At 73.2% G+C, this 48,851-nt stretch carries 41 protein-coding genes and 1 rRNA gene (1 of these 42 cut by a window edge); 32 read left to right on the forward strand and 10 right to left on the reverse strand.

What is annotated here, in order from left to right; all coding sequences use genetic code 11:
• The 8 genes from M8316_RS04205 to M8316_RS04240 all read right to left on the reverse strand — a co-directional run.
• Window positions 1-1,170: the 5' portion of a hypothetical protein gene (locus M8316_RS04205; protein ID WP_250052282.1), read on the reverse strand. 30 nt of this gene lie to the left of the window's left edge; 1,170 of the gene's 1,200 nt are visible here — the first part of the coding sequence; it begins with the start codon at window positions 1,168-1,170; its stop codon lies off the left edge, out of view.
• Between the two features lie 15 nt (window positions 1,171-1,185).
• Window positions 1,186-2,739 carry a PstS family phosphate ABC transporter substrate-binding protein gene (locus tag M8316_RS04210; RefSeq protein ID WP_250052284.1) on the reverse strand — a complete coding sequence of 518 codons (1,554 nt, stop codon included), beginning with the start codon at window positions 2,737-2,739 and terminating at the stop codon, window positions 1,186-1,188.
• Window positions 2,739-3,932: a hypothetical protein gene (locus tag M8316_RS04215; protein WP_250052286.1), complete on the reverse strand. Its 1,194-nt coding sequence runs from the start codon at window positions 3,930-3,932 to the stop codon at window positions 2,739-2,741. Before M8316_RS04215 ends, M8316_RS04210 begins: the two co-directional genes overlap by 1 nt.
• The gene (locus tag M8316_RS04220) at window positions 3,929-6,310 is read right to left on the reverse strand and encodes a hypothetical protein (RefSeq protein WP_250052287.1); all 2,382 of its coding nucleotides are present in this window, start codon (window positions 6,308-6,310) and stop codon (window positions 3,929-3,931) included. Before M8316_RS04220 ends, M8316_RS04215 begins: the two co-directional genes overlap by 4 nt.
• 1 nt (window position 6,311) lies before the next feature.
• Window positions 6,312-7,949 (reverse strand): hypothetical protein, encoded by a 1,638-nt coding sequence (locus tag M8316_RS04225; protein ID WP_250052288.1) that lies wholly within the window; start codon window positions 7,947-7,949, stop codon window positions 6,312-6,314.
• Window positions 7,949-10,081: a glycosyltransferase gene (locus M8316_RS04230; protein ID WP_250052289.1), complete on the reverse strand. Its 2,133-nt coding sequence runs from the start codon at window positions 10,079-10,081 to the stop codon at window positions 7,949-7,951. Before M8316_RS04230 ends, M8316_RS04225 begins: the two co-directional genes overlap by 1 nt.
• Window positions 10,078-10,323: a hypothetical protein gene (locus tag M8316_RS04235; protein ID WP_250052290.1), complete on the reverse strand. Its 246-nt coding sequence runs from the start codon at window positions 10,321-10,323 to the stop codon at window positions 10,078-10,080. Before M8316_RS04235 ends, M8316_RS04230 begins: the two co-directional genes overlap by 4 nt.
• Window positions 10,324-10,949: 626 nt before the next feature.
• Complete coding sequence (locus M8316_RS04240) at window positions 10,950-12,152, reverse strand: cellulase family glycosylhydrolase (protein WP_250052291.1); 1,203 nt, start codon at window positions 12,150-12,152, stop codon at window positions 10,950-10,952.
• Between the two features lie 188 nt (window positions 12,153-12,340).
• Between M8316_RS04240 and M8316_RS04245 the strand changes: the two genes are divergently transcribed.
• From M8316_RS04245 to M8316_RS04260, 4 genes are all read left to right on the forward strand, one after another.
• Window positions 12,341-15,271: an FAD-binding and (Fe-S)-binding domain-containing protein gene (locus M8316_RS04245; protein WP_250052292.1), complete on the forward strand. Its 2,931-nt coding sequence runs from the start codon at window positions 12,341-12,343 to the stop codon at window positions 15,269-15,271.
• 168 nt (window positions 15,272-15,439) lie between these two features.
• Window positions 15,440-16,690, forward strand: coding sequence for a class I SAM-dependent methyltransferase (locus tag M8316_RS04250; RefSeq protein WP_250052293.1), 1,251 nt, complete (start codon window positions 15,440-15,442; stop codon window positions 16,688-16,690).
• 38 nt (window positions 16,691-16,728) lie between these two features.
• The gene (locus M8316_RS04255) at window positions 16,729-17,838 is read left to right on the forward strand and encodes a hypothetical protein (RefSeq protein WP_250052294.1); all 1,110 of its coding nucleotides are present in this window, start codon (window positions 16,729-16,731) and stop codon (window positions 17,836-17,838) included.
• Between the two features lie 236 nt (window positions 17,839-18,074).
• Complete coding sequence (locus M8316_RS04260; protein ID WP_250052296.1) at window positions 18,075-19,109, forward strand: DNA topoisomerase IB; 1,035 nt, start codon at window positions 18,075-18,077, stop codon at window positions 19,107-19,109.
• A 6-nt stretch (window positions 19,110-19,115) separates the two neighbouring features.
• On the opposite strand, the gene serC is transcribed toward M8316_RS04260, so the two are convergent.
• A complete protein-coding gene (gene serC, locus M8316_RS04265) occupies window positions 19,116-20,234 on the reverse strand; it encodes a phosphoserine transaminase (protein ID WP_250052298.1) in 1,119 nt (372 codons plus the stop codon).
• A gap of 148 nt (window positions 20,235-20,382) precedes the next feature.
• Here serC and M8316_RS04270 point away from each other — a divergent pair, with 148 nt between their 5' ends.
• From M8316_RS04270 to M8316_RS04295, 6 genes are all read left to right on the forward strand, one after another.
• Entirely contained in the window at window positions 20,383-20,892 is a 510-nt protein-coding gene (locus tag M8316_RS04270) for a zinc-ribbon domain-containing protein (protein WP_250052300.1), read from the forward strand.
• A 42-nt stretch (window positions 20,893-20,934) separates the two neighbouring features.
• The gene (locus M8316_RS04275; RefSeq protein ID WP_250052302.1) at window positions 20,935-21,471 is read left to right on the forward strand and encodes a GNAT family N-acetyltransferase; all 537 of its coding nucleotides are present in this window, start codon (window positions 20,935-20,937) and stop codon (window positions 21,469-21,471) included.
• A gap of 74 nt (window positions 21,472-21,545) precedes the next feature.
• Window positions 21,546-23,135: a DUF2252 domain-containing protein gene (locus M8316_RS04280; protein ID WP_250052304.1), complete on the forward strand. Its 1,590-nt coding sequence runs from the start codon at window positions 21,546-21,548 to the stop codon at window positions 23,133-23,135.
• Between the two features lie 73 nt (window positions 23,136-23,208).
• Window positions 23,209-23,619: a YybH family protein gene (locus M8316_RS04285; protein ID WP_250052305.1), complete on the forward strand. Its 411-nt coding sequence runs from the start codon at window positions 23,209-23,211 to the stop codon at window positions 23,617-23,619.
• Window positions 23,620-23,743: 124 nt separating this feature from the next.
• Entirely contained in the window at window positions 23,744-24,400 is a 657-nt protein-coding gene (locus tag M8316_RS04290; RefSeq protein WP_250052307.1) for a VldE C-terminal domain-containing protein, read from the forward strand.
• A 356-nt stretch (window positions 24,401-24,756) separates the two neighbouring features.
• Window positions 24,757-25,455 carry a putative endonuclease domain-containing protein gene (locus tag M8316_RS04295; protein WP_250052309.1) on the forward strand — a complete coding sequence of 233 codons (699 nt, stop codon included), beginning with the start codon at window positions 24,757-24,759 and terminating at the stop codon, window positions 25,453-25,455.
• 101 nt (window positions 25,456-25,556) lie between these two features.
• Here M8316_RS04295 and M8316_RS04300 read toward each other — a convergent pair whose 3' ends face one another.
• Entirely contained in the window at window positions 25,557-26,657 is a 1,101-nt protein-coding gene (locus tag M8316_RS04300) for a citrate synthase 2 (RefSeq protein ID WP_250052366.1), read from the reverse strand.
• Window positions 26,658-26,792: 135 nt separating this feature from the next.
• Here M8316_RS04300 and pdxH point away from each other — a divergent pair, with 135 nt between their 5' ends.
• From pdxH to M8316_RS04410, 22 genes are all read left to right on the forward strand, one after another.
• Entirely contained in the window at window positions 26,793-27,443 is a 651-nt protein-coding gene (pdxH, locus tag M8316_RS04305; protein WP_250052310.1) for a pyridoxamine 5'-phosphate oxidase, read from the forward strand.
• A 62-nt stretch (window positions 27,444-27,505) separates the two neighbouring features.
• Complete coding sequence (locus M8316_RS04310) at window positions 27,506-28,108, forward strand: TetR/AcrR family transcriptional regulator (protein ID WP_250052311.1); 603 nt, start codon at window positions 27,506-27,508, stop codon at window positions 28,106-28,108.
• Entirely contained in the window at window positions 28,108-29,844 is a 1,737-nt protein-coding gene (locus M8316_RS04315) for an ABC transporter ATP-binding protein (RefSeq protein WP_250052312.1), read from the forward strand. The genes M8316_RS04310 and M8316_RS04315 overlap by 1 nt, the downstream gene beginning before the upstream one ends.
• 59 nt (window positions 29,845-29,903) lie before the next feature.
• The gene (locus M8316_RS04320) at window positions 29,904-31,835 is read left to right on the forward strand and encodes an ABC transporter ATP-binding protein (RefSeq protein WP_372490553.1); all 1,932 of its coding nucleotides are present in this window, start codon (window positions 29,904-29,906) and stop codon (window positions 31,833-31,835) included.
• 173 nt (window positions 31,836-32,008) lie between these two features.
• Window positions 32,009-32,401 carry a cupin domain-containing protein gene (locus tag M8316_RS04325; protein ID WP_250052313.1) on the forward strand — a complete coding sequence of 131 codons (393 nt, stop codon included), beginning with the start codon at window positions 32,009-32,011 and terminating at the stop codon, window positions 32,399-32,401.
• Between the two features lie 31 nt (window positions 32,402-32,432).
• Window positions 32,433-33,017, forward strand: a complete 585-nt coding sequence (locus tag M8316_RS04330) for a dimethylamine monooxygenase subunit DmmA family protein (RefSeq protein WP_250052314.1) — start codon at window positions 32,433-32,435, stop codon at window positions 33,015-33,017.
• Window positions 33,014-34,039 (forward strand): PDR/VanB family oxidoreductase, encoded by a 1,026-nt coding sequence (locus M8316_RS20975; protein WP_250052315.1) that lies wholly within the window; start codon window positions 33,014-33,016, stop codon window positions 34,037-34,039. The genes M8316_RS04330 and M8316_RS20975 overlap by 4 nt, the downstream gene beginning before the upstream one ends.
• Window positions 34,039-35,109 (forward strand): heme-dependent oxidative N-demethylase family protein, encoded by a 1,071-nt coding sequence (locus M8316_RS04340; protein ID WP_250052316.1) that lies wholly within the window; start codon window positions 34,039-34,041, stop codon window positions 35,107-35,109. The genes M8316_RS20975 and M8316_RS04340 overlap by 1 nt, the downstream gene beginning before the upstream one ends.
• On the forward strand, window positions 35,106-35,666 hold the full coding sequence (locus M8316_RS20980; RefSeq protein WP_250052317.1) for a dimethylamine monooxygenase subunit DmmA family protein: 561 nt from the start codon (window positions 35,106-35,108) through the stop codon (window positions 35,664-35,666). Before M8316_RS04340 ends, M8316_RS20980 begins: the two co-directional genes overlap by 4 nt.
• Window positions 35,663-36,649, forward strand: a complete 987-nt coding sequence (locus M8316_RS04350) for a PDR/VanB family oxidoreductase (RefSeq protein WP_250052318.1) — start codon at window positions 35,663-35,665, stop codon at window positions 36,647-36,649. The genes M8316_RS20980 and M8316_RS04350 overlap by 4 nt, the downstream gene beginning before the upstream one ends.
• Window positions 36,646-37,701, forward strand: a complete 1,056-nt coding sequence (locus M8316_RS04355) for a heme-dependent oxidative N-demethylase family protein (protein WP_250052320.1) — start codon at window positions 36,646-36,648, stop codon at window positions 37,699-37,701. Before M8316_RS04350 ends, M8316_RS04355 begins: the two co-directional genes overlap by 4 nt.
• Before the next feature lie 218 nt (window positions 37,702-37,919).
• Window positions 37,920-39,188: an ammonium transporter gene (locus M8316_RS04360; protein ID WP_250052322.1), complete on the forward strand. Its 1,269-nt coding sequence runs from the start codon at window positions 37,920-37,922 to the stop codon at window positions 39,186-39,188.
• Between the two features lie 5 nt (window positions 39,189-39,193).
• Window positions 39,194-39,406, forward strand: coding sequence for a hypothetical protein (locus tag M8316_RS04365; RefSeq protein ID WP_250052323.1), 213 nt, complete (start codon window positions 39,194-39,196; stop codon window positions 39,404-39,406).
• 179 nt (window positions 39,407-39,585) lie between these two features.
• Complete coding sequence (gene glnT, locus M8316_RS04370; RefSeq protein ID WP_250052325.1) at window positions 39,586-40,944, forward strand: type III glutamate--ammonia ligase; 1,359 nt, start codon at window positions 39,586-39,588, stop codon at window positions 40,942-40,944.
• A 51-nt stretch (window positions 40,945-40,995) separates the two neighbouring features.
• Entirely contained in the window at window positions 40,996-41,892 is an 897-nt protein-coding gene (locus M8316_RS04375; RefSeq protein WP_250052328.1) for a class II glutamine amidotransferase domain-containing protein, read from the forward strand.
• Window positions 41,880-42,593: a hypothetical protein gene (locus tag M8316_RS04380; RefSeq protein WP_250052330.1), complete on the forward strand. Its 714-nt coding sequence runs from the start codon at window positions 41,880-41,882 to the stop codon at window positions 42,591-42,593. Before M8316_RS04375 ends, M8316_RS04380 begins: the two co-directional genes overlap by 13 nt.
• Window positions 42,594-42,614: 21 nt before the next feature.
• Window positions 42,615-43,955, forward strand: coding sequence for an FMN-binding glutamate synthase family protein (locus M8316_RS04385; protein WP_250052332.1), 1,341 nt, complete (start codon window positions 42,615-42,617; stop codon window positions 43,953-43,955).
• Between the two features lies 1 nt (window position 43,956).
• On the forward strand, window positions 43,957-45,159 hold the full coding sequence (locus M8316_RS04390; protein ID WP_250052334.1) for an NAD(P)/FAD-dependent oxidoreductase: 1,203 nt from the start codon (window positions 43,957-43,959) through the stop codon (window positions 45,157-45,159).
• Between the two features lie 132 nt (window positions 45,160-45,291).
• A complete protein-coding gene (locus tag M8316_RS04395; RefSeq protein ID WP_250052336.1) occupies window positions 45,292-45,957 on the forward strand; it encodes a helix-turn-helix domain-containing protein in 666 nt (221 codons plus the stop codon).
• A gap of 111 nt (window positions 45,958-46,068) precedes the next feature.
• A complete protein-coding gene (locus tag M8316_RS04400) occupies window positions 46,069-47,478 on the forward strand; it encodes an ethanolamine ammonia-lyase subunit EutB (RefSeq protein ID WP_250052337.1) in 1,410 nt (469 codons plus the stop codon).
• On the forward strand, window positions 47,475-48,260 hold the full coding sequence (gene eutC, locus M8316_RS04405) for an ethanolamine ammonia-lyase subunit EutC (RefSeq protein ID WP_250052339.1): 786 nt from the start codon (window positions 47,475-47,477) through the stop codon (window positions 48,258-48,260). Before M8316_RS04400 ends, eutC begins: the two co-directional genes overlap by 4 nt.
• 473 nt (window positions 48,261-48,733) lie before the next feature.
• Window positions 48,734-48,851, forward strand: a 16S ribosomal RNA gene (locus M8316_RS04410); the annotation flags it as partial.

Here is a 48,851-nt window from a genome sequence, read left to right on the forward strand (position 1 = left end):
GTTCAGGGCTGGGTCGGTGTCGTTGACGATCCAGTAGCTGGAGACGATCAGCGTGCGCACGGCCCCGTCGGCGTAGTACCAGATCCGCAGCATGCCGTTCTCGGGCAGCTGGACGGGCGGCACCAGCCCGGCCACGGGGTCGTACTCCGCCTCCTCGACGACCACGTGGTCGCGCACGTCGCCCTCGGCCTCGATCCGCTCGACGTAGGTGCCGACCCACGGGCCGTCGGTGTCGGGGTCCTCGTCGGCCAGCGCCTCGGCGATGGCCGCCGCGGTCTCCTCGGAGGGGTAGAAGGTGACCTCCTGCACCGGGTCGGAGCCGTCGACGGACTCGCGGCAGGTGAACCGGACGCTGCCGGCGGCGCCGAGGTCGACCACCTGGCGTCGCGGGGCGCCGTCGTCCTCGCCGTGCCAGGAGAGACCCAGCACCTCGTCGGTGCGCGTGGTGACGGTGGCCTTGACCCGGCAGTACTGCCGCTTCACGTCCTTGCGTCGAAAACCCTCCCAGTACCACTCCAGGTAGAGGGACGAGACGGGCAGCGTGTTCGACCGGCCGACCTCGGCCTGGCGGCCACGCCGCTGGCTGATGACGCCGTGGGCGAAGCCGGAGGAGCGTCCCTCGACGGGCGTGGCCCGGTTGAGGCCCTCGTGGGCCTGCTTGCCGGTGCCGCCGGTGCCGTCGTCGTCCGCGGTGGCGTAGCGGTAGATCCGCACGGTCTTCACCGCCACGGTGTCCTTGCCGCGCTTGTTCTGGTGCTTGGCCAGCCACATCTGCGTCTCGGGGCTGCGGTGGTAGGGCCGCAGCCGCAGGATGGTGTTGTTCGGCCGGCACACGGCGGTCAGGACGCCGATCCCGGGCACGGTCACGGAGTCCTGTCGCTCGCCCCGGTTGCCGCGCCAGCGCACGAGCAGGGTGGAGGTGCGCAGGTCGCGGCGCGCGGCGGTGCGGGCGGAGGCGCCGTCCGTGGCGCTCGCCGCCGAGGTGGCGTCGGTGGTGGCCTCGGACGAGGCGTGGGCCTGCGCCGCGGGGCTGAGCGTGCCGTCGGCGCCTGCCGCGGCGCCGCCGCCCAGGCCGCCGAGGAGCGGCAGGAGGACGGCCAGGACGAGCGCGACCACCCCCGGCGCCGCGGGGCGGCGTCGGGGGTGGTCGGTGCAGCGGTGGTGCATCACGGTCGGGCGGGTCGGCTACTGGCCGGCCGACCCCGTCGCGGTCGCGGACGGCGAGGCGGTGGTCGTCGCCGAGCTGGTGGCGTCCGCGGCGGCCCCGTCGCCGGAACCGGACCCGGACCCGGTGGTGACGGTGTCGCCCTCGAGCTCGAGGTACTCCGGCTCCTCGCGGCCCGTCACCCAGCGGCGCTGGGTGGCGATCTGGTCGTCGGTGACGACGACGAGCTGCCCCGCCTCGTCCAGGCCCGTGTTCTGCTGGGTGGTCTGGAGGTCGGCCTTGGCGTTGTCGAGGTAGTACAGGAGGAAGTCCTGCACCTCCTCGCGCTCGAGGGAGCGCTGCGTGGTGGTGAGCAGGTACGGCCGCGACAGCGGGTACTCGCCGCTGGTGATCGTGACCGGGCTCGGGAACACGCAGTTCTCGGTGCCGTCGAGGGTCACCTCGAACGGGCGGAGCTCGTTCTCGAAGACCTGGTAGTAGGAGAACCCGAAGTAGCCCACGCGCCCGGTCAGGGCGTCGATCCGCTTCTGCGCGGCCTTGCTGACCGTGAGCTGCCGCGCCGCGGTGCGCTCCTGGGCCTTGAGGCTGAGCAGGGAGGCCTCGGCCTTGGCCAGCGAGCGCTTGGCCTCCGCCAGGCGCGCGCGGTCGGCGGCCCGGGTCTCGGCGTCGCGGCCGGTGCGGATGCCCTTCTTCACCTCGAAGCGGGCGGTGCGCAGCTCGGCACGGGCGTCACGGACGACGCCGGTCTGCTGCTTGATGTAGGTGGCCAGCTGCTGGCGCTGCCGGGTGTAGGTGCGCTCCTGCGAGGCGAGCCGCTCGTCGCGGTCGTTGCCGACGATGCTGAGCCGGGTCTCGCGGTCGGTGTCGTAGCTGACGTAGTCGGAGCGGACGGTGACCCGCGCCGGTTTGGTCGTGTCGAGCACCGCCTGGCCGAACCAGGTGAAGCGGGAGTCGCCGTAGGGGGCGCCGAGCGCGGTGAGGTCGACGTCGTCGAAGTTGTCACCGACCTGGGCCCAGCTGGTCACCGGCGAGCCGGCCCGGTAGATCTCGGCCAGCTGCTCGAGGCTGACGCAGTCGCCGCCGACGTCCGTCTCGTTCTTGATGGCCACGACGAGGGCGTTGGCGGCGACCTCGATCTGGACCAGGTCCAGGCCGTTGGCCGCGCAGGCGTCGTACTGGGCCTGGGTGAGCGTCGTGTAGGAGTCGACGACGTCGATCTGGCCCGAGCAGAGCCGCTGGAACGCCAGGTCGGTGTCGCTGACCTTGCGGTCCACGATGGTGTCGGTGTCGTTCTCGCCGCCGGTGTCGGTGTTGAACGCCAGCCGCTCGAAGTTCGTCAGGCCGTTGTCGATGCCCTCCACGGTGACCGTCTGGTCGGGCAGCGTCGGGAGCGCCTCGTAGGCGGCCTCGGTGGGGTTCACGGGCGTGGACGGGGCGACCGTCACGGTGGCGGTGGCCTGGGCGTCGGCGACGAGGTCGGTGCTGCCCGAGTCGGTCGAGCACGCGCCGAGGAGGCCGGCGCCGGCCAGGAGGGCGGAGGTGGCGGCGACGGTGCGGGTCGTGCGGCGGCGCATCAGTTGCTCCCGGCGGACTCGGTGGTGGACGCGTCCGCGGTGGCGGAGGCGGTGGCGCCCTCGGTGCCGGCCGCGGACTCCGCGACCTTCTCGGGGGTGGGGTAGCGGTACTTCTTGCCGACCGTGGTGACCTCGAAGTCGTCCAGCGTCAGGCCCTGGAGCTCCTGGCCGGTCAGCAGGTCGGCGGTGACGTCGCGCTGGGCGTAGAGCGTGGGCACCTCGGCCCGCTCGACGACGATCGCGCCGTAGGTGCGCAGCGCCAGGACCAGCGCGTCGGCGTACCGCTTCTGGTCCGCGGTGAGCGTGATCCGGTTGCCGTCGGCGTCGCGGGGGGCGCGGAAGGTGACGTCGCCCTTGAGCCGGATGCGCGCACCGATGGGCAGCGAGGCCGCACGGCCGTTGCCGTCGGTGGACGAGGCGGGGCTGACGTAGAAGTCGGACGACGGGGCCGGCACCGCGATGGCGAGGGCGTGGTCGATCGTGCCCGTCTCCAGCTCGGCGGGCCGGATGAGGCCCGCGAACAGCGGCAGGCCCGAGCCGCGCGCGGAGACCTCGCCGGCGGTCTGCCAGCCGGAGCCGTCCAGGTTCCACTTCTTCATGTAGTGGTACGAGATCGACCCGTCGTCCTCGCGGCGTGCGCGCCACAGGTCGTAGGCCACCGAGTTCTGGGTGTCCAGGATCGTGTACCAGCCGTCGTACTCCGGGTAGGGGTCGACGTCCTCGGGGATGTCGAGCGTGATGGTGTCGTCACCGTCGCCGCAGGTCTTCTGCCGGCAGGTGACCTCGGTGGGCGTGCCGCCGGCGACGACCGGGACGGTCCACTCGACCGTGTTGATCCACAGCGGGTCGGTGACCTCGTTGACGACGCGCACGAACTGGCCGTTGCGCTTCTCCTCCCAGCCGATGCGGGTCATGGCCAGGCTGAGCATCCGGTCGCTGCGGGGGTCCACCGCCAGGTCGTCGGCGCGGGTGTTCCACACGGAGGCGTCGTTGAAGAAGCGCTGCTCCGTGGTGGCGTCGCCGCCCGTGGTGTCGGAGTCGTCGCTGCTGGCCGCCGCGGTCACCGTGACGGTGGCGTCGGGGGAGGCAGCGGTGTCGGAGTCGCCGTCGCCGCAAGCGGCGGCGACGAGGGCCAGGGTCACGATCGCGGCGGCGGCGCCGGTGCGGCGGCCGGGGCGGGTGAGGGTCTTCATCGCTCCTCGTCCAGGTCGGTGGGGTCGAGCTGCTCCAGGTGCTCGGCGAACCGGGCGGAGACCGCGCCGAGGTGGCGCAGGGTGGCGTCGTCGGGACGCGGGCCGCGGACGGGTCCGCGGCGGGGGCCGTTGAGGAGCGCGTGCGCCTCCCGGCGGGCGTTCAGGCGGATGAGCTCGGCGTCGAGCTCGGCCTGCGCGGTGACCAGCTCGCAGCGGCGTGCCGCCTCGAGCTCGATGGCCTCCAGGTGGAGCTGGGTGGCCTGCTGGGCCGCCTGCATGCGGGCGATCACCGAGCGGGCCACGTCGTCGACGCTGACGTCGATGGAGGTCTCGCCCATCCCGAGCCCGGCCAGCGTCGCCGAGACGAACGCCTCGCCGGCGGCGGCCGCCTCCGCGGCGGCCTGGCGGCTCGCGCGGGTCGCCTCGCGCTGGGCCTGGCGGGCCTCGACCACGCTGCGGGCCCGGGTCGGCTGGTGGGTCGGCTGGTGGGCCTGGTGGGCCTGGTGGGCTGCCGGGGGCTGGTGGGCTGCCGGGGGCTGGTGGGCGGCCGGCGTCGCGGGGGCCTCGAGGGCGTCGGTGTCGAACGCGGCGTAGCCGGTGTCCTCGGCCTCCTCCCAGGCGCCGTCGCGTGCCCCGTCCCCCTTGTCGTGGGCCGTGTCGTGGCCCGCCTCGTCGTCCACGGACCACCAGGGGTCGGCCTGGCCGGGCCGGGTGCGGGCGGTCTCGTCGAGCAGGGCGCCCCACGGGTCGGCCGGCAGCGGACGCTGGGCCGCGCGGCGGGTGTCCTCCCAGGTGCTGGGCACGGGGCGGAGGCGTCCGGCCGGTGCGGTCTCCTCGGCGGGCCGCAGGTCCCTGTGCTCCTCGTGGGTCGTGTGCTGCTCGTACACCGTGTGCTCCGGCGCCGGGACGCCCACGGGGCGCTCGGTCGGCTGCTGGAACGACGGCGAGGCCGCGTCGGGCCGCGCGGTGGCGCGCGGCGGCACCGGGCGGGCGGACGTGGCGGGGCGCTCCTCGGCGCGCGGTGCCGTGCCGGCGGGGGCCGCGGGCCAGGGCGCGCGGGGGCCGGCGGGGGCGGGCCGCGGCTGGTCCGTGCCGTGGCCGTGCTCGACCTCCGCCTGCACCTCGGTGGGGGCGGGCTGGGCGGTCTTCTGCGCGGCGGTGCGCTGGGCGGCGGAGCGGCGCAGGGCCGCGGCCGTCGGGGGCTTGACGTCGCCGGCCTCCACGGGCCGCCCGGCACGGGGCGCGGGACGGTACGGGTGCGCGACGCTCTGGGCCCGCGCGACCGCCTGACGGCGGTTCTCCTCGGCGAGCGCACGGCGCTCGGCCTCGGCGTCGTGGTCGACCGCGACCGACTTCGGCTCCGGCCGCGGGACCGGGCGGCGCGCGGCGCGCACCGCGAGGCTCGGGCGCTCGACCACCGGCACGGCGACCGGCTCGGCGACCGGCTCGGCGACCGGCACGGCGACCGGGGTCTCGGCCTCGGGGGCAGGAGCGGGCTCGGAGCTCTCGGTGGGCACCTCGACCGACTCCTGGGCGGCCCGGGCGGCGGGCGCCCAGACGAGGTCCTCCTCGACGGCGGAGACCGGCTCGGGCGCGACGTGCTCGGCCACCGGGCCCGACCAGGTGGCCGCCTCCAGGAAGTCGGCCGGTCCGGCGATCGCCAGGCCCTCGGGCACGACACCCCGGCGCGGAGTCTCGACGACCTCGACCTCGACCTCGACCTCAGCCTCGGCCGCCTCGGCGGCAGCCTCCACCGGCTCGACGGCCTCGACCGCCTCGGCGGTCCCAGCGGTCTCGGTCCCAGTCGGCTCGACCGTCGCCGGCTCGGCCCGACGGGCCACCGGCGCGGCCTGGAACAGCACCCGCGCGGAGTCCTCCACGACGGGCACGGGGCTCGACACGGGGCTCGACACGGGGCTCGACACGGGGCTCGACACGGGGCTCGACACGGGGCTCGACACGGGGGCCGGGGCAGCAGCCTGCACGGACCCGGTCCGCTCGCCTCGTCCGCGCCCCCGGCGCCGCTGCACCGTCACCGGCTCGGCGTCGACCGACGCCGCGCTCGGCACCTCGGGCGAGGGGGAGGGGACCGCCACGGGAGCGGCGAAGAGGTCCACGTCGGGGGCGTGGAGCTGCGGGCCGTCGGCCGGGCTGGTGACGGGGCTGCTCACGGGCGCGGGCGCCGCCACGGCCTCCGGGGCGGGCCCGGTGGGCTCGGCGGCTTCGGCGTCGGCCACCTCGGAGGCGGCCTCGGCCTGCTCCCTCGCCTGGGCGAGGCGCAGGGTGAAGTCGACCTGACCGATGCGGTCCGCGCGACCCACGGACAGGATGTCCTCGAGGGTCGGCGGCGGCTGGATGCGGGCGCGGTTGTCGATCATGTCAGCTCCCGACGGTGGTCAGTCCGGTGAAGCCCTCGGGGACGGAGTACAGGCGGTACTCGTCGTTCTCGTGGTAGAGCGTCAGGCCCTCGAAGCCGACCTCGGAGTACTGCTCGGTGAGCAGGTCGTCGCCGTCGGTGGTGACCAGCAGCCAGTCGACGTCGGAGGCGGCGGGGTCGCGGGCGGCCTCGAGCCACGGGCCGTCGGACTGGTCGATCCGGTCGAGGAACAGCTCCGGCTCGCCGCTGAACAGCATCACGGCGTAGGTGGCGGCGTTGTCGGTGAGCACCGCGCCCTCCGGGACGTCGAGGTCCTGGATGAACTGGCCCATCTCCAGGGACGGGTCCAGGGCGACGGTCTGGCCGCCGCGGGTGGTGGCGCCCTCCTGGCTCTCGCCGGTCAGCACCGCGTCGGTGAAGACCATCTCGAGGGCCTGGTACTTGTAGGTGCGCATGCCCTGGAACGTCCACGGGATGCTGGCCACCAGCGCCAGGACGACCAGGCCGCTGATCGCGGTCACGCCCTCGCCGGCCGAGCGGGCCAGCCACAGCGCGCCGATCACGGACATCACCAGGATCGGGACGGCGTTCTCCATCGCCATCGGCGAGTCGGTGAGCCCGAGCAGCACGGTCATCGCCGGGGTCAGCACCGAGAGCGTCAGCATCAGCCCGAGCAGCACCGCGAACGGGTTGTTCTTGCTGAGGCCGACGAAGAACAGCGCCGGGAGCACCACGATCGCCAGCGGGGCGCCGTAGAGCACCAGCTCGCCGGTCCAGCGCAGCAGGCCGAGCACGGTGAACTGCTCGATCGCGTCGCTGGTCGGGGCCGCGGAGGTGATCCAGTGGATCGGGTTCTTCAGCAGCAGCAGGTTGAAGCCGGTCCACAGGGCGACCACGTAGATCGCCGGGGCCGCGAATCCGACCATCGTGCCCTCGACCTCGTCGCCGTCCGCGCCGAGGTGGGCGAGGATGGCGCCGATGCCGATGGCGGCCAGCAGGAAGTACATCAGCGTCGTGTAGCCGGCCAGGCCGGCGACGGCGAAGCCCAGCCCGCCGATCATCACGAAGCGGACGTCCGCGGTGATGTACCAGGCGTAGACCGCGCCGACGGAGGCCAGCAGGAACGCCAGCCACATCATGAGCGGCCCGCCGGTGGAGGCGTAGAGCGCGAACAGCGGGTTGAGGCCGAGCGCGGCCAGGCCGCCGATGCGGAGCATCGCGGGGACGCCGGTGCGGCGCATCATCGTGTTCAGGAACATCATCAGCAGGCCCGCGAAGAACGCGGACGCCACCGGGATGACGGCCAGGAAGTCGACCCCGAACCGGTAGATCGCCAGGGGCGAGACCAGGAGGGTCTGCAGCGGCGGGTAGTCGAAGCCGATCGCGGAGAGCTTGGCCGGGTTGTTGTGCCAGATCATCAGCGCGCGGTTGAGGCGGTCGAGCACCTCGTAGCTGACGACGTGCTGCTGCGCGACGACGCGGAAGCCGAACCACGAGTAGACGATCGTGGTCACGGCGAGGACCAGGACGCTCTCCCACCGGCGGCGGGGGACGTCCAGGGAGCGGCGGCCGACGGCCTGCACGATCCCGGCGAGACGGGCGGCGTTCGTGACGATCGCCGGCTGCACGGTGGCGCTCATCAGTGCACCTCCTCCTCGTCGAGGCCGTGCTCGGTCTTCTCCCAGTAGAAGGGGTTGGTGAAGAGCTGGAGGAAGCCCTTCCAGGCCGCCCAGCTCATCAGGCCCCAGTACAGAGGCGAGAGCAGCGCGGTCCTGGTGATGCCGAACTCACCGCGCTGCAGCGAGCCGGCGAGGTTGAGGTAGATGAAGACGAAGTTGCCGACGAAGAGCATCGCCGAGGCCACGTAGAAGACCAGGCCGGGGAACAGGGCCTGGATGAAGCTGGCCTGGGTGAACACGAACAGCGTGGTCAGCGACCAGAAGATCGGGTTCATCAGCAGGACGTAGGCCGAGCCCATCGTCAGGTTGAAGGAGATGAAGTCCTTCAGGCCGATCTTGGCGATGAGGCCGATCGGGTTGCGCATGTGGACCAGCCACGTCTGGTAGTAGCCCTTGTTCCAGCGGCTGCGCTGGCGGATCCAGTTCGGCACCGAGGAGTTGGCCTCCTCCAGCGTCGTGGAGTCGATCATCGCCGTGCGGTAGCCCTCGCGGTGCAGGCGGATGCCGAGGTCGGCGTCCTCCGTGACGTTGAAGGGGTCCCAGGCGCCCAGCTCGCGCAGGATCGAGGTCTTGAAGTGGTTGGAGGTGCCGCCCAGCGGGATCGGCTGCTCCGCGGCACCCATGGCCGGCAGGACGAGCTCGAAGTGCATCGAGTACTCGTTGGCGAACCACGCGGTGAGCAGGTTCTGGTCCTGGTTGAAGTGGTTCAGCTTGCCCTGCACGCAGGCGACGTTGTCCGCGGTCTGCCGGAAGGCGATGATCGCCTTCTTCAGCTGGTCGGGGTCCGGCCGGTCCTCGGCGTCGAAGATGACGCAGTACTTGCCGCGGGCCACCTGGAGGCCGAAGTTGCAGGCCTTGGGCTTGGTCTTCGGCAGGGAGTCCGGCACCACCACGCAGTGGAAGTGCGGCGGCAGCTCCATGCTCTTGATCATGTCGATCGTCTCGACGTCGTCCTCCTCGCAGAGGAGCTTCACGTCGAGGCGGGTGCGCGGGTAGTCCAGGGCGTTCATGTCGCGCACGAGGCGCTTGACGATGTTGCCCTCCTTGTAGAGCGGCACCAGGATCGTGTAGATCGGCAGCGTCCGCTCGTCCAGCGCCGCGATCTCCTCCGGCGTGGCCTCGATCTCCAGGTGCGTGCCCAGGGCCCGCAGGGTCAGGCGGAACTTGTAGACCGAGACGACCAGGTAGATGGCGCTCGCGAGACCCACCAGGGCGATCAGGGTGTTCATCGGGCTGACGACCATGAACACGGCGACCAGCACGAGGAAGCCGATGCCGACGACCTTCTGGCCCGTGGAGAACACCTTGTGCGCGGAGATCTCGGGCGCGTTCTCCATCAGGAAGGACGTGGCCAGCTCGGAGTAGTGGTCGCCGTGGACCTTCTGGATCAGCTCGTCCAGGTCGACGCGGTTGGCCAGCAGCTGGCGCACCGGCTGCTGGACGGCCTCCTCGACCTCCTCGAGCAGCTCGGCGTCCATGGGGCGCTGGACGGCCACGAGCAGCGTGCCGTCGGCGTCCGCCACCGGCAGCACCTGGTGGCGCTGGGCGATCGGCTCGGGCAGCCGGCGGGCCACCTCCATGTCGGGGGTGAAGTCGCGCAGGCCGACGCGCTGCATCTGGTGGATCTCGGAGAGCGCGGCCACGAGGATGTCCTCGGAGATGGCGCTGTTCGCGACCAGGATCTCGCCCAGGGCGTCGCCGCTGCGCGCGTGCTGGAGCATCGCGTCCTGCAGCTGCTCGTTGGTGATCAGCCCGCTGCGGGTGAGCATCTGGGCCATCTGGACGCGCGTGCGGCGCTCCTCGACCGTCTCCAGCTCGTCCTCGACGGGCGGGTAGGTCTCGTCGATGGCGGCGACGATCTCGTTGGCGGTGTGCCGCACGAGGACGACGGGGGCGTCGATGCGCTCGGAGACGACCTGGAGGGTGATCTCGTCGTCGGCGTCCGCGGCGGCGACGAGGACCTCGCCGTCCTGCGAGGCGTACGGCATGACGCGGAAGGTGCGGCAGATGCCCTCGGGCAGCAGGGTGGCCGCGGCGCTCTCGAGGCCGTCGGTCAGACGACGGCTCCCGGTGCGGTGGATGGAGGTCGTCACTGGGCACCCGCCCCGAACCCGGCGCCCACGCCGGAGCCGGCGGTCGACGCGCGGCCGGACTTCGCCTTCGACCTGGCCATGATCAGCGTGTGCACGAGGAGGGCCCCGAGCAGCATCGCGATCGGGGCGATGAGGAAGAACGCGAAGGACGCCACGAAGATGAGCAGCGTCGTGAGCACGCCCAGCCACGCGGAGCCCACGGACTTCCGCTTCCGCTGGCTGTTGGTCACCTGAACAGTCATCTGGTCCAAACCCTTTCCGATGCCTGAGGCGAGGGGTGACCCCAGGATTTCGTCAACCTGAAGGTAATGACCGCGGATGCCCCGTCCGGCAACAGCAGGTCCACGCTTCGGTAACAGCGGCACAGGGGCTGTCAGGTTTCGCGGAATCGCAGGTCAGACCGCGTGTCGAGGGTGTTTCCGACCGGTCACGAGCAAGGGTTCCGGGTACACCTGAAGCCTGAGCGGCTACGCGGTCACGGGTGTTCCGAGCCACCACTCCGGCAACGTCGCACGGAGACCGCTGCACCCCCGCTGACCAGGTATTTCGGTCCACGTGGGTGTCGCTCGCGCAGCAACATACCGACCGGGGTATGGCACGTCCCGCAAATGGGGTAATCCGCGCCGTGGTGCCACCGAGGTGTCCAGACCCCGGCCTACGCTGCGACGGACGCCTCAGCAGGAGTCCGGCCCGGAGGGGTCCGGCCGGCCGCCCGCAGGTGCGTCAGGGTGGTCCCGTCGTCGCGCAGCCGTCGTCACGGGCCGCCGGGGCGGGGCACCGCCGGCACGGGTCGCCGACAAGGGGGCGACCGGCGTCGGCAGCGCCCGCCTGCCCGGCGCCACCGACGGTGCCGGGAGCAGCAGGACGGTCAGGGCGCGGTGGTGAGCAGGTCGCGTCCCAGGCGTCCCCACGCGGTGGGGGTGCCGTCGACGTCGGTCACCAGCGAGCCGGCGTCCGCCGTGCCCGCGCGCCACCAGCCCAGCAGCACCCCGACGCCCCGGTCCCGGGCGAAGGTGGTGAAGGCCCGGGCGGTGCGCAGCTCGGCGCCGTCCTCGCCCGCGCTCACCTCGGTGGCGAGCACCGGCACCACCTCGGCCAGGGCGGCCACCGTGCCGCGCCAGCAGGCCGCGTCGTCGCAGGCGCCGCCCGGGGTCGGGCTGAACGTCGCGACCAGCTGGTCGTCGGCGGGGGCGACGCCGAGCCACGAGCCCAGGTCCTCCCCGCGCAGCCCCGGCAGCAGCACCGGCTGGGTCGCCCCTCGGCTGCGCACGGCACCCAGCAGGTCGCTCATCCCCACGCCGGTCGCTCCCGTGCCGTCGCGCCAGCGGCCGCCGTCCTCGGCCCAGGACACGTCCCCGTCCTCGCCGCCGGGGTGCGCCCACAGCTCGAACATCACCGACGGGTCGTCGGCGAAGTCCTCGGCCAGGTTCTGCCAGAACGCGTACGCGGAGGAGTCGGGCCACGCCTCGCGCACCGCGGTGGTCGCCCCACCGGCCGCGCGGGTGTCGAGGGCCAGGACGACGGCGAGGCCGGCCTCGTGCAGCGCGTCGACGAACGTGGCGACGGCGGCGCGGTAGCCCTCCGCCGTCCGGGCGTGGAAGGCGTCGCTGGCCGGGGCGCCGCGGTACGTGGCCGACCAGCAGTCGAGGTTGAGCGTGAGTCGCACCGTGTCGATGCCCCACGAGGCCAGCAGCGCGGCCTGGTCGCGCGGGCCGTCGTCGCCGAGCGGGTCCAGCGGGCTGTAGCCCCAGCCCTCGGCGCAGGCGGAGGCGAAGCCGGTCCAGGTGACGCCCTGCGGCACCCACGGGCTGCCGGTGCGGGCGTCGACGAGCGTCCGCCCCACCACCTGCGGACGCGGCGGGGCGACGTCCTGGTCGAGACCGAGCACCCCGGCGGCGTCGTCGGCGCCGCGCCACACCACCAGCACCCCGGCCACGAGCGCGACCACGAGGAGCGCCGCGCCGACGGCGTACCAGCGCGCGTGCGGTCCGCGGGCCGGGGCGTCGTCGGGGGCGTCCGCGGGCTCGGCAGGCTCGGCCTCCGGGCCGTCGAGCAGGGACGTGCGCGTCACCGCGTCCTCCTCCGGCCCGTCCCGCCCGCGGGAGCGCGACCCTCCCGGTCGCGGGGGCGCACGCCCGTCCTGCGTGCCTGGCGATGGTAGGCCGCCCGCGCGCCGCGCCGGGGCGGTTCGCCCGATCCGTGCCGCGCGCCGGTGGACGCCGCGTGACCGCCCGCCGGGGCGCGCGCGACAATGGGGGAGTGTCGTCTGCTGCTCCCGCTCCCCGGACCACCCCCGGCCCCGCCGCGGCCGCTCCTGCGGCGCCCGACCTCGTCGCGGCGCTGCGCGGCGCGGGCCTGGACGACGTCGACGACTCCCCGCTCGCCCGGGCGCTCTACTCCAGCGACGCCTCGCTGTACCGGGTGCCGCCGCAGGTGGTCGTGCGCCCCCGGCACCGCGACGAGCTGCTGGGCGCGCTGAGCGTCGCCCGGGAGACCGGCGTGCCCCTGACGATGCGCGGCGCCGGCACCTCGATCGCCGGCAACGCCGTCGGCCCCGGCATCGTGGTGGACACCGCCAAGTACCTCAACCGGGTGCTCGCGGTCGACCCCGAGTCCCGCACCGCCGTCGTCGAGCCGGGCACCGCCCACGCCGTCCTCCAGCGGGCCGCGGCTCCGCACGGGCTGCGCTTCGGCCCGGACCCCTCGACCCACCCCCGCTGCACCATCGGCGGGATGATCGGCAACAACGCGTGCGGCTCCCGCGCCCTGGGCTACGGCCGCACCGCCGACAACGTCACCGCGATGGACGTCGCCTTCGGCACCGGCGAGGTGTGGACCGGCGGCACGGGCGCGGGCGCCGACGCGCTCGCCGGCATCGTGGACGCCTCGCTGGGCCACGTCCGCACCTCCTTCGGGCGCTTCACCCGCCAGGTCAGCGGCTACTCGCTGGAGCACCTGCTGCCCGAGAACGGCCGCGACCTGGCGAAGTTCCTCGTCGGCTCCGAGGGCACCCTGGGCGTGGTGCTCGGCGCGACCGTCCGCCTGGTCGACGACCGGGTCACCCGCCGGCTGCTGGTCTTCGGCTACGCCTCGATGACCGAGGCGGCCGACGCCGTCCCCGCGCTGCTGCGCGCCGCGGGCGCCAGCACGGACGCCGCCGGCGGCCGCTCCACCGCCGACCACGGCCTCACCGCCTGCGAGGGCCTGGACGCCCGGATCGTCGACCTCGTGCGCGCCGGCGGCTCGCACGTGCCCGACCTGCCCCGCGGCGGCGGCTGGCTCTTCGTGGAGTTCACCGACCCGTCCCTGGAGTCCGCCCTGGTCGCCGCCTCCGACGCCCTGGGCCACCGCCTGGTCACCGACGACGCCCAGGCCGCGGCCCTGTGGCGCATCCGCGAGGACGGGGCGGGGCTGGCCGCGCGCTCGCTGGAGCGGCGCGCGCTCTCCGGCTGGGAGGACGCAGCGGTGCCGCCGGAGAAGCTGGGCACCTGGCTGCGCGAGTTCGACTCCCTGCTCGAGGCCCACGACCTGCACGGCGTCCCGTACGGGCACTTCGGCGACGGCTGCGTGCACGTGCGCATCGACTTCGACTTCTCCGACCGCGACACCGACCCGGCCGCCGGGCCGCGACGCTTCCGCGAGTTCCTCCTCGACTGCGCCACCACGCTCGGCAAGCACGGCGGGTCCCTGTCCGGCGAGCACGGCGACGGCCGCGCCCGCTCGGAGCTGCTCCCGTTGATGTACGACGCGGAGTCGCTGCGGCTCTTCGGTGCCGTCAAGCACGCCCTGGACCCCGAGAACGTGCTCAACCCCGGCGTCCTGGTCGACCCGGCGCCGCTGGACGCCGACCTGCGCCCGGCCCGGCCGGTGCACGCCCCGCGCCCGCTGCTCCGCTTCGTCCACGACGGCGGCTCGATGGGCGAGGCCGTGCACCGCTGCACCGGCGTCGGCAAGTGCGTCGCGCCCGACTCCAAGGGCGGGGTCATGTGCCCCTCCTGGCAGGCGACCCGCGACGAGAAGGACTCCACCCGCGGCCGCTCCCGCGTGCTCCAGGAGGCCCTCGACGGCACCCTCGTGCACGGGCTCTCCGACCCGGCCGTGGGCGAGGCGCTCGACCTGTGCCTGGCCTGCAAGGGCTGCGCGAGCGACTGCCCGACCGGTGTCGACATGGCGACCTACAAGTCCGAGGCGCTGCACCAGCGCTACGACGGCGAGGGCGCCACCGAGCGGCGGCCGATGAGCCACCTGACCCTGGGGCGGCTGCCGCTGTGGTCGCGGCTGGTCGCACCGGTCGCGGGCCTGGCCAACGCCTCGCTCAAGGTCGGGCCGCTGGCCAAGGTCGCCAAGAAGGTCGCCGGCGTCGACCAGCGCCGCTCCATCCCCTCGTTCGCGACCACCACGGTGCGCGCCGGCGAGCGCCGCGGGCCGCGTGCCGCCGACGCGCGCGTGCCCGACGTGTGGGTCTGGGCCGACTCCTTCACCGACCACTTCCAGACCGGCTCCGCCCACGCGGCCATCGCCGTGCTCGAGGCGGCCGGGCTGCGGGTGAAGGTGATCGACGAGCGGGCCTGCTGCGGCCTCACCTGGATCACCACCGGCCAGCTCACCACGGCGCAGAGGATCATCGCCTCCACCGTCGAGACGCTGGAGCGCTACGTCTCCTCCGGCGTCCCGGTGGTCGCGCTCGAGCCCTCGTGCCTGGCGACGCTCCGCTCGGACGCGGTGGAGCTGACCGACGACCCGCGCGCCGAGACAGTGGCCGCCGGGGTGCTCTCCTTCGCCGAGCTGGTGGGGCGGCTCGAGGCCGACGGCCGCGACCTCGGCCTGCCCGACCTCACCGGCGTGCAGGTCGTGGCGCAGCCGCACTGCCACCACCACGCGATCATCGGCTGGCGCCGCGACCGCGCGCTGCTCGAGCGGCTCGGGGCCGAGGTCACGCAGGTCTCCGGCTGCTGCGGCCTGGCCGGCAACTTCGGCATGGAGGAGGGCCACTACGAGGTGTCCGTCGCCGTGGCGGAGACCAACCTGCTCCCCGCCGTCCGCTCGCACCCCGAGGCCGTGGTGCTCGCCGACGGCATGTCCTGCAAGGTCCAGCTCGACGACCTCGCCGACGTGCGGGCGCTGCACCTCGCCGAGCTGCTGGCGTCCCGGCTCCCCTCCCGCACGGCGGCGGACGGGGTGGCGCGATGAGGTTCGTGGACAACCCCAAGTACCGCCGCTGGGTCATCCCCGCGGCGCTGGCCGCCCTGCTCCTGGTGGTGCTGGTCGCGGCGATCGTGAACTGACCGCCACCGCGACGTACCGTCGCACCGATCACCTCGGGCCTGTGCCCGGAGCCGAGCGGAGAGGAACCGCACCGTGGCCGAGCCCCTGCTGCGCGCGCTGAACCGGCTGCGCGAGGACCTGCTCTCCGACGAGCGGCTGGTCCGCGCCGTCGCGTCCGGCAAGCGTCGCTCCGACGTGCCCCGCTGGCGCCGCGTCGAGCTGCGCTACGTCGACCTGAAGGCCGGTCGGCACCTCCAGATGACCGCCTACGACGACCGCCAGGCCCACACCAGCAACCACCTGCTGCGCTCCGCGGCCGGCGAGGCGTCCACCGACGCGCGGGACGCCCTCGACGACCTGCTCGACGAGCCCTTCGGCAACTGGCACGTGGAGACCACCACCCACAGCCACCAGCTGCGGGTGACGAAGAAGGGCGAGGCCCTGGTGCACTCGGCGGAGCGCACCGAGGCCGTCGAGCCCGACCGCGGGCACGACCAGGAGAAGAAGCGGCTGCTGGAGGAGTCCGACCCCGTCTTCGCCGCTCTCGGGATCACCGACGCGCAGGGTCGGGTGAAGCCCACCCGGCGCGCGAAGCTGCGGCAGGTCGAGGAGTTCCTGCGGCTGCTGGACGCGACGATCAGCGAGGCGCTGGAGAAGAAGCACCTGCGCACGCCGACCCCCGAGGACCCGCTGCGCATCGTCGACCTCGGCTGCGGCAACGCCTACCTCACCTTCGCCGCGCACCGGTTCCTCACCCACGTCCGCGGCCTGCCCGTGCACGTGGTGGGCGCGGACGTGAAGCAGCAGTCCGCCGACCACAACAGCGAGGTGGCCCGCAGCCTGGGCATCCCCGAGGGCGAGGCGTCCTTCGTGGTCGGCTCGATCGAGGGTGTCGCGCTCGACCCGGCCCCCGAGGTCGTCCTCGCCCTGCACGCCTGCGACACCGCCACCGACGACGCGCTCTCGCGGGCCGTGTCCTGGGGTGCGCCCGTGGTGCTCGCGGCCCCGTGCTGCCACCACGACGTGGCGGCGCAGCTGCGCAAGGCCCGCACCCCCGGCCCGTACGCGATGCTCACCCGGCACGGCATCCTGCGCGAGCGGTTCGCCGACACGCTCACCGACGCCCTGCGCGCCTCGCTGCTGCGGATCGAGGGCTACCGGGTCGACGTCGTGGAGTTCGTCGAGTCCGAGCACACCCCGCGCAACACGCTGCTGCGCGCCGTCCGCACCGGTGCGCCGGTCAAGGGCGGCGGCGTGGTCAAGGAGTACGACGAGCTCGTGGGGGAGTGGGGCATCACCCCGCGCCTGTCCGAGCTGCTGGGTCGGACGCCGGCGGGCACCTGATGCCCGGTCGCGGGCCCGGCCGTCGGGCAACGCCCGGGGTGCCGGCGCCGTTCTCCGCCGCCGTCCTGCGCGGGGGCCTGTGCGTGCTGCTGGGGTTGGTCCTCGCCCTGCCCGTCAGTCTGGCCGGGGCCCCGCCCGCCGCGGCCGCCGCGGCCGCCGGCGACGGCAGCGGTAGCGTCGTCCTGGTCTGGGACGACCCGCGGATCATCGAGTCCTCCGGCCTGGTCGACACGGGCCGGTACCTGGTCACCACCAACGACTCCGGTGACTCCGGCCAGGTCTTCACCGTGGCCGCCCGGGGCGAGGACGCCGGGGAGACGGTCGGTGTCACCACCTGGAGCGAGGACCCCACCGACGTCGAGGCGCTGGCCCCGGCCGGGCGGGGCCACGTGTGGGTCGGCGACATCGGCGACAACAACGCCGTGCGCGACTCGATCCAGGTCGCGCGGGTGCCGGTGGGGGCGGGCGACCGCACGGTCTCGCCCACGGTCTACGACCTCGTCTACCCCGACGGCGCGCGCGACGCCGAGACGCTGCTGCGCCACCCGCGGACGGGGCGGCTGTTCGTGGTCTCCAAGGAGCTGCTCGGCGGGTCGGTCTACGCCGCCCCCGCCACCCTCGACCCGGACGGCCCCAACGAGCTGACCCGGGTCGGGCCGGTGCTGCCCATCGCCACCGACGGCTCCTTCGGCCTCGACGGACGCTCCCTGGTGGTGCGCGGCTACTTCTCCTCCGTCGTCTACGCCTGGCCCTCGCTGCGGCGGGTGGCGGAGGTGGCGATGCCCGACCAGCAGCAGGGCGAGGGCATCGCGGTCGACCGCCGCGGCCGGCTCCTGGTCTCCACCGAGGGCCGCGGCACCGCCGTCCTGCGGGTCGCGACGCCCGTGCGGGTGCGGGCGATCCTGCGGGGGGACGAGGGGGACGGCGCGGCCGGCGACGGGTCGGACGCGGACGAGGCGGAGCCCGGCGACCTGCCCGACCCCGACGCCTTCGACCCGGAGGTCGCCGCGGACCCGGCCCGCGCCGTCCCCGACACCGTGCCGAGCTGGATACTCGCCGGCCTGACCTCCCTCGCCGCGCTCCTGCTGGCCGGCCTCGCGGTGCTGGGCCTCCGCGGCCTGCTGCGCCGCCTCCGCCGCCTGCGGTGATCGAGGTGCGACGAGCGCCGGCGAGGAGCCTCGAGATCGCCGCACGCGACCGCATCCGGTGGTCGAGCAGCGAGCCTCGCGAGCCCAGGCCCCGGTGGTCGTGCTGCGAGCCTCGCGAGCCCAGGCCCCGGTGGTCGAGCAGCGAGCCTGCGAGCGCACGTCGAGACCTCCGCACCCGTCCGGGCGAGCCCGCCGGGGTGGGACGCCCGGGCCCGCAGGCTGCCTAGCCTCGCGACATGCGCCTGCGCCGGACCTCTCCCGACCAGCCGGGCTGGACCCGTCGCCGGTCCGGCAAGGGCTGGACCTACCTCGACGCCGACGGCCGCCGGCTGTCCGGCGAGGCCCGTGACCGGTGCGAGGCGCTGGTCATCCCACCGGCCTGGGCGGAGGTCTGGATCACCCCGCACGCCCACGGCCACCTCCAGGCGGTCGGCACGGACGCGGCCGGTCGGCGCCAGTACCTCTACCACCCGGAGTGGCGCCGCAAGCGGGACGAGGAGAAGTTCGAGCGGGTGCTGACGTTCGGCGCCGCCCTGGCCTCGGCCCGCACCCGGGTGCTGACCGACCTGGGCGGCACCGGGATGCCGCTGGAGCGCAGCTGCGCCGCTGCCGTCCGCCTGCTCGACCTGGGCTGCTTCCGCATCGGCAACGACGTCTACGCCGACGCGCACGGCTCGTTCGGCCTCACCACGCTGGAGCGCCGGCACGTGCGCCGCAAGGGCGAGGGGCTGGAGTTCCACTTCGTCGGCAAGTCCGGCGTCGAGCACCGCATCGTCATCGACGACGCCGGCGTGATCGAGGCGCTCGGCGTGATGCGACGCCGGCGGGCGGCCGAGGACCCCCGGCTGCTCGCCTACACCGAGCGCCGCCGCTGGCACGGTCTGCTGCCCGACCTGGTCAACACCTACGTCCGCGAGACCACGGGGCTGCACGCCTCCGCCAAGGACTTCCGCACCTGGCACGCCACCGTGCTCGCGGCGAGCAGGCTGGCGGACGCGGCGGGGAACGGCGAGCCGGGTGCCACCGCGGCCTCGCGCAAGCGTGCGGTGAGCGCCGCGATGAAGGACGTCTCAGGCTTCCTCGGCAACACCCCGACCCTCGCGCGGACCTCCTACGTCGACCCCCGCGTCGTGCACGCCTACGAGGAGGGCCGGACGATCCTCACGACCGCCGACCTCGAGCACCTCACGCCGGACGACCGGCAGGCCGCGCTGGAGAAGGCGACGCTGGAGCTGCTCGGTGGGCCCGAGCAGCTGGCGCTGGCGTCCTGAGCCCGGTCAGAGCCGCTCGAGCACCCAGTCCAGCGTGCGGGTGAGCGCGGCGACGTCGGCCGGGTCGACGGAGGGGAACATCGCCACGCGCAGCTGATTGCGGCCGAGCTTGCGGTAGGGGTCGCAGTCGACGACGCCGTTGGCGCGCAGCACGGTGAGGACGTCCTCGAAGTCGAGGCCCTCGGCCAGGTCGAGCGTGCCCACGACGAGCGAGCGGTGCGCCGGGTCGGTGACGAACGGGCTGAGCCGCTCGTGGTCCTCGGCCCACGAGTACAGGGCGGAGGACGACGCGGTGGTCCGCTCGACCATGCCGGCCAGGCCGCCGTGGCCGTTCATCCAGTCGAGCTGCTCGGCGAGCAGGAAGAGCGTGGAGACGGCCGGGGTGTTGTAGGTCTGGTCCTTGCTCGAGTTCGAGATGGCCGTGGGCAGGTCGAAGAACGCCGGCACGTGCCGGTCGGTCGCGGCGATCCGGGCCGCCCGCTCCAGGGCGCGGGGCGAGAAGAGGCCGATCCACAGGCCGCCGTCCGAGCTGAAGCCCTTCTGCGGCGCGAAGTAGTAGACGTCGGTCTCGGAGACGTCGACCGGGAGCCCGCCGCCGCCGGAGGTGGCGTCGATGAGCACCAGCGCGTCCTCGTCCGCCCCCGCGGGCCGGACGACGGGTGCCATGACTCCCGTGGAGGTCTCGTTGTGCGCCCAGGCGTAGGCGTCGACGTCGGCCTCGGCGAGCGGCGTCGCCAGGGAGCCCGGCTCGGCCGTGCGCAGCGACGGCTCCGCCAGCCACGGCGCCATCTGTGCGGCCTTGGCGAACTTGGAGGTGAACTCGCCGTAGGTGCAGTGCTGGCTGCGTGTCTGGACGAGACCGTGCGTGGCGACGTCCCAGAACGCCGTGGACCCGCCGTTGCCGAGCACCACCTGGTAGCCGTCGGGCAGGTCGAACAGGTCGGTGAGCCCCTCGCGCACGCGGCGGACGAGGTTCTTCACCGGCGCCTGGCGGTGCGAGGTGCCCATGAGGGAGGTGCCCGTGTCGGCGAGCGCCTGCAGGCGGCTCGTCGGGATCTTGGACGGACCGGAGCCGAACCGCCCGTCGGTGGGCAGCAGGTCGGTGGGGATCCGAAGATCGGGCACGGTCACGGGGCAACCTTTCGCGAGGGCTCGCGGGTCAGTGGGGCAGGACGATCATCCCAGCCGCCCGGCCCCCGGGTCGTGCGAGGCCCAGAGGTTGGGCCGCCCCGCGCAGGGGTAGGTTGACGTCACCCCAGGACGAGGAGACCCGATGACCCGCACCGCTCACCCCCTGCCGCAGACCGGCCGCACGCGCACGACCTTGCGGGTCGTCGGTGGGCTGCTGCTCGTCGTCGGCCTGTGCGTCGCCGGGCTCGGCCTGTGGGGCTTCGTGGCGGACGCCAACGGGATGACGAGCGAGCAGCCGTCGATCGAGTGGAGCGAGCGTGGCTTCGTGGACGAGGCCGACGAGGGGTTCACTCCGCCGGGTGGCTTCGCGGCGATGGGGCTCCTGGCCGTCGGCGGGTTCATGACGATCGGCGGGCTCGCGGCACTCAGCTTCGGGACCCTGGGCGCGCAGTCCCGCTACGTCGCCGGCGAGACCATGCCGACGGTCAAGCAGTCGGCCGCCTACCTCAGCGACGGACGCGGCGTGCTCGGCATCGGGCAGGACGTCGACCAGCAGCAGGAGTCGGCGACCGGCCCGTACTGCCGCCAGTGCGGCACCCGCAACGACGAGGCAGCGCGGTTCTGCGACTCCTGCGGCACCTCGCTGGCCTGACCCGGCTGTCGCGCGCCGGCGCCGGGCGGTCATGATCGGCTCGTGACCAGCACCCCCTTCCCGCGTGAGCACACCGTCGCCACCTGGGACGACGGCTTCGTGCTCGTCCGGGTCGGCTACGGCCACCCGGACGCCGTGCGCCTGGTCGAGGAGGTGCAGGCCGTCTACGTCGAGCGCTACGGCGGCCCGGACGTCACGCCGCTCGACCCGGCGATGTTCGTCCCGCCGACCGGCTCGTTCCTGGTCGGCTACCTCGGCGGCGACCCGGTCGCCACCGGCGCGTGGCGTCGTCAGCCGGACGTGGCCGCGAGGGCCGGGTTCGCCGGGCTCGACGTCGCGGAGGTCAAGCGCATGTACGTCGCCCCGCGCGCCCAGCGCCGCGGGCTGGCCCGCCGCGTGCTCGCCACCCTCGAGCAGGACGCCGGCGCCGCCGGCGTCCGGGCGATGGTGCTGGAGACCGGCCAGAAGCAGCCCGAGGCCGTGGCGCTCTACGACTCCGCGGGCTGGTCGCCCGTGCCGGGCTACGGCCACTACGCCGACGACCCGCTGAGCGTGTACCGGGGCAAGCGCCTGGGCTGAGGTGGCAGTCAGGGAGCCCTGCCTACCCGGCGGGGTGGGTTCCTCCGGGTGAGACGGGGGGTACCGCTGTCCATGTGACCGAGAAGACCGACCCCGAGGCCCACACCCGCGCCGAGCTGATGGACCAGGCCCGCGAGGCCGACATCAGCGGCCGCAACTCGATGTCCAAGAAGGAGCTCGCCGAGGCGCTGGACATGCGCGCGGCGACCGCCAAGGAGGACGACGCGGACACCGACTCCGACCTCGACCCCACGGACGAGGCGCCGGTGGTGACGCCCGAGGCGAAGCCGGACACCGCGTCCCGCGTGGAGGCGTTCCGCGACCTCTCGCGCGCCCGGGCCCGCGGCGAGATGGTCTTCCTGCCGCGTCACCTGACGGGCCACGAGCGCCGCATCCACGTGCGCCAGACGATCCGCGAGGACCACGAGACCCGCATCGCCCGCCCCAACAGCGACGCCCGCGAGAAGTTCGCCAAGCTGCACGACTCGGTCTTCAGCTTCTTCCGCGGCACCTCGCTGCTGTTCTACCGCGACCTCGCCGGCGAGGACGCGCTCATGCCGACCGTGCTCACCCTCGGCGACGTCCACCCGGAGAACTTCGGCGTCATGCCGAGCGCCGACGACGTGCCGATCTTCGGCGTCAACGACTTCGACGAGGCCTTCTACGCCCCCTTCACCTGGGACCTCAAGCGTGGCGCGGTCGGGTTCATGATCGCCGCCGAGGCCGAGGGCGGCATGGACGCGGACAAGCAGCGCCGGGTCGCCGAGGAGTTCGTCCGCGGCTACGTCGACGCGATGCGCCGCTACGCCACCGACGCCACCGAGCAGCAGGGGCAGATGCGGCAGGACAACGCGCCCACGGTCATCCGGCAGCTCATCGAGGACAAGACCGAGGAGGGCCGCGACGCCTGGCTGGCGCGCAAGTACCACGACGAGCAGCGCCGCCGCTTCCGCGCGGACGACGAGCACGTGCCGATCTCCTCGCGCACCGAGGAGTTCCAGGCCCTGTTCGAGCAGTTCATCGCCGACAACGACATCGAGCTGCCCGACCGCGCGCTCTCCGGCGAGACCGGTGCGCTGAAGGTGAAGGACGTCTGCCAGCGGCTCGGCCAGGGCACCGCCTCCCTCGGCCTGCCGCGCTACTACCTGCTGCTCGAGGGCCCGGCCGCGGACGGCAGTGACGACCTCATCATCGAGTTCAAGCAGGCCCGCCGCTCGGCGCTGGCCGGTCTCGCGCCGCCGTCCGAGTACGTCATGGACGGCAGCGCCGAGCGCATCACGCACGCCCAGGGCGTCCACCTCGTGCGCGGCGACCGCTTCTACGGCGCCATCGAGCTCGACGGCAAGTCCTTCATGGTCCGCGAGCGCGCGCCCTACCGCGGCGACATCGACCTCGACGACCTCTCCAAGAAGGAGTGGCGCAAGTACGCCCGCACCTGCGGGGCGTCCCTGGCGCAGAGCCACGCCCTCTCGGACGAGGCGGGCCTGGTCGACCACGACGTCGAGCCGGACGTCCTCGAGGCGATCGAGCCGGAGGAGCTGTTCGTCTCCGACCTGCTGGCCTGGTCGGAGGCCGCCCTGGCCCGGGTGAAGGCCGACCACGAGCACTTCAAGGCCGACCACGACCTCGGTGCGTTCACCAGCGTCGACCGCGTCTTCCGCTGAGGGGGCCTCGCCTCCGCCCGGGTCCCGACCGCACCGGTCCGTGACGCGGGCGCGTCCGTGTCGTTGAGGGGGCGTGACTCCCGAGACGGCCGTGCGTGAGGCGACCCGGCGCCTGTCCGCGGCGCTGGTGCGCCGCGACCTGGCGGCCGCGATGGCCTGCTTCACCGACGACGCCGCGGTCTTCGGCGACGCCGGCGGGGAGGAGGCTCGCGGCGGCCCCGAGGTGGCCGTGTTCCTCGAGGAGGTGCTCGAGGAGCCCTGGGTCCTCGGCTGGGAGGTGCTGGACGTCCACGCCCGGGCCCGGCAGGGCTGGGTCTGGTTCGTGGCCGACGCGGACGCCGTGCAGGCCTGGCCGGACGGGCTGGTCGAGCGGGTGCCCGTGCGCCTGGACGGGCTGCTCAGCGAGCCGCTCGCGGACGGCACCCGGCGCTTCGAGGTGCTGACCGTGAACCAGCCGGTGGGCCTGGAGACCACTCCCGGCTGAGCGTTCCGCACGGGTTCTTCACCCCGAGTCCTCAGAAAGCCGGGACGGTTCCCGAACGTGCTTCCTAGCCTGGTCCAGTCCGGCTGACGGAGCCGACGCACCTGTTCTCGGGAGGAACACCCCCATGCACCACCGCACCCCTGCCCCCTCGTCCGCGCCCGCGCGGGCCCTGCTGCCGGCGCTCCTCGCGGCACTGGCCCTCGTGCTCGGCACGCTCGTGCTCGCCCCGGCCGCCTCGGCCGCCCCGGTCGAGGACTACGCCCCCTACGACGGCGCCGACGAGTGCAAGCCGAAGGCGAAGCGCGGCACGACGTTCGCCCTGACCTGGACGGTCAAGCACTACGGCGGCGTCGCCGGCGGCATCTCGCGCGACTGCAAGCGCGACAAGGACGTCTACTCCGAGCACCAGGAGGGGCGTGCCTACGACTGGATGGTCGACGCCCGCACCACCTCCGGCGCCCGCAAGGCCAAGCGGTTCATCCGCGCCCTCACCAAGAAGGACCCCCGTGGCAACGCCGACGCCCTCGCCCGCCGCATGGGGATCATGTACTTCATCTGGGACGACCACATCTACAGCGCCTCCGGCGGCTTCGAGCCCCGCTGGTACCAGAACTCGGCTTGCCCCGAGCGCAAGAAGGCCTACCTGAAGAAGTGCTCGGCCACCCTGCGCCACCGCGACCACGTGCACGTCTCGCTGTCGTGGAAGGCCGCCCGCGGCAACACCAGCTTCTACGTCAAGCGCATTGGCTCCCTGGCGGACGCCCGCGCGAAGAAGGGCTGAGCCCCACTTCTCCACAACCCGGCCCGGCCACGCGTGAGCGCAGCCGGGCCGGGCACGTTCCGGAGGTGTCCGCGTCCTTCCTGCCTCGAGCGCCCTGGCCGCAGGCCGTCCAGCCGGTGCCGGTGGACTCCGACGGCGCCAGGGGCCCCACTCGGGGCCAGGCCCGCGGGCCGGGGTGGCGGGCGGTCGGACGCGGTCTCCACGTCCCGTCCCACGTCGACGGGGACGCGGTGCACCAGCGTGTCGTGGAGGCGGCAGCCCGGGCCCCCTCCGCCGTGGTGACGGGATGGGCGGCCCTCCGGGTCCATGGGTCCGCCTTCCACGACGGCCTGGACCGGCACGGCCGCACGAGGCCGGTGCCTCTCGTCTTCGGGGCCGGGTCGCGGCTGAGGCCGGACGAGCGGGTCCAGGTGCTGCGGCACTCGCTCGCGACGACGGAGCACTCCTTCTCGAGCGGGCTCGCGGTCACGACCCCCGAGCGCGCCGTGCTGGACGAGGCTCGCGTGCTCGACTCCGACCGTGAGCTGGTGGTCGGCATCGACATGGCCCAGGCTGCGGCCGTCACGACGGTGGAGCGTCTGAGCACGATGCTCGCCGCGACACCGGTGCGCGCGGGCCGTGACTCCGGGCCGCAGCGGCTGCGGAGGCTCCTGGACCTGGTCGTCCCGGACTCGTGGTCGCCGGGGGAGACGCGGCTCCGTCTGGTGTGGGAGGTCGAGGCGGCTCGTCCCCGCCCGTGGCGCAACCAGCGGATCGTCGACGCGTCCGGGACGACAGTGGCGGTGGTGGACCTGCTCGATGCTCAGGCCGGAGTGGTCGGTGAGTACGACGGAGCGCCGCACCGCACCTCGGCCCAGCACCGCCGCGACGTCCAGCGACAGCGAGACCTGGAGCGGTTGGGGTTCGTGGTCGTCAGCGCGGTCGCGAGCGACGTCGCGTCGGGCGCGATGAGGCGGCGCCTGGCCGCGGACGTGCGTCGGGCGGTCGCTCGGGCCCGCGGGCCGGAGCCGGCTCGTCGCTGGGTGGCCGGCCCAGGCCGGCCACCATGGGTCTGACGCCGCGCGGCTGGATTGTGTCACCGCAGGCACCTTCAGCCCGTGGTGGAGCGTGCCTGCGGTGACACAATCGGGTGAGAGCGGGCGCCCACACGGCCGGCTCAGCCCCAGGCGGCGTCCCAGCCCTCGATGGTCTCCGGGCCGCGGGCGGACGGGCCGGTGTAGATCGCCGACGGGCGGATCAGCCGGCCGGTGGAGCGCTGCTCGAGGATGTGCGCCGACCAGCCACCGGTCCGGGCGCAGGTGAACATCGAGGTGAACATCGGCGCGGGCACCTGGGCGAAGTCGAGCACGATGGCGGCCCAGAACTCCACGTTGGTCTCCAGCACCCGGTCGGGGCGGCGCTCTCGCAGCTCGGCCAGGGCGGCCTGCTCCAGCGCCTCGGCGACCTGGTACCGCGGGGCGTCCAGCTCACGCGCGGTCCGGCGCAGCACCCGGGCGCGCGGGTCCTCGGCGCGGTAGACGCGGTGGCCGAAGCCCATGAGCCGCTCGCCGCGGTCGAGGATGCCCTTCACGTAGGCCCGGGCGTCGCCCGACTTCTCGACGTCCGCGATCATCCCGAGCACGCGGGAGGGGGCGCCGCCGTGCAGCGGGCCGCTCATCGCACCGACGGCGCCGGAGAGCGCTGCCGCCACGTCCGCGCCGGTGGAGGTGATGACCCGCGCGGTGAACGTGGAGGCGTTCATGCCGTGCTCGGCGGCGCTCGACCAGTAGGCGTCGATCGCCTTGGCGTGCTTGGGGTCGATCTCCCCGCGCCAGCGGAGCAGGAACTTCTCGGCCAGGGTCGTGCCCTCGTCCACGACGTGCTGCGGCACCACGGGCAGCCCCACACCGCGGGCGGACTGGCCCGCGTAGGAGAGCACCATGACGGCGGCGCGCGAGAGGTCCTCGCGGGTCTGCTCGGGGCTGATGTCGTACGTCTGGCCCAGGCCCAGCTGCGGCGCGAGCATGGCGATCGCAGCCTGCACGTCGACCCGGACGTCGCCGGTGTGCACCGGCAGCGTGGCGGCCTCGGCCGCGGGCAGGCCCGGGGTGAACGAGCCGTCGACCAGCAGGCCCCAGATGTGCTCGAACGGCACGCGACCGACGAGGTCCTCGATGTCGACGCCGCGGTAGCGCAGCGCCGAGCCCTCCTTGTCCGGCTCGGCGATCTGCGTCTCGAACGCGATCACTCCCTCGAGACCGTGCATCACCTGCGGCATGTCGGACATGGCGACTCCTTCGTCGATCGAGCGGTCCTGCGCATCATGACAGTGACGCCTGCCACGTCCGCCAGTGCCCCGGGTCCCGGCCGTGGGAGTGAGCCGTCGGCCGCGTCCGAGGGCTAGCGTGGAGGCGTGAACGAGCAGCACCCGGACCTGCGCTCCCTGCGGCACGACTACGCGGCCCGCGGCCTCGACGAGGCCGAGCTGACGCCCGACCCGCTGGACCTCTTCGACCGCTGGTTCGCCGAGGCGCTCGAGGCGGGGCTGGGGGAGCCCAACGCCATGGTCGTCGCCACGGTGGACGCCGGCGGGCGACCGTCCGCCCGCACCGTGCTGCTCAAGGAGCGCCGTGGGGGCGGGCTCGTGTTCTTCACCAACCACGCCTCGCGCAAGGGCGAGGAGCTGGCCGCGAACCCGCACGTGGCCCTGCTGTTCCCGTGGCACGACCTGGAGCGCAACGTCCGGTTCGAGGGCGTCGCCGAGCCGCTGCCGCGCGCCGAGGTGGAGGACTACTTCGCCGTCCGCCCGCGCGGCTCCCAGCTGGGCGCTCACGCCAGCCGGCAGTCCAGCGTCGTGGCCGACCGGGCCGAGCTCGAGCGCTCCTACGCCGACGCCGAGGAGCGGTTCGCCGACCAGGACGTGCCGCCGCCGGCGTCCTGGGGCGGCTACCTCGTGCGCCCGGACGTCGTGGAGTTCTGGCAGGGGCGGCCCTCCCGGCTGCACGACCGGCTCGTCTACCGGTTCGAGGGCGGCGCGTGGCGCACGGAGCGCCTGGCACCCTGATCACTGAGTGAGCCCTCGCTCACTCCTTGCTGAGTGAGCGCTCACTCATCTACTCTCGGCGGGTGACCGAAACACGTCGTCGCGCCCGACCCATGGCGCCGGAGGAGCGGAAGGCCGCCCTCGTCACCGCCACGCTGCGGCTCCTGCGCGAGCACGGCCGCGCGGTGACGACCAAGCAGATCGCCGAGGCGGCCGGCGTCGCGGAGGGCACGATCTTCCGGGTCGTGGAGTCCAAGGAGGCGCTCGTCGACCTCGCGATCGCCAAGGCCTTCGAGCCCGGCGCCCTGCCCGAGCGGCTGGCGGAGATCGACCGGGACCAGCCGCTGCGCGACCGCCTGGTCGTCGCCGTCTCCATCCTCCAGCAGCGCTACCGGGCCACGTTCTTCCTCATGCAGAAGGTCGGCATGGTCAAGCCGCCCATGCGCGACGCGGACGGCGCACGGCGGTGGGTCGACGAGCGCAACGGCCTCGTCGCCGACCTCGTGGGGCCCGACGCCGCCGCGCTGGCCGTCGAGGTCGACGACCTCGTCCACCGCCTCATGCTGCTGACGTTCGCCGGCAGCCACGCCCTCATCGCCGACGGTCGCCTCCTCACGCCCGAGCAGATCGTCGACACCGTGCTGCACGGCTGTCTCGCCGGCGCCCCCACCCAGGAGATGCCCTGATGCTGGTCCGACTGCTGCGCGAGCACCTCGCGCCCTACCGTGCGTGGCTGGCCGGAGTCGCCGTGCTCCAGCTGGTCGGCGTGCTGGCGATGCTCTACCAGCCCAGCCTCAACGCCCGGATCATCGACGAGGGCATCGTCCTGGGTCAGACCGGCACGATCTGGCGCCTCGGCGGCGTCATGCTCGCCGTCTCGGTGCTGCAGATCGTCTGCTCGATCGCGGCCGCCTACCTGGGTGCCCGCACCGCCATGGCGCTGGGCCGCGACCTGCGCCGCGAGCAGTTCGCCCGGGTCCAGGCGTTCTCGGCCCAGGAGCTCGGACGCTTCGGCGCGCCCTCGCTGCTGACCCGCACCACCAACGACGTCCAGCAGGTGCAGATGCTCGTGGTGATGGGCGCGACCATCGCCATCACCAGCCCGATCATGATGGTCGGTGGCATCGTCATGGCCCTGCGCGAGGACCTCGGCCTCGGCTGGATCCTCGTGGTCGTCGTGCCGGCCCTGTTCGCCTCGGTCGGGTTCGTCATCTCCCGGATGGTCCCGAGCTTCCGCGCGATGCAGGTGCGCATCGACGAGGTGAACCGGGTGCTGCGCGAGCAGATCAGCGGCATCCGGGTCGTCCGGGCGTTCGTCCGCGAGCCCCGCGAGGTCGAGCGGTTCGAGGTGGCCAACGACGCCCTCACCGACGTCGCGATCCGGGCCGGCCGCTGGATGGCCACGCTCTTCCCGCTCGCCATGGTCGTCGTCAACGTCTCCAGCGTGGCCGTCATCTGGTTCGGCGGCCTGCGGGTGGACGCGGGGGAGACCGAGATCGGCGCCCTCACCGCGTTCCTCTCCTACCTCATGCAGATCCTCATGAGCGTCATGATGGCGACCTTCCTCTTCATGCAGATCCCCAGATCAGCCGTGTGTGCCGACCGGATCAGCGAGGTCCTGGCCACCGAGTCCTCGGTGCGTCCTCCGGCGGCACCCATGGTGCCCGACGTGAGCAGGCGCGGCCACCTCGACCTCGAGGCCGTCACGTTCGGCTACCCCGGTGCCGACGAGCCCGTCCTGCACGAGGTCGACCTGGCCGGACGCCCCGGGCAGACCGTCGCCGTCATCGGCTCCACCGGTGCCGGCAAGACGACACTGCTCAACCTCGTCCCGCGGCTCTTCGACGCCACGGGCGGCGTCGTGCGGGTCGGTGGCGTGGACGTCCGCGACCTCGATCCCGAGGTGCTCTGGGCCGAGCTCGGCCTGGTGCCGCAGCAGGCCTACCTCTTCTCCGGCACCGTCCGCTCCAACCTCGCCCACGGCAGGCCCGACGCGACCGAGGAGGAGATGTGGGCCGCCCTCGAGGTCGCCCAGGCCCGCGACTTCGTGGCCGCGCTGCCCGAGGGCCTCGACGCGCCCGTCACCCAGGGCGGCACCGACTTTTCCGGCGGTCAGCGGCAGCGGCTGGCGATCGCTCGGGCCGTCGTCCGCAGGCCCGCGGTCTACCTGTTCGACGACTCCTTCTCCGCGCTCGACCTCGCCACCGACGCCCGCCTGCGCGCCGCGCTGAAGCCGGTCACCACCGACGCGCTCGTCCTCGTGGTCGCCCAACGGGTCTCCACGATCCGCGACGCCGACGTGATCGTCGTCCTCGAGCACGGTCGGGTGGTCGGACGCGGCACCCACGACGAGCTCGTGGCGACCTGCGAGACCTACCAGGAGATCGTCTCCTCCCAGCGCAGCGCCCAGGAGGCAGCGTGAGCACCCAGCAGCCGGCCCAGCAGCCCGCCCGCCCGGCGTCCGCCCAGGCCACCGTCCGCATGGGCCCGCCCGGCGGTGGACGCGGCGGGCCGATGGGTCCCGGTGGCGGCATGGGCATGGGCGGCAAGGCGCAGTCCTTCGGCCCGTCCGCCCGCCGCCTGCTGGCCCGCCTGCGGCCCGAGCGCACCGCGACCCTCGGCGTGGTCGTGCTGGTCGCGGTGTCGGTGGGGCTGATGAGCGTCGGGCCGCGGCTGCTCGGTCACGCCACCGACCTCGTCTTCCGCGGCTTCGTCGGCGCCATGTACCCCGCCGGCACGCCCGACAGCGCTCTGCCCGAGGCCGTCCAGGGCCAGGGCGTCGTGCCGGGCCAGGGCGTCGACTTCGGCGCCGTGGGGGAGTGGCTGCTGCTGGTGCTGGGCGTCTACCTCGTCGGCTCGCTGTTCTCCTGGCTGGCCGGGTTCGTGCTCAACGGCGTCGTGCAGCGCACCATCCGCACCCTGCGCGCGGACGTGGAGGAGAAGCTGCACCGGCTGCCGCTGTCCTACGTCGACCGTTCGGCACGCGGCGAGATCCTCTCCCGGGTCACCAACGACATCGACAACGTCTCCACCACGCTGCAGCAGACGATGAGCCAGCTGCTCCAGAGCCTGCTCATGCTCCTCGCGGTGCTGGCGATGATGCTGTGGATCAGCCCGCTGCTGGCGCTGGTCGCGTTCGTCTCCGTGCCGGTCTCGCTGGCGCTGACCCGCGTCATCATGAAGCGCTCGAAGACGCAGTTCTCGGCCCAGTGGGCGCGCACCGGCGAGCTCAACGCCCACGTCGAGGAGGCCTTCTCGGGCCAGGCGCTGGTCAAGGTCTTCGGGCGTACCAAGGAGGTCGAGCAGCGCTTCGGCGAGCTCAACGACGGCCTGTTCGACGTCTCCTTCCGCGCGCAGTTCATCTCGGGTCTGGTGATGCCCACGATGATGTTCGTCGGCAACCTCAACTACGTCGTGGTCGCGGTCGTCGGGGCGCTGCGCGTCTCCTCCGGCGCGCTCACCCTGGGCGAGGTGCAGGCGTTCGTGCAGTACACGCGCCAGTTCTCCCAGCCGCTCACGACGGTGGCCTCGATGGCCAACCTGCTGCAGTCGGGCGTCGCCAGCGCCGAGCGGGTCTTCGAGCTGCTCGACGCCGACGAGCAGAGCCCGGACCGCACCGACGAGACCCTGCCCGAGCGCGACGTCACCCACGGCGAGGTCCGCTTCGGGCACGTGCGGTTCTCCTACGAGCCCGACCGCGAGCTCGTCCGCGACCTCTCGCTCGTCGCCCGCCCCGGCCAGACGGTCGCCATCGTCGGCCCCACCGGCGCCGGCAAGACGACGCTGGTCAACCTCGTCATGCGCTTCTACGACCTCGGGTCCGGTCGGATCACCCTCGACGGCGTGGACGTCGCCGCGGTGCCGCGCCGCGACCTGCGCTCGCGCATCGGCATGGTGCTCCAGGACACCTGGCTCTTCGAGGGCACGATCCGCGACAACATCGCCTACGGGCGGCCGGGCGCCACCGAGGAGCAGGTGCTCGAGGCCGCACGCGCGACGTTCGTCGACCGCTTCGTCCACGCGCTGCCCGACGGCTACGACACCGTCGTCACCGAGAACGGCGGCAGCCTCTCGGCCGGCGAGCGACAGCTCGTCACGATCGCCCGCGCGTTCCTCACCGACCCCGCGCTGCTGATCCTGGACGAGGCGACCAGCTCGGTCGACACCCGCACCGAGCTCCTGCTCCAGCAGGCGATGACCGCGCTGCGTGCCGATCGCACCAGCTTCGTGATCGCGCACCGGCTCTCGACGATCCGCGACGCCGACCTCATCCTGGTGATGGAGCACGGCGACATCGTCGAGCAGGGCACCCACGAGGAGCTGGTGGCCGCCGACGGCGCCTACGCCCGGCTCTACCGCAGCCAGTTCGAGGGGGCGGTGACGGGCGCCGAGGGCGCGGCGCCGGTGTCGTGAGGCTCCCGGAGAGCCGGAGGCCCCATGCCCTGCGTTTCCTCTGGTGAAACAGCGTCTGCTGTGATGTGACGTTTACACGCGGTGGTGGTCGCCGGAAACCTGGCGTGGATCGAATGGCTCCACAGCCACCGCGGCCCCGCTCCCGGGGTCCGCCCGAGGAGCAGGAGCCAGTCATGACCACCGAGGCCACCACCGAGGCGAGCACCGGCACCACCCCGTTCCGCGTCACCACCGACGCCTGGAAGGGCCTGCCCTTCATGGAGGAGCACCCGGACAACAAGGGCTACATCGGGGACGTCTACGAGAACCCCGAGGGCAGCCGCATGTGCAGCGGCTACTTCGAGCTGCACCACACCGACGAGCCGCTGGTCTACGACTACGGCTACGACGAGATGAAGATCGTCGTCGAGGGCGAGTTCCTCCTGCGCAACGTCGACACCGGCCAGGAGATGGTGGCCAAGGCCCGCGACGCCATCTTCTTCCCCAAGGGCTCCAGGATCGCCTTCTCCACGCCGTCCTACGCGCTCGCCTTCTACGTCGGCGACCGCGACTCCACCCTGCTCTGACCTGAACCCCCGACCAGGTCAGGAGCCGACCATGACGCTCGTGGACGACGCCCCGGTCATCGAGGCCGGCGCCGAGGCCGCCCCCGTGGCCGAGCCGCCGCTCGGCGTGCCCCGCTGGCTGCGGGAGCCGGAGCCGCTGGACGCCCGCGCGACCGTGCACCTGGTGGTGGCCTGTGGCAGCGACCCGCGCGCCGCGGACGGGGCCGCCGGCTGGGCCGCGCAGGCCACGGCCGCCGCCCCCGTCCGCGTGCTCGCGCTGCCCCAGGGCCCCGTCGCCGGCCGCGAGGTGCTGGACGAGGCCCTCTCCTCGCTCCGCACCGGTGCCCGCGTCCTCGTGGTCGGTGACCGCCACGACGTCCTCGTGACGCTGTCCGCGGCCCGCGCCGCCGGGGCCGGCCCCGACGAGCTGCGCTGCTTCGCGGTGGACGCCTACGACGGCACCGGCCCGTTGCCGGTCTTCTGCGCGCACTGCCGCGCGACCCGCCGGATGGTCGTCGAGCCCGGCGGCGAGGTCACCTGCCCCGGCTGCGCGCGCCACCTCGAGGTGCACCCGCACCACTCCGCGGCCCTCGGCGCCTTCCTCGCCTCCGACGCGCGTGCCCGGGACCTGGCGTGAGCGCCACGCTCGAGCGCTACCCGGCGCACCTGCACCCGGGCTACCGCACGGCGGCCCGCGCGCTGCGCGTCGCGGCCGTGGCGCCGGTCGCCGAGGACGTGGTGCACGTGACGCTCGTCGACCCCGCCGGCGTCCCGCTGACGCCGTACGAGCCGGGCGCGCACCTGGTGCTCACCGTCGGCACGGACGCGGCCGGCGAGAAGCAGCGCAACGCCTACTCGCTCACCGGCGACGGGGTCGTGCCGCGCACCTACGAGATCTCGGTGCTGCTCCAGCGTCCCGAGGACGGCGGCGCGGGCGGCTCCGCCCGCGTGCACGCGCTGGCCGTCGGCGACCTGGTCGAGGTCGAGGGGCCGCGCTCCTCCTTCGCCCCGCGTCACGACCAGCGGCACACGCTGCTGGTGGCAGCGGGCATCGGGGTCACCCCGGTGCTCTCCCACGCCCGCGCCGTCGCCCGGTGGGGCGGCTCCGCGGAGATCCTGTACTCCTACCGACCCGGCCGCGGTGCCCACCTCGAGGAGCTGCGCGCGCTGGCCGAGCAGCCGGGCATCACGCTGCGCGAGGCCGTCGGCCGCGAGGCCACGGCCGCCCTGCTGGCCGAGCGCCTCGCCGACCAGCCGCTCGGCACGCACGCGTACGCCTGCGGTCCGCCGTCGTTCCTCGAGGCCTACGAGGCCGCCGCCGAGCGGGCCTGCTGGCCGGCGTCCCGCGTGCACCTGGAGCGGTTCGCGGCGCCCGAGCTGGACCCGGGCGTCCCGTTCTCGGCGGTGCTGGCCGACGGCACGAGCCTCGAGGTCCCGCCCGGCACCAGCCTGCTGGAGGCGCTGCTCGCGGCCGGTCGTCCGGTGGCCAACCTCTGCCGTCAGGGCGTGTGCGGCGAGTGCCTGGTGCCCGTCCGGTCCGGCGAGGTCGAGCACCGCGACCTCGTCCTCTCCGACGCCGAGCGCGAGGCCGGCGACGTGCTGCTCTCGTGCGTGTCCCAGGCCGCCTGCGAGGGCGGCGTGATCGAGGTGGAGGTCTGATGACGCTGGCTCCCGAGAACCCGCTGGCCCCCGAGACCCCGGCGGCGTTCCCCGTCCGCGGGCACACCGCGCGGCTGCCCTGGCCGTTCCCCGACGACCTCGAGGCCTTCCGGTACTCCGTCAACGTGGAGCCCGCCCGGCTCGTGCGGCAGACCGCCGCCGGCAGCTGGGGCGGCACCATCGTCGACCTCGGTGGCGAGGAGTACGGCGCGATCATGGCCGACCGCCGGCGCATCCTGGACGCCGACCCGCACCGCGTCCGCCTCATGCCCGGCATGGGGCCGGCGTGCTGGGACCTGCTCGTCTACTACCTGCGCGACCTGGCGATCTCCTACCCGCACGTGATGGAGCTGAGCGAGCACGGCGACGTCTTCCACTGGCGCAACCACGCGCTCGGCACCGACCAGCGCTTCGTCGTCGGCGACGCGAGCACGCTGCCGTACGACCCGATGACGTTCCTCGGTCGCGAGATCCCCGACGACCTGCTGCTCGTCAAGGAGCGCGACGGGCACCTGTGCTTCGACGCCGGGCTGGTGACGTTCGCGGCCGCCTGGTCGGTCTCCTTCGACGTCGGCATGACGATGACCGAGATCCACAACCCGGTGCCCCGGCTGACCCGCGAGGGCGTCACCTCCCGCGCCGAGCAGTTCCTGCGCCGGCTGCCCGCGGACCAGGTCTACCGCCGCGTGAACTGGACGCTGTCGGCGTCCGGCTCGCGCAAGCTCGACGTCAGCCTCGAGGAGCTGCCGGAGTGGGGCACCGACATCCCCGCGCTGGTGCGCGACGAGGACTGGGCCCGACTGCAGCTGCGGATCGAGGTCGAGCACTTCATCCGCCTGCCCATGACGGGTGCCGTCACCTTCAACATCCGCACCCACATGACCTCGCTCGAGGAGATCCGGCAGATCCCCGCCTGGCGCCGCCAGCTCGCGCAGGTCGTCCTGGAGCTGCCCGAGGACCTCGCCGCCTACAAGGGGTTCCTCGACTACCGGGAGCCGGCGATGGCCTGGCTCACCGCGCCCGACCGCACCGACCCGGACCGCACCGCCTCGGAGAAGGAGCTCGCGTGAGCACCCCCGCCCCACCGCACTACACCTCCGTCCCGCCGTGGACGCGCGAGCCCGTGGTCGAGTCCCCGGACGCCACCGGCACCGCCTTCACGGTGCTGGCGGTCGGCACGGGCAGCGACGCCACCGGCGCGGCCGCGATCGTCGACGCCTGGCTGCCCACCCTGCCCGTCGGCGCCCCGGTCCGGGTCCACACCAGCGAGGACGTCGCCGGCGCGATCGCCGCGCTGCGGACCGACCTCGCGGGTGCCCGGGTCGGCCACCGCGTCCTCGTCGCCGGCTCGGCCACCGACTGCCTCGCCGTCCGCGCCGCCGCGCTCGGCTCGTCGCTGCTGGACTCCGAGCTCACCGTCGGCGTCACCTCGGTCGCCACCCGCGCCGTGTGGTGCGTGCACTGCTCGGCCACCACGATCGCCGAGGCCGGCCTCGAGGACGTCGTCACCTGCCCGTCCTGCCGCAAGGACCTCGTCGTCTACCCGCACGTCTCGCGCCGCACCGGAGCGCACCTCGGCTTCCAGGTGGACGCGGAGACCCTGCCCGACCAGGAGGTGCGCGCATGAGCGCCGAGCGCATCGCCCTGGTCGTCACTGGTCTCACCGCGCTGACCCCCTCGATCCGCGAGGTCGTCCTCGCCCCGATCGACGGCGGCTCCCTGCCCTCCTACGCCCCCGGCTCGCACCTGGTGCTCGACGTGCCCGTCGGCGACGGCCGCGAGCGGGCCCTGGCCAACGCCTACTCGCTGACCGGCGAGACGGTCGAGCCGACCGAGTACCGCATCTCGGTGCTGCGCTGCGACCCCGAGACCGGTGCTGCCGGTGGTTCGGCCTGGGTGCACTCGCTGGCGGTCGGCGACAAGGTCGAGGCGCTGCCGCCGCGCAACCTGTTCGCCCCCGTCCGGCACGCCACCAAGCACCTGCTCGTGGGCGCGGGCATCGGGATCACGCCGCTGCTCTCCCACCTGCGCAGCCACGTGCGCTGGAACGCCGACGTCGAGCTCCTCCACGTCTGTCGCGAGGGGGAGGGCGCCCACGTGGACGAGGTCGTCGCACTGACCGGCGGCGCCGCCACCGTCGTCCACGACCGCGCGACCTTCGCCGCGCTGCTCGCCGAGCGCCTGCGCGACCAGCCGCTCGGCACCCACCTCTACACCTGCGGGCCGACGGGGTTCATGGACCTCGTCCACCTCGAGGCCGCCGCCGCGGGCTGGCCCGCCGAGCGCGTGCACGCGGAGGCGTTCGGCGCCGCCGACCTCGACCCGGGCGAGCCGTTCACCGTCGCCGTCGCCGGCGAGGAGATCGAGGTGCCCTCCGGCGTCAGCCTGCTCGAGGCGCTCGAGGAGGCCGGGCACGAGGTGCCGAACCTGTGCCGCCAGGGCGTGTGCGGCGAGTGCCGGGTGCCCGTGGCGGCCGGGTCCACCCCCGTCCTGCACCGCGACCTCTACCTCACCGACGAGGACAAGGCCGCGAACGACTGCCTCATGGCCTGCGTCTCGCGCGCCCTGCCCACCGACGACCGACCCGCCCACCTCGAGGTGACCCTGTGACCACCACCAGCCTGCCCCGCACCGGTCTGACCACCGACGGCCTCGACCTCACCACCGCCGATCCCGAGCGCCGGGCGGCGCTGGTCGCGGGCTTCCCCTTCCCGTTCCCGAACCCGACCTACCGCTACTCCACCAACGTGGAGCCGGCCGGCAGCGCGGTCGTCACGCCGGCGGGGCAGTGGGGCGACTGCGTGGTCGACGTGGACGTGGAGTACGCCGCCGAGCTGGCCGAGCGGGCCGAGATCCTGGAGCGGGACCCGTCGCGCTACGCCGTCCTGCCGCACATGCGGGTCGCCTGCTGGGACGCGATGCTCTGCCTCATGCGCGAGCTGGCGGCCGCCAACCCCGCCACGATGGAGCTCACGCTGCTCGAGACCGGCAGCCGGCCGCGCTACCGGTGGCGCAACGACGTGCTCGGCATCGACACCACGTTCACCTACGGGCTGGAGTCGACCCTCCCCGCAGAGCCGCTGGCCTGGATCGGCCAGCAGGTCCAGGAGGACGTGGTGCTGCTCGACCAGCGCGAGGGCGAGCTGTTCGGCGATGCCGGCGTCGTCACCTTCGCCGCCGACTGGTCGTTCGGGTTCGACGTCGGCATGAGCTTCCTCGAGATCCACGGCCCCGTCCCGCGGCTGCACGCCGAGGGCGTCATCACCCGCGCCCAGGCCTTCCTCACCCGGCTCCACCCGGGCGAGGTCTACCGACGCACGAACTGGACGCTCACGATCGGTCGACGCCTGGACGTCTCCACCGAGCTCTACGACCAGTGGGGCCCGGACCGGGAGAGCATCCAGCTGCTCGACGACACCGCCTTCGGGGCACTGGTGCACCTGCGCACCGAGGTGCAGCACCTCATCCGGCTGCCCGAGTCCGGCGCCGTCATGTTCCTGATCCGCAGCTACATGCTCCCGCTGGAGGAGGTGGCGCGCGTCGAGCACTGGCGCACCCGCGCCGCCGACGTCCTCGAGGAGCTGCCCCAGGACATGGCCGACTACAAGGGCATCGCCAAGTACCGCGACCGCGCCGTGGCGTGGTTGCGCGCCGCCGGCTGAGCCCGCCCCGCACTCCTCCGGGCGGTCGTCACGACCGCCCTGTCACCTCGACGTCACGGCAACGGCGCCGTCACGCGGGGGGTGCCACGGACACGCAGTCGTCACAGACCTGTTCGTCCGCGGCAACCCAGCCAGGGTTTCCCCCCACGAGACTACGTTCACTCTCGTACTACCCCTTTGCAGGAGGACCTGTGACCCCCGAGGACACACTCGCAAGCATGGAAGCGGTCATCACCGACCTCTTCTACTGGGTGTCGATCGCCCTGATGATCTGCATCCACGCCGGCTTCCTCGCCTACGAGGTCGGCGCCTCGCGCTCCAAGAACGTGCTCGCCGCGGCGATGAAGAACCTCCTGACCTTCTCCGTGGTCATCGCGACGTTCTTCTTCTTCGGCTGGTGGTTCTACAACGCGTTCTACGCGTTCCCCGTCGGTGCGATCGACTCCGCCACGGCTGCGCTCCCCTGGAGCGACGACATGGGCCCGAACTCCACCTCGGTCACCGGCATCTTCTGGGGCGCCTTCGCGCTCTTCGCCGCCACCACCGGCTCGATCATGTCCGGCGCGGTGCTCGAGCGCATCCGCACGAGCTCGTTCCTCATCCTGACCACGGTGCTCGGCTCGGTCGTCTGGATCATCGGTGCCGCCTGGGCCTGGCACGGCTCGGGCTGGCTGCTCACCGAGTGGGGCTGGCACGACTTCGGTGCCGCGGGCTGCGTCCACCTCATCGCGGGTGCGTTCACCCTGGGCGTGCTGATCAACCTCGGCCCCCGCGCCGGTCGCTTCATCGACGGCAAGGCGATCACCATCCCGCCGCACAACCTGCCGCTGACCATGCTCGGCCTGATGCTGATCTTCGTCGGCTTCTTCGGCTTCCTCATGGGCTGCGTCGTGTACACCAACACGGGCTACTTCTCGATCTTCGGCAACGAGACCAACCTCTCCGCCATCGCCTTCAGCACGCTGATGGGCCTGGCCGGCGGCATCCTGGGCGCCTACGTCTCCTCGAAGGGCGAGCCGTTCTGGACGATCTCCGGCGGCCTGGCCGGCGTCATCTCGGTGGCTCCGGGCATGGACCTCTACCACCCGGCCCTGGCCTTCATCATCGCCGTCGTCGGCGGCCTGATCGTTCCCTCGATCGGCAAGCTCATCGAGAAGTTCGGCATCGACGACGTGGTGGGCGCGGTCTCCGTGCACGGCGGCTGCGCGGTCTACGGCCTCGTCGTCTCCGGCTTCGTCCTCTGGGGCTACCCGAACCTCGAGGGCATGCCCGCCATCAACCCGCTGGGCCAGATCGGCGGCATGCTCGTCCTCACCGCCCTCGGCTTCATCCCCGGCTACCTGATCTCGCTCGCCCTCAAGAAGGCCAAGATGCTGCGCATCCCGGCCGAGGTCGAGCTCGCCGGCCTCGACCTCTCCGAGGTCCCGGCCACCCCCTACCCCGAGGGCATCCCGGTCACCACCCTCAAGTCCGACGCGGAGGTCTGAGAAGCATGAGCCCGATCGACTCCTGGGGCGGCACGGCTGCCGTCTTCACCGGGGCCGGCACCGCCTGGCCCGTCATCTTCACCATCGTCGCGGTCGCCCTCTTCGTGGGCTTCCTCGTCGTGATGATCAACCACGAGAAGCACGCCTACATCTCCATGCTCAAGCACGAGCCCGTGGAGAAGGGTCCCGCCGTCGAGGGCGAGCCCCGCGCGTACTGACCCGCGGCACCACCTGCTCCACCCGCACCGCCTCCTCCCGCCCCGGGAGGGGGCGGTGCGGCATTTCCCGCCCCTCGGCGGAGCAGCAATCGGAACCGTGCTTTAACGCGCCCGACACATCCACCATGTCTACTATCCGTAGACGGTGATTCACCAAAGTAGACACACCAGGAGATGGCATGACCTCGACCGAGCTGCCCACGGCGACCACGGACCTCGCGACGCTCTGCGAGCAGACCGGCACCACGTTCGTCCTCGCGCTCTTCGTCGACCTGGACGGCAAGCCGTGCGCGAAGCTCGTCCCGGTCGAGGCCGTGGACGCGCTGGCCACCGAGGGCGTCGGCTTCGCCGGCTACGCCGTGGGCTCCATGGGCCAGGAGCCCAAGGACCCCGACCTCATGGCGATCCCGGACGTCTCCTCCTTCACCCCGATCCCCTTCGTGAAGGAGGGGCTGGCGATCGTCCACTGCGACCCGCACGTGGAGGGCAAGCCGTGGCCCTTCGCCCCGCGCGTGATCCTCAAGTCGATGCTGGAGAAGCTCGGCAGCACCCAGGGCCTGGACGCCTTCGTCGGTGCCGAGGTCGAGTACTTCCTGCTCAAGCGCACCGAGGACGGCGGCCTGGTGACCGCGGACCCCGGCGACAACGCCGCCCGCCCCTGCTACGACGCCCGCGGCGTCACCCGGATGTACGACCACCTCGCGGCGGTCTCCCGGGCGATGAACACGCTGGGCTGGGAGAACTACGCCAACGACCACGAGGACGGCAACGGCCAGTTCGAGCAGAACTTCGCCTACGCCGACGCGCTGACCACCGCCGACCGCGTGGTCACGCTGCGCTACCTCATCACCATGCTGGCCGAGGAGCGCGACATGGTCGCGACCTTCATGCCCAAGCCGTTCGCCGACCGCACCGGGTCGGGCCTGCACCTGCACCTCTCGCTGTGGAAGGACGGCGAGGCGGCGTTCAGCTCCGACGACGACGCGCGCGGCCTCGGTCTCTCCGACCTGGCCTACTCCTTCACCGCCGGCATCCTCGAGCACGCCTCGGCGCTGCAGGCGGTGCTCGGCCCCAGCGTGAACTCCTACAAGCGCACCGGCGCCGTCTCCACCACCTCGGGCGCCTCCTGGGCCCCGCGGTTCCCCACCTACGGCGGCAACGACCGCACCCACTTCGTCCGCGTGCCCGAGGGCAACCGCGTCGAGCTGCGCGGCGGGGACGGCTCGGCCAACCCCTACCTCGCGATCGCCGCCGCCCTGGGCGCCGGCCTCGACGGCATCGAGAAGTCGCTCGACCCGGGCACCGTCGGCGGCGACAACGGCGCTCAGCGCGACGCGCTGCCCCGCACCCTGCTGCACGCCGTGGACGCCCTCGACGCCGACCCGGTCGTCTCCGGCGCGCTCGACTCCGCCGCCGTCCTCCACGGCGAGGGCCACGCCGTCGCCGCCTACTTCGCCGAGGCCAAGCGCGAGGAGTTCTTCGCGTGGCACTCCCAGGTCAGCCCCTGGGAGACGGCCCGCTACCTCACCGCCTACTGAGCGGCCCACCCACCACCCACGACCCGGACCCCCGGACGAGAGGAGCCGCGCATGTGCGGCATCGTCGGGTTGCACCTGCGCAACCCCGAGCTGCAGCCCCGCCTCGGCGAGCTGCTCACCACCATGCTGTGCGAGATGCAGGACCGGGGCGCCGACTCCGCCGGCGTCGCCGTCTACGGCGACCCGCGGATGTCGCCGCCCGGCCGCACCACCGTCTCCCTGCTGGAGACCGGCACGGACGCCGCGACCCTCGGTGACGCGGTCGCCGCCGCGCTCGGCGGCCCCGCCGACGTCCTCGCCGTCGGCGAGACGCTGCTGGTCTCCGCCGAGGCCGACGAGGACGCCCTCCTCACCGCGTGCCGCGCCGCCGCCCCCGACGCGCTGGTCGCCGGGTTCGGCGCCGACCTCGCCGTCCTCAAGGGCGTCGGTCACCCCCGTGCCCTGGCCGACGGCTGGGACCTGGCGAAGGCGCAGGGCTGGCAGGGCGTCGGCCACACGCGGATGGCCACCGAGTCGGCCGTCGACGCGTCCGGCGCGCACCCCTACGCCGTCGGGCCGGGCCAGTGCATGGTCCACAACGGCTCGTTCTCCAACCACGCCACCGTGCGCCGCGAGCTGGTGCGCAACGGCGTGAGGTTCGACAGCCAGAACGACACCGAGGTCGGCGCACGCTTCGTCGCCCACCAGCTGGCCGAGGGCCGCGACGTGGAGACCGCCCTCAAGGAGCTGTGCACCACGCTGGACGGCTTCTACACGCTGCTGGTCAGCAACCGCGACTCCTTCGCGGTGCTGCGCGACGCGATCGCCTGCAAGCCGGCCGTCATCGCCGAGACCGACGACTGGGTCGCCATGGCCAGCGAGTACCGGGCGCTCGCCGACCTGCCCGGGGTCGAGAACGCCCGCATCTGGGAGCCCGAGCCGGAGGTCGTCTACGCATGGACACGCTGACCAGCACCAGCACCAGCACCACCACCAGCACCACCTACGACCTGGGGGAGACCCCGCTGCGCGAGGTGAACGCCGCCCTGCACGCCCCGGGCCTCTCCGGTGACTTCGTCATCACCGGCCCCTCCGGCGCGCACAACGTCGCCTGCGGTCTGAACGCCCCGGTCAAGGTCACCGTCGCCGGCCACGTCGGCTACTACGCGGCCGGCATGAACCAGCAGGCCGAGGTCGTCATCGAGGGCAACGCCGGCACCGGCGTCGCCGAGAACATGATGAGCGGCTCGGTCGTCGTCACCGGCAACGCCTCGCAGTCGGCCGCGGCCACGGCGCACGGCGGCCTCCTCGTCGTCCACGGGGACGCCTCCGCGCGCTGCGCCATCAGCCTCAAGGGCGCGGACGTCGTCGTCGGCGGCAACGTCGGCCACAACAGCGCCTTCATGGCGCAGGCCGGTCGGCTCGTCGTGCGCGGCAACGCCGGCCACGGCCTCGGCGACTCGCTCTACGAGACCCGGATCTACGTGCGCGGCGAGGTCGCGAGCCTCGGCGCCGACTGCGTCGCCAAGGAGATGGGGCCCGAGCACCTCGAGGAGCTCACGGGCCTGCTCAAGGCCGCCGGCTACGACGACGACCCGGCCACCTACACCCGCTACGGATCGGCGCGCAGCCTCTACCACTTCCACTCCGACAACGTCTCGGCGTACTGAGCCGGGCAGGAGACACCCACCATGAGCACCCCCAGCAGCTGGGCCCTGCGCGAGTCGGCCACCTTCGACCGCGCCGCCATCGCCGCCATCGACAACGCTGCCGAGACCGGCCTCTACGACATCCGCGGGTGGGGCGCCAAGCGCGCGCTGCCGCACTTCGACGACCTGCTCTTCCTCGGCGCCTCGATGAGCCGCTACCCGCTCGAGGGCTACCGCGAGAGCTGCGGCACCGACGTCGTCCTCGGCGCCCGCAACGCCAAGTACCCGCTGCACCTCGACATCCCCGTCACCATCGCCGGCATGTCCTTCGGCGCCCTCTCGGGCCACGCCAAGGACGCCCTGGGCCGCGGCGCTTCCGAGGTCGGCACGTCCACGACGACCGGCGACGGCGGCATGACCCCCGAGGAGCGCGGCCAGTCCAAGCACCTCGTCTACCAGTACCTGCCCTCGCGCTACGGCATGAACCCCGACGACCTGCGCAAGGCCGACGCGATCGAGGTCGTGCTCGGCCAGGGCGCGAAGCCCGGTGGCGGCGGCATGCTGCTGGGCCAGAAGATCTCCGACCGCGTCGCCGGGATGCGCACCCTGCCGCCGGGCATCGACCAGCGCTCGGCGTGCCGGCACCCCGACTGGACGGGCCCCGACGACCTCGCCATCAAGATCAACGAGCTGCGCGAGATCACCGACTGGGAGAAGCCGATCTACGTCAAGGTCGGCGCCTCGCGGCCCTACTACGACGTGAAGCTCGCGGTGCACTCCGGCGCGGACGTGGTCGTCCTCGACGGCATGCAGGGCGGCACGGCCGCCACGCAGGAGGTGTTCATCGAGCACGTCGGCATCCCGACGTTGGCCGCGATCGCCCCCGCCGTCCGCGCGCTGCAGGAGCTCGGCGTGCACCGCCGCCCCGACGGCGTCCAGCTGATCGTCTCCGGCGGCATCCGCACGGGCGCCGACGTCGCCAAGGCCCTGGCCCTCGGCGCGGACGCCGTGGCGATCGGCACCGCGGCGCTGATCGCGCTCGGCGACAACTCGCCCAAGCACGAGGCCGAGTACGCCAAGATCGGCTCGGCCGCCGGCTTCTACGACGACTTCCAGGACGGCCGCGACCCGGCCGGCATCAACACCCAGGACCCCGAGCTGGAGAAGAACCTCGACCCGGTCGAGGGCGGCCGGCGCCTGGCCAACTACCTGCGCGTCCTGACGCTGGAGGCGCAGACCATCGCTCGCGCCTGCGGCAAGGCGCACGTCACCCACCTGGAGCCGGAGGACCTCGTGGCCCTCACGGTCGAGTCGGCCGCCATGGCGCGCGTGCCGCTCGCCGGCACCGAGTGGATCCCCGGCGCACCCGTGACGGGGTACTGAGGTGGCCGCGTCCCCGGAGCTCCCCGCCTCCGCCGAGGTCGTCATCGTCGGCGGTGGCCTCGAGGGCTGCTCGGCGGCCTGGCAGCTGGCGCTGCGCGGCGTCGACGTCCTGGTGCTGGAGAAGGGCACCGTCGGCTCCGGCATGACCGGCAAGTCCTCCGGCATCGTCCGGTGCCACTACGGCGTCTCCTCCCTCGCGGCGATGGCCGCCGACAGCCTCACGGTGCTCGAGCAGGCCGAGGAGGTCTTCGGCGTCGACATCGGGTTCCGCCAGACCGGCTACGTCGTGGGTGTCGGCGAGCCCAACGTCGACGCCCTGCGCGCCAGCCTCGCGGCCCAGCAGGCGGTCGGCGTCGACACCGTCGAGATCGGCGTCGGCGAGGTGGCCGCGATGTGGCCGCACGCCGACCTCGAGCCCTTCGCCGCGTTCGGCCACGAGAAGCGCGGCGGGTACGGCGACGCCTACCAGACCGCGCAGGCCTTCGCGGCCGCCGCGCGCTCGCACGGAGCCGTGGTCAAGCAGGGCGTCGAGGTGGCCGGGCTGGTCACCGACGGGGACCGGGTCACCGGCGTCGTCACGACGGACGGCACCCGGGTCGCCGCCGGCACCGTGGTCGTGGCCACCGGCGTCTGGTCCCGCCCGTTCCTCGCGCCGCTCGGCATCGACCTGCCGCTCCGCGTGCACCGCGAGGAGATCGTCATGGTCAGCCCGGGCCTCGACCTCGGGCCCGTCCCGGTCTTCTCCGACCTGGTCTCGCTCCAGTACGTCCGGCCGGAGGTCGGCGGGGACATCCTCTTCGGCAACTCCGACCTGGCCGAGCTCGCCGACGCCGATCCCGACGACTACTCCAACCGCCCGACCGAGGAGATCCTCGACGTGGCGGTGGAGAAGATCGGCACCCGGTTCCCGGGGCTGGAGGACGCCTCCATCGCCGGCGGCTACGCCGGCTGCTACGACGTCACGCCCGACTGGAACCCGGTCATCTCGCGGATGCCGCAGGACGGGCTCGTCGTCGCCGCCGGCTTCTCCGGGCACGGGTTCAAGATCTCCCCGGCCGTGGGTCGGCTGGTGGCCGACCTGGTCGTCGACGGCGTCAGCTCCGACCCGCGCATCCCCGAGACCGACTTCCGCTTCAGCCGGTTCGCCGAGGGCGACCTGCTGCGCAGCCCGTACCCGTACAAGGGTGCGGGGGAGATGCGCTGAGACGTGCGCCACGACGGACGAGGCGGGGCGGCCGCACCGGACGGTACGGACCGTCCGGTGCGGCGGCGCGCCGCGTCCGCGGGTGGGCCCCGCCCGGGCCGGCCACGACCCGGTGTCTCCTATGCTTCACCCATGGCCACCGAGGGGAAGCAGCCGGAGTCCGACCTGCTGCGGAACCGGGCCGGCACGGCTCGGGACCGTGACCCCGCCGCCCCGCTCGACGAGCTCGAGCTGGTCGAGGCCATCGCGCGCAACGTGCGCGTCCTGCGCCAGCAGACGGGCCTGTCGGTGGGGGAGACCGCCGAGCGCGTCGGCATCTCCAAGGCGATGCTGTCGAAGATCGAGAACGCCCAGACGGCCTGCAGCCTCGCGACGCTCTCCCGGCTCGCGGTGGGCCTCGACGTCCCGGTCACCTCTCTCCTGCGCGGGGCCGAGTCCGAGCGCCCGGCGTCCTACGTCGCCTCCGGCACGGGGGCCAGCATCGTGCGAGCGGGCTCGAAGGAGGGCCACCTCTACGAGCTGGTCGGCTCCCTGCGTGGCGAGCACAAGCGGCTGGAGTCGCTGCTGGTCACCCTGACCGCGAGCTCGGGGACCTTCCCGATGTTCCAGCACCCCGGCACCGAGTTCCTCTACATGCTCGACGGCGTCATGGACTACGCCCACGGCCGCTCGGTCTACCGGATGAGCCCCGGCGACTCGCTCCAGCTGGACGGGGAGGGCGCCCACGGCCCGGTCGAGCTGGTGGAGCTGCCGATCCGCTTCCTGTCGGTGATCGCGTTCCCCGACAGCGCCGTCTGAGCCCCGTCCGCCTCCGCCTTCGGCCTGGAGCGGTCCGAGAAGGTCGGCGGAGTGGACGACGTCACCGCTCGTGAAACATGCCTGTGACCCCCGCGGGCTAGCCTCGACATCGTGACCTCGTACCACGCGCTGGTGGCGGGCCGGTCCTACCGGTTCGGCCACCTCGTCGACGTCCTGGCCAAGGCCAGCCCCCGCCGCTCGGGCGACGAGCTGGCGGGCTGCGCCGCCGAGACGGACGCCGAGCGCGCGGCCGCGCAGGGGGTCCTGGCCGACATCGACCTGACGACCTTCCTCAGCACCCCGGTGGTTCCGTACGAGACGGACGAGGTGACCCGCCTCATCCTCGACACCCACGACGCGCAGGCGTTCGCGCCGGTCGCCCACCTCACCGTCGGCGGTCTGCGGGACCACCTGCTGGAGGTGGCGGCCCTGCCCGACGCCGGCCGGCGGCTCTCCGCGCTCGCCCCGGGGCTCACCCCCGAGATGGTCGCCGCGGTGAGCAAGCTGATGAGCAACGGTGACCTGGTCTCCCTCGCGCGCGCCACCGACGTGACGGCGGCGTTCCGCTCGACCGTCGGGCTGCCGGGCCGGCTGGCGACGCGGCTGCAGCCGAACCACCCGACCGACGACCCCCGCGGTGTCGCCGCGGCCACGCTCGACGGCCTGCTGCTCGGTGCGGGCGACGCCGTCATCGGGATCAACCCCGCCACCGACTCCCCGCGCGCCGCCGCCGACCTGCTGCACCTGCTCGACGACGTCCGCCTGCGCTACGACATCCCGACGCAGTCCTGCGTGCTGGCCCACGTCACCACCACCATCGAGCTGATGGAGAAGGGCGCCCCGGTCGACCTGGTCTTCCAGTCGGTCGCCGGCACCGAGGCCGCGAACAAGGGCTTCGGCGTCGACCTCGCGGTGCTGGGCGAGGCGCACCAAGCGGCCCTCGCGCTCGACCGCGGCACTGTCGGCACCCAGTGCATGTACTTCGAGACCGGGCAGGGCTCGGCGCTCTCCGCGGACGCCCACCTCGGGGTGGACGGGCGTCCCGTGGACCAGCAGACACTGGAGGTCCGCGCCTACGCGGTGGCCCGCGCGTTCGACCCGCTGCTGGTCAACACGGTCGTCGGCTTCATCGGCCCGGAGTACCTCTACGACGGCAAGCAGATCATCCGGGCCGGGCTCGAGGACAACGCCTGCGGCAGCCTGCTCGGCCTGCCCATGGGCGTCGACGTCTGCTACACCAACCACGCCGAGGCCGACGCGGACGACATGAGCACCCTGCTCACGCTCCTGGCGGCCGCAGGCGTCGGCTTCGTGATCACGGTCCCGGGCGCCGACGACCTCATGCTCGGCTACCAGAGCCTCTCCTTCCACGACGTGCTCCAGGTGCGCCAGACCCTCGGCCTGCGGCCGGCCCCGGAGTTCGAGGCCTGGCTCGAGCGCGTGGGCCTCATGGACGACGGCCGCGTGCCGCGGCTGGACGCCGGGTCGAGCCAGCTGCGTGCCCTGGTGGCCGGTCGATGAGCGGGGAGACGCCGGTGGCCGGTGACTTCTGGTCGCCGCTGCGCACCGCGACGCGGTCCCGCATCGGCCTCGGTCGGGCCGGCGACGCGCTGCCCACCAACGAGGTGCTCGCCCTGCGCGGAGCCCACGCGGTGGCGCGTGACGCGGTGCACCTGCCCTGGGACGCGGAGGCGATCGAGGCCGGTCTCGGCGCTCGCGGTCTCGAGGTTCTGCACGTCCACAGCGCGGCGGCGGACCGGGCGGAGTACCTGCGTCGTCCCGACCTGGGCCGTCGACCGGAGACGCTCGAGCACCTGCCCGCACCGGAGGCCGGCACTCACGACGTGGTGCTCGTCCTGGCGGACGGGCTGTCGGCGCGGGCCCAGGACCAGCACGGCGTGGCGCTCACCGCGGCGCTCGTCGACGCGCTGCACGGGGCCGGGCTGTCGGTGGGGCCGGTGGTCCTCGCCGACCAGGCCCGAGTCGGCATCGGGGACCACGTCGGCCAGCGGCTCGGCGCCACCGCGGTGGTCGTCGTCATCGGGGAGCGCCCCGGTCTGAGCGTGGCCGACTCCCTGGGCCTGTACCTGACCCACCACCCGCGCGTGGGTCGCCGCGACTCCGAGCGCAACTGCATCTCCAACGTGCACCCGCCCGACGGACTCACCTACGAGCGGGCGGCCCAGGTGCTCACGGCCCTGGTGCTCGGTGCCCGGCAGCTGGGGGAGTCCGGCGTCCGTCTGAAGGACGTGGCCGAGGCCGTGGACTCCGGCCAGGCTGAGGCGGACGCGGCACTCCTCTGAGCCGTCGCCGACGCTCGAGCCGCTCGCAGGCCGCTGACCTGCGTCTTCGCTGACACGTGCGCGCCGATTCGTCGTCGTGCACCCTGGTCTGTAATGTTCCCTCTCGCCGCCGGACGCCCGGTGAGCCGCCTCGGAGGCCCAGCCTCGAACGAAGCGGTTCGTCATGTCCGGCAGCAGGAACGAGCGGGAAACGCGCCGAGTTGACACTCGGAAAACGAATCCGTAAGTTTCTGCAGGTTGCCTCGGCAGCGGAGCGGAGACGCGATGCGCCGGGTGCGTGTGATTCTTGAGAACTCAACAGTGTGTCATTGATAGTCGACGAATTAGTTTGTTTATGCCCCTCTCGTCGGCATGGCTGGGTTTTGGTCTGGTTGTGTTGGTGGGTGGGTTTCTTTGACGATGATTCTGACAAGTTTGTCAGGTTCTTTCTGTCAGTGATTGATTTTGCATCATCTCACACTGTGTGTGGGTTTTCGATGGAGAGTTTGATCCTGGCTCAGGACGAACGCTGGCGGCGTGCTTAACACATGCAAGTCGAGCGGAAAGGCCTTTCGGGGTACTCGAGCGGCGAACGGGTGAGTAACACGTGAG

Source organism: Nocardioides bruguierae (genome assembly GCF_023554635.1).
Lineage (GTDB): Bacteria > Actinomycetota > Actinomycetes > Propionibacteriales > Nocardioidaceae > Nocardioides > Nocardioides bruguierae.

Excerpts from the sequence above, each read along its gene's own strand:
- M8316_RS04220 (WP_250052287.1), bottom strand. The coding sequence starts at position 6,310 with ATGATCGACAACCGCGCCCGCATCCAGCCGCCGCCGACCCTCGAGGAC.
- M8316_RS04325 (WP_250052313.1), top strand. The coding sequence starts at position 32,009 with ATGACCACCGAGGCCACCACCGAGGCGAGCACCGGCACCACCCCGTTC.
- M8316_RS04395 (WP_250052336.1), top strand. The coding sequence starts at position 45,292 with ATGGCCACCGAGGGGAAGCAGCCGGAGTCCGACCTGCTGCGGAACCGG.
- M8316_RS04380 (WP_250052330.1), top strand. The coding sequence starts at position 41,880 with ATGGACACGCTGACCAGCACCAGCACCAGCACCACCACCAGCACCACC.
- M8316_RS04270 (WP_250052300.1), top strand. The coding sequence starts at position 20,383 with ATGACCCGCACCGCTCACCCCCTGCCGCAGACCGGCCGCACGCGCACG.
- M8316_RS04340 (WP_250052316.1), top strand. The coding sequence starts at position 34,039 with ATGACGCTGGCTCCCGAGAACCCGCTGGCCCCCGAGACCCCGGCGGCG.
- M8316_RS04385 (WP_250052332.1), top strand. The coding sequence starts at position 42,615 with ATGAGCACCCCCAGCAGCTGGGCCCTGCGCGAGTCGGCCACCTTCGAC.
- M8316_RS04320 (WP_372490553.1), top strand. The coding sequence starts at position 29,904 with ATGGGCCCGCCCGGCGGTGGACGCGGCGGGCCGATGGGTCCCGGTGGC.
- M8316_RS04330 (WP_250052314.1), top strand. The coding sequence starts at position 32,433 with ATGACGCTCGTGGACGACGCCCCGGTCATCGAGGCCGGCGCCGAGGCC.
- M8316_RS04375 (WP_250052328.1), top strand. The coding sequence starts at position 40,996 with ATGTGCGGCATCGTCGGGTTGCACCTGCGCAACCCCGAGCTGCAGCCC.
- eutC (WP_250052339.1), top strand. The coding sequence starts at position 47,475 with ATGAGCGGGGAGACGCCGGTGGCCGGTGACTTCTGGTCGCCGCTGCGC.
- M8316_RS04315 (WP_250052312.1), top strand. The coding sequence starts at position 28,108 with ATGCTGGTCCGACTGCTGCGCGAGCACCTCGCGCCCTACCGTGCGTGG.
- M8316_RS04290 (WP_250052307.1), top strand. The coding sequence starts at position 23,744 with ATGCACCACCGCACCCCTGCCCCCTCGTCCGCGCCCGCGCGGGCCCTG.
- glnT (WP_250052325.1), top strand. The coding sequence starts at position 39,586 with ATGACCTCGACCGAGCTGCCCACGGCGACCACGGACCTCGCGACGCTC.
- M8316_RS04300 (WP_250052366.1), bottom strand. The coding sequence starts at position 26,657 with ATGCCGCAGGTGATGCACGGTCTCGAGGGAGTGATCGCGTTCGAGACG.
- M8316_RS04210 (WP_250052284.1), bottom strand. The coding sequence starts at position 2,739 with ATGCGCCGCCGCACGACCCGCACCGTCGCCGCCACCTCCGCCCTCCTG.
- M8316_RS04260 (WP_250052296.1), top strand. The coding sequence starts at position 18,075 with ATGCGCCTGCGCCGGACCTCTCCCGACCAGCCGGGCTGGACCCGTCGC.
- M8316_RS04365 (WP_250052323.1), top strand. The coding sequence starts at position 39,194 with ATGAGCCCGATCGACTCCTGGGGCGGCACGGCTGCCGTCTTCACCGGG.
- M8316_RS04225 (WP_250052288.1), bottom strand. The coding sequence starts at position 7,949 with ATGAGCGCCACCGTGCAGCCGGCGATCGTCACGAACGCCGCCCGTCTC.
- M8316_RS04360 (WP_250052322.1), top strand. The coding sequence starts at position 37,920 with ATGGAAGCGGTCATCACCGACCTCTTCTACTGGGTGTCGATCGCCCTG.
- M8316_RS04215 (WP_250052286.1), bottom strand. The coding sequence starts at position 3,932 with ATGAAGACCCTCACCCGCCCCGGCCGCCGCACCGGCGCCGCCGCCGCG.
- M8316_RS04350 (WP_250052318.1), top strand. The coding sequence starts at position 35,663 with ATGAGCGCCGAGCGCATCGCCCTGGTCGTCACTGGTCTCACCGCGCTG.
- M8316_RS04235 (WP_250052290.1), bottom strand. The coding sequence starts at position 10,323 with ATGACTGTTCAGGTGACCAACAGCCAGCGGAAGCGGAAGTCCGTGGGC.